Origin of the sequence: Saccharomonospora sp. (assembly GCF_027317685.1) — a bacterium.
GTDB lineage: Bacteria > Actinomycetota > Actinomycetes > Mycobacteriales > Pseudonocardiaceae > Saccharomonospora.
In genome coordinates this window covers 1-57,671 of sequence record NZ_DAHVQP010000057.1, presented here as the reverse complement: position 1 = coordinate 57,671, position 57,671 = coordinate 1, and the positions used below count along the sequence as shown (strand labels likewise).

General features: G+C 68.3%; 52 protein-coding genes and 1 pseudogene (1 of these 53 running past the window's edge). 16 read left to right on the top strand and 37 right to left on the bottom strand.

Annotated elements, in window-relative coordinates; genetic code table 11:
* The 7 genes from M7H19_RS07155 to M7H19_RS07125 form a co-directional block, all read left to right on the top strand.
* Positions 1–1,426, top strand: partial view of an HAD-IIIA family hydrolase gene (locus M7H19_RS07155; RefSeq protein WP_298178539.1) — the 3' portion only. 86 nt of this gene lie to the left of the window's left edge; the window shows 1,426 of its 1,512 coding nt (coding positions 87–1,512); the start codon falls outside the window, past its left edge; its stop codon occupies positions 1,424–1,426.
* Positions 1,423–2,517 (top strand): glycosyltransferase family 9 protein, encoded by a 1,095-nt coding sequence (locus tag M7H19_RS07150; protein WP_298178536.1) that lies wholly within the window; start codon positions 1,423–1,425, stop codon positions 2,515–2,517. The genes M7H19_RS07155 and M7H19_RS07150 overlap by 4 nt, the downstream gene beginning before the upstream one ends.
* The gene (locus tag M7H19_RS07145) at positions 2,514–3,077 is read left to right on the top strand and encodes an SIS domain-containing protein (RefSeq protein ID WP_298178533.1); all 564 of its coding nucleotides are present in this window, start codon (positions 2,514–2,516) and stop codon (positions 3,075–3,077) included. Before M7H19_RS07150 ends, M7H19_RS07145 begins: the two co-directional genes overlap by 4 nt.
* A complete protein-coding gene (gene rfaE2, locus M7H19_RS07140; protein WP_298178531.1) occupies positions 3,074–4,459 on the top strand; it encodes a D-glycero-beta-D-manno-heptose 1-phosphate adenylyltransferase in 1,386 nt (461 codons plus the stop codon). Before M7H19_RS07145 ends, rfaE2 begins: the two co-directional genes overlap by 4 nt.
* Before the next feature lie 67 nt (positions 4,460–4,526).
* The gene (locus M7H19_RS07135) at positions 4,527–5,213 is read left to right on the top strand and encodes an SDR family NAD(P)-dependent oxidoreductase (protein ID WP_298178528.1); all 687 of its coding nucleotides are present in this window, start codon (positions 4,527–4,529) and stop codon (positions 5,211–5,213) included.
* Entirely contained in the window at positions 5,204–6,277 is a 1,074-nt protein-coding gene (locus tag M7H19_RS07130; protein WP_298178525.1) for a glycosyltransferase family 9 protein, read from the top strand. Before M7H19_RS07135 ends, M7H19_RS07130 begins: the two co-directional genes overlap by 10 nt.
* Positions 6,259–7,509, top strand: a complete 1,251-nt coding sequence (locus tag M7H19_RS07125) for a UDP-glucose/GDP-mannose dehydrogenase family protein (RefSeq protein WP_298178522.1) — start codon at positions 6,259–6,261, stop codon at positions 7,507–7,509. The genes M7H19_RS07130 and M7H19_RS07125 overlap by 19 nt, the downstream gene beginning before the upstream one ends.
* Before the next feature lie 217 nt (positions 7,510–7,726).
* On the opposite strand, the gene M7H19_RS07120 is transcribed toward M7H19_RS07125, so the two are convergent.
* Complete coding sequence (locus tag M7H19_RS07120; RefSeq protein WP_298178635.1) at positions 7,727–8,143, bottom strand: CBS domain-containing protein; 417 nt, start codon at positions 8,141–8,143, stop codon at positions 7,727–7,729.
* Between the two features lie 150 nt (positions 8,144–8,293).
* On the opposite strand from M7H19_RS07120, the gene M7H19_RS07115 reads away from it, so the two are divergent.
* Both M7H19_RS07115 and M7H19_RS07110 read left to right on the top strand, forming a co-directional pair.
* Complete coding sequence (locus tag M7H19_RS07115; protein WP_363321341.1) at positions 8,294–8,749, top strand: STAS domain-containing protein; 456 nt, start codon at positions 8,294–8,296, stop codon at positions 8,747–8,749.
* A gap of 104 nt (positions 8,750–8,853) precedes the next feature.
* Positions 8,854–9,048: pseudogene (locus tag M7H19_RS07110) on the top strand (hypothetical protein); the annotation flags it as partial.
* A 147-nt stretch (positions 9,049–9,195) separates the two neighbouring features.
* Here M7H19_RS07110 and M7H19_RS07105 read toward each other — a convergent pair.
* The 18 genes from M7H19_RS07105 to M7H19_RS07020 all read right to left on the bottom strand — a co-directional run bounded on the left by M7H19_RS07105 (position 9,196) and on the right by M7H19_RS07020 (position 32,912).
* Positions 9,196–10,053, bottom strand: a complete 858-nt coding sequence (locus tag M7H19_RS07105; protein ID WP_298178518.1) for a sugar phosphate isomerase/epimerase — start codon at positions 10,051–10,053, stop codon at positions 9,196–9,198.
* Between the two features lie 8 nt (positions 10,054–10,061).
* Positions 10,062–11,069 carry a sugar phosphate isomerase/epimerase family protein gene (locus M7H19_RS07100; protein WP_298178513.1) on the bottom strand — a complete coding sequence of 336 codons (1,008 nt, stop codon included), beginning with the start codon at positions 11,067–11,069 and terminating at the stop codon, positions 10,062–10,064.
* Positions 11,066–12,466 carry a nucleotide pyrophosphatase/phosphodiesterase family protein gene (locus M7H19_RS07095; RefSeq protein WP_298178511.1) on the bottom strand — a complete coding sequence of 467 codons (1,401 nt, stop codon included), beginning with the start codon at positions 12,464–12,466 and terminating at the stop codon, positions 11,066–11,068. Before M7H19_RS07095 ends, M7H19_RS07100 begins: the two co-directional genes overlap by 4 nt.
* The gene (gene eboE / locus M7H19_RS07090) at positions 12,463–13,563 is read right to left on the bottom strand and encodes a metabolite traffic protein EboE (RefSeq protein WP_298178508.1); all 1,101 of its coding nucleotides are present in this window, start codon (positions 13,561–13,563) and stop codon (positions 12,463–12,465) included. Before eboE ends, M7H19_RS07095 begins: the two co-directional genes overlap by 4 nt.
* Positions 13,564–13,566: 3 nt before the next feature.
* Positions 13,567–14,430, bottom strand: coding sequence for a TatD family hydrolase (locus M7H19_RS07085; protein ID WP_298178506.1), 864 nt, complete (start codon positions 14,428–14,430; stop codon positions 13,567–13,569).
* Complete coding sequence (locus tag M7H19_RS07080; RefSeq protein WP_298178504.1) at positions 14,427–15,869, bottom strand: EboA domain-containing protein; 1,443 nt, start codon at positions 15,867–15,869, stop codon at positions 14,427–14,429. The genes M7H19_RS07085 and M7H19_RS07080 overlap by 4 nt, the downstream gene beginning before the upstream one ends.
* Positions 15,866–16,732 carry an SCO3242 family prenyltransferase gene (locus M7H19_RS07075; RefSeq protein ID WP_298178632.1) on the bottom strand — a complete coding sequence of 289 codons (867 nt, stop codon included), beginning with the start codon at positions 16,730–16,732 and terminating at the stop codon, positions 15,866–15,868. The genes M7H19_RS07080 and M7H19_RS07075 overlap by 4 nt, the downstream gene beginning before the upstream one ends.
* The gene (locus M7H19_RS07070; protein WP_298178501.1) at positions 16,729–17,877 is read right to left on the bottom strand and encodes an inositol-3-phosphate synthase; all 1,149 of its coding nucleotides are present in this window, start codon (positions 17,875–17,877) and stop codon (positions 16,729–16,731) included. The genes M7H19_RS07075 and M7H19_RS07070 overlap by 4 nt, the downstream gene beginning before the upstream one ends.
* Before the next feature lie 178 nt (positions 17,878–18,055).
* Positions 18,056–22,651 (bottom strand): ThuA domain-containing protein, encoded by a 4,596-nt coding sequence (locus M7H19_RS07065; protein ID WP_298178498.1) that lies wholly within the window; start codon positions 22,649–22,651, stop codon positions 18,056–18,058.
* Positions 22,652–22,700: 49 nt separating this feature from the next.
* Positions 22,701–23,807 carry a Gfo/Idh/MocA family oxidoreductase gene (locus M7H19_RS07060; RefSeq protein ID WP_298178630.1) on the bottom strand — a complete coding sequence of 369 codons (1,107 nt, stop codon included), beginning with the start codon at positions 23,805–23,807 and terminating at the stop codon, positions 22,701–22,703.
* A gap of 50 nt (positions 23,808–23,857) precedes the next feature.
* Positions 23,858–24,913: a substrate-binding domain-containing protein gene (locus M7H19_RS07055; RefSeq protein WP_298178496.1), complete on the bottom strand. Its 1,056-nt coding sequence runs from the start codon at positions 24,911–24,913 to the stop codon at positions 23,858–23,860.
* Positions 24,910–25,986, bottom strand: a complete 1,077-nt coding sequence (locus M7H19_RS07050; protein WP_298178494.1) for an ABC transporter permease — start codon at positions 25,984–25,986, stop codon at positions 24,910–24,912. Before M7H19_RS07050 ends, M7H19_RS07055 begins: the two co-directional genes overlap by 4 nt.
* On the bottom strand, positions 25,983–27,485 hold the full coding sequence (locus M7H19_RS07045; protein WP_298178491.1) for a sugar ABC transporter ATP-binding protein: 1,503 nt from the start codon (positions 27,483–27,485) through the stop codon (positions 25,983–25,985). The genes M7H19_RS07050 and M7H19_RS07045 overlap by 4 nt, the downstream gene beginning before the upstream one ends.
* Before the next feature lie 157 nt (positions 27,486–27,642).
* Positions 27,643–29,118, bottom strand: coding sequence for a glycosyltransferase family 39 protein (locus tag M7H19_RS07040; protein ID WP_298178488.1), 1,476 nt, complete (start codon positions 29,116–29,118; stop codon positions 27,643–27,645).
* A gap of 174 nt (positions 29,119–29,292) precedes the next feature.
* Positions 29,293–30,690, bottom strand: coding sequence for a dihydrolipoyl dehydrogenase (gene lpdA / locus M7H19_RS07035; RefSeq protein WP_298178485.1), 1,398 nt, complete (start codon positions 30,688–30,690; stop codon positions 29,293–29,295).
* An 8-nt stretch (positions 30,691–30,698) separates the two neighbouring features.
* Complete coding sequence (locus M7H19_RS07030) at positions 30,699–31,406, bottom strand: lysophospholipid acyltransferase family protein (protein ID WP_298178481.1); 708 nt, start codon at positions 31,404–31,406, stop codon at positions 30,699–30,701.
* 65 nt (positions 31,407–31,471) lie between these two features.
* Positions 31,472–31,903, bottom strand: coding sequence for a nitroreductase family deazaflavin-dependent oxidoreductase (locus tag M7H19_RS07025; RefSeq protein ID WP_298178627.1), 432 nt, complete (start codon positions 31,901–31,903; stop codon positions 31,472–31,474).
* Positions 31,904–31,913: 10 nt separating this feature from the next.
* Positions 31,914–32,912, bottom strand: coding sequence for a threonine/serine dehydratase (locus tag M7H19_RS07020; protein WP_298178478.1), 999 nt, complete (start codon positions 32,910–32,912; stop codon positions 31,914–31,916).
* Between the two features lie 268 nt (positions 32,913–33,180).
* On the opposite strand from M7H19_RS07020, the gene soxR reads away from it, so the two are divergent.
* Entirely contained in the window at positions 33,181–33,642 is a 462-nt protein-coding gene (soxR, locus tag M7H19_RS07015; protein ID WP_298178475.1) for a redox-sensitive transcriptional activator SoxR, read from the top strand.
* A 109-nt stretch (positions 33,643–33,751) separates the two neighbouring features.
* Here the strand turns inward: soxR and M7H19_RS07010 are convergent, their stop codons facing one another.
* Genes M7H19_RS07010 through hisD form a run of 4 tightly spaced genes read right to left on the bottom strand, consistent with a single transcriptional unit; the run spans position 33,752 to position 36,981 of the window.
* Entirely contained in the window at positions 33,752–33,910 is a 159-nt protein-coding gene (locus M7H19_RS07010) for a hypothetical protein (protein WP_298178473.1), read from the bottom strand.
* Positions 33,911–34,510 (bottom strand): imidazoleglycerol-phosphate dehydratase HisB, encoded by a 600-nt coding sequence (hisB, locus tag M7H19_RS07005; protein ID WP_298178471.1) that lies wholly within the window; start codon positions 34,508–34,510, stop codon positions 33,911–33,913.
* Entirely contained in the window at positions 34,507–35,598 is a 1,092-nt protein-coding gene (locus tag M7H19_RS07000) for a histidinol-phosphate transaminase (protein WP_298178624.1), read from the bottom strand. The genes hisB and M7H19_RS07000 overlap by 4 nt, the downstream gene beginning before the upstream one ends.
* 54 nt (positions 35,599–35,652) lie before the next feature.
* On the bottom strand, positions 35,653–36,981 hold the full coding sequence (gene hisD, locus M7H19_RS06995; protein WP_298178468.1) for a histidinol dehydrogenase: 1,329 nt from the start codon (positions 36,979–36,981) through the stop codon (positions 35,653–35,655).
* Positions 36,982–37,029: 48 nt separating this feature from the next.
* On the opposite strand from hisD, the gene M7H19_RS06990 reads away from it, so the two are divergent.
* On the top strand, positions 37,030–37,827 hold the full coding sequence (locus M7H19_RS06990; protein WP_298178466.1) for a carbon-nitrogen hydrolase family protein: 798 nt from the start codon (positions 37,030–37,032) through the stop codon (positions 37,825–37,827).
* Positions 37,828–37,867: 40 nt separating this feature from the next.
* Here the strand turns inward: M7H19_RS06990 and nadC are convergent, their stop codons facing one another.
* The 3 genes from nadC to nadA are packed head-to-tail and all read right to left on the bottom strand — an operon-like array spanning position 37,868 to position 41,456.
* Entirely contained in the window at positions 37,868–38,728 is an 861-nt protein-coding gene (gene nadC / locus M7H19_RS06985; RefSeq protein WP_298178463.1) for a carboxylating nicotinate-nucleotide diphosphorylase, read from the bottom strand.
* On the bottom strand, positions 38,725–40,452 hold the full coding sequence (locus M7H19_RS06980; RefSeq protein ID WP_298178461.1) for an L-aspartate oxidase: 1,728 nt from the start codon (positions 40,450–40,452) through the stop codon (positions 38,725–38,727). Before M7H19_RS06980 ends, nadC begins: the two co-directional genes overlap by 4 nt.
* Positions 40,449–41,456, bottom strand: coding sequence for a quinolinate synthase NadA (gene nadA / locus M7H19_RS06975; protein WP_298178459.1), 1,008 nt, complete (start codon positions 41,454–41,456; stop codon positions 40,449–40,451). The genes M7H19_RS06980 and nadA overlap by 4 nt, the downstream gene beginning before the upstream one ends.
* Before the next feature lie 126 nt (positions 41,457–41,582).
* Here nadA and M7H19_RS06970 point away from each other — a divergent pair, with 126 nt between their 5' ends.
* Complete coding sequence (locus tag M7H19_RS06970) at positions 41,583–42,281, top strand: NUDIX domain-containing protein (RefSeq protein WP_298178456.1); 699 nt, start codon at positions 41,583–41,585, stop codon at positions 42,279–42,281.
* Positions 42,282–42,285: 4 nt separating this feature from the next.
* Entirely contained in the window at positions 42,286–43,014 is a 729-nt protein-coding gene (locus M7H19_RS06965) for an LON peptidase substrate-binding domain-containing protein (RefSeq protein WP_298178453.1), read from the top strand.
* Between the two features lie 39 nt (positions 43,015–43,053).
* On the opposite strand, the gene M7H19_RS06960 is transcribed toward M7H19_RS06965, so the two are convergent.
* The 5 genes from M7H19_RS06960 to M7H19_RS06940 all read right to left on the bottom strand — a co-directional run bounded on the left by M7H19_RS06960 (position 43,054) and on the right by M7H19_RS06940 (position 47,131).
* Positions 43,054–43,611, bottom strand: coding sequence for a DUF2567 domain-containing protein (locus M7H19_RS06960; RefSeq protein WP_298178622.1), 558 nt, complete (start codon positions 43,609–43,611; stop codon positions 43,054–43,056).
* Positions 43,612–43,674: 63 nt separating this feature from the next.
* Positions 43,675–43,884 carry a hypothetical protein gene (locus tag M7H19_RS06955; protein WP_298178449.1) on the bottom strand — a complete coding sequence of 70 codons (210 nt, stop codon included), beginning with the start codon at positions 43,882–43,884 and terminating at the stop codon, positions 43,675–43,677.
* Positions 43,885–43,903: 19 nt separating this feature from the next.
* Positions 43,904–44,920 carry a biotin synthase BioB gene (bioB, locus tag M7H19_RS06950; RefSeq protein WP_298178446.1) on the bottom strand — a complete coding sequence of 339 codons (1,017 nt, stop codon included), beginning with the start codon at positions 44,918–44,920 and terminating at the stop codon, positions 43,904–43,906.
* 82 nt (positions 44,921–45,002) lie between these two features.
* Positions 45,003–45,734, bottom strand: a complete 732-nt coding sequence (gene bioD, locus M7H19_RS06945) for a dethiobiotin synthase (protein WP_298178444.1) — start codon at positions 45,732–45,734, stop codon at positions 45,003–45,005.
* 104 nt (positions 45,735–45,838) lie between these two features.
* A complete protein-coding gene (locus M7H19_RS06940) occupies positions 45,839–47,131 on the bottom strand; it encodes an adenosylmethionine--8-amino-7-oxononanoate transaminase (protein ID WP_298178442.1) in 1,293 nt (430 codons plus the stop codon).
* A 37-nt stretch (positions 47,132–47,168) separates the two neighbouring features.
* Here M7H19_RS06940 and M7H19_RS06935 point away from each other — a divergent pair, with 37 nt between their 5' ends.
* Complete coding sequence (locus tag M7H19_RS06935) at positions 47,169–47,813, top strand: uridine kinase (protein ID WP_298178439.1); 645 nt, start codon at positions 47,169–47,171, stop codon at positions 47,811–47,813.
* 46 nt (positions 47,814–47,859) lie between these two features.
* Here M7H19_RS06935 and M7H19_RS06930 read toward each other — a convergent pair whose 3' ends face one another.
* The 4 genes from M7H19_RS06930 to M7H19_RS06915 form a co-directional block, all read right to left on the bottom strand.
* Complete coding sequence (locus M7H19_RS06930; protein WP_298178436.1) at positions 47,860–49,059, bottom strand: glycosyltransferase family 4 protein; 1,200 nt, start codon at positions 49,057–49,059, stop codon at positions 47,860–47,862.
* A gap of 47 nt (positions 49,060–49,106) precedes the next feature.
* Positions 49,107–50,162, bottom strand: a complete 1,056-nt coding sequence (locus tag M7H19_RS06925) for a C40 family peptidase (RefSeq protein WP_298178433.1) — start codon at positions 50,160–50,162, stop codon at positions 49,107–49,109.
* A 509-nt stretch (positions 50,163–50,671) separates the two neighbouring features.
* Entirely contained in the window at positions 50,672–50,902 is a 231-nt protein-coding gene (locus M7H19_RS06920) for a hypothetical protein (protein WP_298178431.1), read from the bottom strand.
* Between the two features lie 189 nt (positions 50,903–51,091).
* Positions 51,092–52,504, bottom strand: a complete 1,413-nt coding sequence (locus M7H19_RS06915) for an NYN domain-containing protein (RefSeq protein ID WP_298178428.1) — start codon at positions 52,502–52,504, stop codon at positions 51,092–51,094.
* Positions 52,505–52,675: 171 nt separating this feature from the next.
* On the opposite strand from M7H19_RS06915, the gene M7H19_RS06910 reads away from it, so the two are divergent.
* Together M7H19_RS06910 and M7H19_RS06905 are read left to right on the top strand one after the other, a co-directional pair.
* Positions 52,676–54,388 carry a DEDD exonuclease domain-containing protein gene (locus M7H19_RS06910; protein WP_298178425.1) on the top strand — a complete coding sequence of 571 codons (1,713 nt, stop codon included), beginning with the start codon at positions 52,676–52,678 and terminating at the stop codon, positions 54,386–54,388.
* A gap of 79 nt (positions 54,389–54,467) precedes the next feature.
* Positions 54,468–54,752, top strand: coding sequence for an Lrp/AsnC ligand binding domain-containing protein (locus M7H19_RS06905; RefSeq protein ID WP_298178422.1), 285 nt, complete (start codon positions 54,468–54,470; stop codon positions 54,750–54,752).
* A gap of 120 nt (positions 54,753–54,872) precedes the next feature.
* Here M7H19_RS06905 and M7H19_RS06900 read toward each other — a convergent pair whose 3' ends face one another.
* Complete coding sequence (locus M7H19_RS06900; RefSeq protein ID WP_298178420.1) at positions 54,873–56,537, bottom strand: cytochrome bc complex cytochrome b subunit; 1,665 nt, start codon at positions 56,535–56,537, stop codon at positions 54,873–54,875.
* On the bottom strand, positions 56,534–57,671 hold a 1,138-nt coding region (locus tag M7H19_RS06895; RefSeq protein WP_298178417.1), incomplete at its 5' end, for a ubiquinol-cytochrome c reductase iron-sulfur subunit. The genes M7H19_RS06895 and M7H19_RS06900, both read right to left, overlap by 4 nt.

Sequence of the window (57,671 nt, the reverse complement as noted above, 5' to 3'; positions counted from 1 at the left end):
ACTGCTGAACGCGCTCGCGCACGGCCGTGGTCCCGCACCCACCGAGGTGGTCGTCGTCGACGACCGGCCCGCCCCACACTGCCGCGAACCCCTGCCCCTGCCGGAACTCGACGTGCCCGTGCGGAGGCTGACCTCGGGCGGTCGTGGCCCGGCCGCCGCCCGCAACGTCGGCTGGCGAGCCGCGGCCGACAACTGGGTCGTCTTCCTCGACGACGACGTCGTCCCCGGTGAGGACTGGCCCGCCCGGCTCGCCGACGATCTCACCGGTCTCGACGACGACGTCGCGGCTTCGGTGGCCCGGATCGTCGTGCCGTTGCCCGGCAGCCGTAGGCCCACCGACGACGAGCGGGACACACTCGCCCTGACGAGGGCACGCTGGATCACCGCCGACATGGCTTACCGGCGCCGAGCGCTGGTCGAGGTGGGAGGTTTCGACGAACGGTTCCCCCGCGCCTATCGGGAGGACGCCGACCTGGCGCTGCGTATCCGCCGCGTGGGCTGGCGGATCGTGGAGGGCACGCGCGTCACCACGCATCCGCCCAAGTCCGGTGATTTCTTCGCCAGTGTGCGCAGGCAGCGTGGCAACGCCGACAACGCGTTGATGCGCGCCAAACACGGCGCCGGTTGGCGGGCGGAGGCCGGTGAAGGTGACGGCAGGCTCGGCAGACACGCGCTCGCCACGCTCGCGGGCGCGTCGGCGCTGACCGCCCTCGCCGCCCGGATTCCGAAAGCGGCGGCACTGGCCGGTGGCCTCTGGGCGGGGCTGACAGCCGAGTTCGCCACCCGCCGCATCGCACCGGGGCCGCGTACGCCTCGGGAGGTGGCGCGGATGGCCGTCACGAGCGCCGTGATCCCGCCCACCGCGTGCGCACACCGGTTGCTGGGCGAATGGCGGGTGCGGCGGGGTCGGGCGGTGCTGTTCGACCGCGACGACACTTTGATCGAAGACGTTCCGTACCTGTCCGATCCCGAGAAGGTGCGGCCGATGCCGAAGGCGGCCGAGGCCCTGTCACTGCTGCGGGAAGCGGGCGTGCCCCTCGGTGTGGTGAGCAATCAGTCCGGCATCGCTCGGGGCCACATCACGCCGGATCAACTACGTGCGGTCACCCGGCGGGTGGACGAGCTGCTCGGCCCCTTCCAGACGTGGCAGTCGTGTCCACACGGTCCCGACGAGAACTGTCCCTGCCGCAAACCCCGTCCCGCCATGGTGTTGCGAGCCGCCGAGGAACTGGGCGTGGATGTCCGGCGCTGCGTCGTCATCGGTGACATCGGGTCCGATGTGGAGGCAGCGCTGACGGCGGGGGCTCGGGCGATCCTCGTACCGACCGCCCGCACCCTGCCCCACGAGATCGAGATGGCCCGCCGGTACGCCACCGTCGCGCCGGACCTTCCGGCGGCGGCGCGAGTCGCGTTGGAGCTGACATGACGGGCCGGGTCCTCGTCGCACGGCTGGACAACATCGGCGACGTGCTGCTGGCGGGACCGGCGGTACGCGCCGTCGCAGCGCGGGCCGAGCACGTGGTGCTGCTGGCGGGGCCGAGGGGACGGGTCGGTGCGGAACTGCTGCCCGGGGTGGACGAGGTCGTGGAGTGGTGTGCTCCCTGGATCGACCTGGAGCCGCCCGAGGTCACCGATGAGTCCGTCGGCGCACTCGTCGAGCGAGTCCGGAAGCTGCGGCTCGACGCGGCACTCGTTCTCACCTCGTTCCACCAGTCCCCGCTGCCGCTGGCGTTGGTGCTGCGGCTGGCGGGGGTGCCGTGGATCGGCGCGATCAGCGACGACTATCCCGGTTCGTTGCTCGACCTTCGGCTTCGGGCCGACGGTGATCCGCCCGAAGCCGAGCGGGCGCTGTCGCTGGCCCGCGCCGCCGGCTTCCCCTTGCCGGACGGCGACGACGGCGCGCTCGCGGTGCGCCGCCCACTCCCCGACACCCGAGCACTGACCGGACCGGCCCCCTTCGTGGCCGTGCACCCGGCGGCGTCGGTCCCGGCACGGCAGCCGACCCCGGAACGCACCGCCGCCATCGTGGCCGCACTCGCCGAAGCGGGACACCGCGTGGTGGTCACGGGTGCTCCCGACGAACGGGAACTGACCGCCCGGGTCACCGCCGAAGCCACAGGTCCGGCCACGGGTCCGGCGCGCGGTGATGCGGCGGAGATCGTCGACCTCGGTGGGGCCACGTCCCTGCCCGAGCTCGCCTCCGTGCTGGCCGCCGCCCGCGTGGTGGTCGCCCCCAATACCGGCCCGGCCCATCTCGCCGCGGCCGTAGGCACCCCCGTGGTGTCTTTATTCGCGCCCGTGGTGCCCAGTGCCCGTTGGGCGCCCTACGGAGTGCCCAGCGTCGTGCTGGGAGACCAGCACGCGCGGTGTGCGAACACCAGGGCACGTCATTGCCCCGTGCCGGGACACCCGTGTCTGGCGATCGACCCGGCGGACGTGGTGGCGGCCGTCGATGCGCTCCTCCCCGGACGCGACGGCGGTCTCGTCGGCGCGGCGACTACTGGAGGTGTGTCGTGATCGAAGAGCATTTCCGAGCACTGAGCGATGCACTGCATCGAATGCGTGCCACGGCGCCGACGATCGAGTCGTGGGCCGATCACCTCGCCGGCGTGCTCACCGGCGGCGGGCGTCTACTGGCGTGCGGGAACGGCGGAAGCGCGGCCGAGGCGCAACACCTCACCGGCGAACTGGTGGGCAAGTTCTACCACGATCGGCAACCGTTGTCGGCCATCGCCCTGCACGCCGACACCTCGGCGGCCACGGCGATCGTCAACGACTACGGCGAGCACGAACTGTACGCCCGGCAGGTGCGGGCACACGGCCGTCCCGGTGACGTCCTCGTGGCACTGTCCACGAGCGGACGTAGCCAGAACGTGGTAACCGCCGCGAAGATGGCCCACGAGCTGGGCATGGTGACGTGGGCGTTGACCGGGCCCGACCCGAATCCACTGACGGCGCTGTGTACCGACGCCATCGCCGTGGACGCCGACAACGTGGCCACGGTGCAGGAGATCCACCTCGTCGTCGTGCACGCGCTGTGCGCACAGCTGGACCGGAGGCTGGGAGTGGTCGCGTGAAGCCGCTCGTGGTGATCGGTGATGCGTTGCTCGACGTGGACATCGAGGGCAGCGCCACGCGACTGTGTCCGGAAGCGCCCGTGCCCGTGGTGGATGTCGAGGGCGAGTGGGTGCGTCCCGGTGGGGCGGGACTCGCGGCAACGTTGCTCGCCACCCGCACCACCCCGGAAGTGGTGTTCGTGACGGCGTTGGGTACCGATGCCACCGGGCACCGGCTCGCGTCGCTGCTAGCCCGCGACGTCGAAGTGCTGCGGTTGCCGTTGGACGGTGAGACGGTCCGCAAGACCCGAGTGCGGGCCTCGGGACAGTCCGTCACCCGGCTGGACACCGGATACGGCCGCGCAGCCGAGGACCCTCTGCCCGCGCGGGTACGACGCGTGCTCGACGACGCGGCGGCGGTGCTGGTGTCCGACTACGGTCGCGGCGTGGCCGCGCATCCCGAGCTGCGACGGCTGTTGACGGAGATCGCCGGGAACACGCCGGTGGTGTGGGATCCGCATCCCCTCGGGCCCGCTCCGGTCCCGGGGGTGACCGTGGCGACACCGAACGAACGCGAGGCGCTGGCCGCGTCCGGTGGGTGTGTCAACGCCGCGAAGGCCGCCGAATTCGTGCGGCGCGACTGGCACTGCCACGCCACGGCGGTGACCTTGGGAGCGAAAGGCGCCGTGTTGGCCGGCCCCGACTCGGCCGCGCCCGTCACGGTGCCGGTGCCGGACGGCGCGGCCCTCACTGCCCAGAGGCTCGACACCTGTGGCGCGGGTGACCGGTTCGCCAGTGCCGCCGTCGCCGCGTTGGCCGACGGCGCCGACATCACCGACGCCGTCGTCTCGGCGGTGGACACGGCTTCCCGGTTCGTCGCCGCGGGCGGCGCCTCGGCTCTGTCCGTGCAAGACACCGCGCACCGGAACGAGCCCGACGCCACCGGCGTCTCCGGGCACTCGGCGTTCGACCTCGCCGAACGCGTACGCAGACGTGGCGAGCGGCTCGTCGCCACGGGCGGTTGTTTCGACCTGCTGCATGCCGGGCACGTGAGCCTGCTGCGGCAGGCGAGGGCACTCGGCGACGCGCTCGTGGTGTGTGTCAACTCCGACGATTCCGTGCGGCGGCTCAAAGGGCCCGGACGTCCGGTCGTCACCGCCACCGACCGGGCCCGACTGCTGGCCGAACTGTCCTGTGTAGACGCAGTGGTGGTGTTCGAGGAGTCGGCGCCGTCCGCTGTTCTGGAACGGCTGCAGCCCGACGTGTGGGTCAAGGGAGGCGACTACGCGGGCGGGGAACTTCCTGAGGCCGAGGTGGTGCGCCGCCACGGCGGCGAGGTGGTGCTGGTACCGACCGTGGACGGCTACTCCACCACCCGGCTGTTGCAGGAGGCGAACCGCTGACCGAGGACGACGGTCGCGGGAAAAGGGAAAACGGTGAACGACCGGGAACCGGGAACAAGGAGGCACGATGAAAGTTCTGATCAGCGGCGGGTCGTCGGGGCTCGGCGCCGCGACGGTCCGGGAGGTCCTCGACGCGGGCGGCACACCGCTCGTACTCGACAGGGAGCCTCCCGCGGTCGAGATGGACTCCCGGGTGGACTACGTGTGCGCCGACCTCGCCGACACCCCCGCCACCGAGAGCGCCGTGCGTGAACTGGCCGAACGCGCGGGTGGACTCGACGCCGTGTTCACTGCCGCGGGCATCGACACCCCGGGCCGCCTGGACACGATCTCCACCAAGGAGTGGGAACGCATCGTGCAGGTCAACCTGCTGGGCACCGCCGCCGTCGTGCGAGCCGCCCTGCCCTACCTCGAACAGTCGCGCGGCACCGTGGTGACGTGTTCTTCCACGCTGGGGCTGCGCTCGGTGTCCGACGCCACCGCGTACTGCGCGTCCAAGGCCGGTGTCGTCGGTTTCACCCGCGCGCTCGCCGCCGAGACCGCGGGCCGGATCGGTGTCACGTTGCTGGTACCCGGTGGCATGGACACCGCGTTCTTCGACGACAGGGACGACCAGTACAAACCTCCGCCGGACGCGAAACTCAACCGGCCCGAGAACGTGGCCAAGGCCGTCCTCCACGCCCTGCGGCAACCGGTGGGTTGCGAGGTCAGGGAGATGGTGGTCTGCCACTCCGAAGAGGGGTCATGGCCGTAACACTCGTGTTGCGCGCGCTCGGGCTCGGCGACCTGCTGACCTCCGTGCCCGCGCTCCGCGCCCTGCGCAGGGCGCGGCCGGACGACGAGATCGTGCTGGCCGCGCCCGCGCCGCTGGCTCCTCTGGTGGGGTTGCTCGACGCCGTGGATGTCCTGCTTCCCACTCCGAGACTGGGCGCGTTGCGGCGCAGCGCCGCCGACGGTGCGCTGCCCCGTCCCGATCTCGCCGTGAACCTCCACGGCAGGGGTCCGCAGAGCATCGCCGACCTGCTGGACACGGACCCTGGAAGGCTCATCACCCACCGGCATCCGGACCGTCCTCGGCTCGACGGCCCCGCTTGGAGGGACGACCTGCACGAGGTAGCGCGGTGGGGTGCGTTGTTGGCCTACCACGGCATCCCCGTCGACCCGGGAGAGCTGTGGGTCTCTCCCCCACCCGAGCCGAGCCCCGCGCCGGGAGCGGTGGTGATCCACCCCGGAGCGGCCTTCCCGGCCCGGCGTTGGCCGCCGGAACGGTTCGCCGCCGTCGCCCGAGCCCTCGCCGACGACGTCAGTGCTGCGGTGGGCCCGGCCCCTCCCGTCATCGTCACCGGCAGCGAGGCGGAACGCCCGCTGGCCGTCGACGTCGCCGAAAGGGCGGGACTCGGCCACGAGGCCGTGTTCGTGGGCCAGGACCTCGCGGGCCTGGCGACACTCGTGGCCGGTGCCTCACTGGTCGTCTGCGGAGACACGGGCGTCGGCCACCTCGCCACCGCTTTCGGGACCCCGTCGGTCCTGCTGTTCGGACCGACCTCACCGGACTGGTGGGGACCGCCCGCCGAACGGCCGCAGCACGTGGTGCTGTGGGCGGGCACGGTCGGCGATCCACACGCGCAGACCCCGGACCCGGGACTGCTGCGGCTCACCGTGCCTGCCGTGACCGAGGCGGCACGGACGCTGCTCGTCGGAGGTGTTCCATGTCGGACCAGTCGGACCAGCACCACGGACTCCCCGCCCGGCCGGGGGAACCCGCACGAGCGGACAGGCTCACGGTCGGTGTCGTCGGTATGGGTTACGTCGGACTGACCAGCGCCGCTTGTCTGGCCCACCTGGGCCACCGAGTGACGGGCGTGGACATTGACGCCGACAAAGTGGCTCTGCTCAGTCGCGGCAAGGTGCCCATCGCCGAACCCGACCTCGACGAGCTGGTGACCGAACGCCTCGCCGACGGCTGCCTGGCGTTCACCACCGACCTCTCCGAACTGGCCTCGGCCGAGCTCGTCCTACTCTGCGTGCCGACGCCGGTGGCTTTCGACGGTACGGCCGACCTACGGGCTTTCGACGCCGCCGTCGAGACATTGTCCGATGTGCTCCGGCACGATTGCGTCGTGGTGATCAAATCGACCGTCCCGGTCGGGACCACGGAGCGCACGGCCCACACGCTGGGCCGGGCCGCGGTCAGTAACCCCGAGTTCCTCAGAGAGGGCCATGCCGCCTACGACTTCCTGCATCCCGACCGCATCGTGATCGGCGCGACCGAGGACGAGGCCGCCGACCGGGTGGCCGCGCTCTACGACGAGATCTCCGCGCCCGTGCTGCGTACCGATCCGGCCAGCTCGGAACTGGGGAAGTACGCCAGTAACGCCTTCCTCGCGCTGAAGGTGTCCTACGTGAACGTGCTGGCCGAACTCTGTGAACGACTGGGTGCCGACATCGTCGACGTCGCCGAGTCCATGCGCCTGGACCCGCGTATCGGGTCGGCGTTCCTCTCTCCCGGCCCCGGTTGGGGAGGTTCCTGCCTGCCGAAGGACACTCGCGCGCTGCTGCGCACGGCCGGGCAGGCCGGGGTGGACTTCGCCGTCCTGGCCGGTGCGATGGCGGCCAACCGTCGGCAACACGAGCGAGTGGTGGAGAAAGTGCGGGAAGCGGTCACGGGCTCCCCCAACGGCTCGCTCCACGGCCTGCGGCTGGGCCTGCTCGGGCTGGCTTTCAAGGCGGGCACGGACGACGTGCGGGAGTCTCCGGCGCTGGCCGTCGCCACGCTGCTGGCCGAGGCGGGTGCCGTATTGACCGGTTACGACCCGGGTGTGAACCGGACGACGGACATGAGGCCGGTGCACGTGGTGGACGATCCGACGCTCGTCGCGAAGGACGCCGCCGGTCTCGTGCTGCTGACGGAATGGCCGGAGTTCCGGACACTCGACTGGGCTCAGTTGGCGGAGCTGACCGAGCACCCCACGATCGTGGACACCCGGAACCTGCTCGACACCGAGACCGTGACGCGGGCGGGCTTCGCATACCACCGCCTGGGCCGGTGAGAACGCGACCCAGGCGGTGGAACCGAACGATATTCACGAATAATAATCGCGGGAAAACGAATAATATTCACACCGCGTTGCACTACACCGAGATCTTCACGGCGGGAACCCTCGACGAACTCTTTCGCGCGAATCCACCGACCTACCTCAGCCAGACAATCTAGACACTGACTATTTCAACACCAAGCCAACGAAAACAACAGAAGAATTCACCCGATCAGTCACGGGAGATGTTCTCAACCGTGTTCCCCACATCGGCATCCGACAGTTCCCGAGCAGCGTCGGCCTGAGCCACGATACCGACCAATTCTTCCTCCTGAACCACGGGAAGACGCCGCAGCCGATGCCGGGACATCTTCTCCAACGCCACGGAGACGTCCTCGTCCGGCCCCACCGAAACGACGTCGTCCTGGGCCAGCTCACCGGCGTGTATGGCCACCGGATCCTTGCCCTCGGCCAGCACTTTCACCACGATGTCGCGGTCGGTGAGCACACCCTTAAGCTTGTGGTCCTCCCCCTCGATAGGGAGGGAGCCGACTCCCTCGGAAGCCATTCTGCGAGCCGCCCGCGACACCGTCTCGCTGGTCTCGACGATGGCCGGATCACTGGTCATGATGTCCCGAACTCGTGTCACCAAAGCTCACTCCTTGCGTTGCGAGAATCCTTCCTTCAGGGAATCCCCGCGTTTTTTGGCCTTTGCACATTGCGCCGTCCGGGCTAGTCTTTGGGCAGTCGGGCGGTTGAGTAGGCAACGGCCGGACTTAGTTTCGACCAATCGGTTGATGTGGACACCGCTGGAGGTGCCGTGTCCGAACTAGCAATACCCAATTCACTATTGGGCCTAACCACCGAGTGTTATGGAGAAGCAGGTGTTGTTGTCACAGTGAGCGGCGAGATCGACCTCAGCACGAGGGACGAACTCGCCGAACACCTGAACACGGCGCTGGACGCCGTGTCGCCGACCCAGCCCCTCATCGTGGACCTCAGCGAGGTCACGTTCCTGGGGTCGGCAGGACTGGCTTTACTGCTGGACACACAGGACGTCGCCGTGCGGAGGGGAGTTCTCCTCCGGGTGGTCGCCACTCAGCGTGCGGTCCGGAGACCGGTCGAGGCCGTGGGCCTGGCCGACGCGTTGCCGTTGCACGCGACGGTCGAAGAGGCCATAGCCGACGTTCCCGTGCCTCGAAGCGGGAACGAACTGGTCGGACTGCCGCTTCAGGTGGACTCGGCGATTCTCTGAGCGCGGGGTTGCCTTCGCCGCGGCGGTCGCGGCGAAGGCGGCTCGGCCGCTTCACTGAACAAGATTCACTGAACAAACGGCCGAGTAGGCACTACTGTGCGGATATGACCCGCGCTACAGCTCTCGCGGCAGCGTCCACGTTCCTCACCGGCCACGCCCGTCTGCTCGACCGACACCGATACGGATTCCTCGTGGGCCGTGGCGATCCCCAGGCGACGCTGTCCGCGCTCGCCGCGTACCGCAACGCCGACGGCGGCTACGGTCACGGCCTCGAACCCGACCTGCGTTCGCCCGAGAGCCACTCGGCCGGACAACGGTGTGGGCTTTTGTGCGAGGTCCGTGTCGTCGGGTGAATCCACAGCGCCATGCTGACATCCCGTGCAACCGGTTTCTCCAGCCGTGAGTAGCGCGCCCGCCACTCACGGCCGGAGGAATCACCGCAGGAACTAGAAACGCAGGTTCGCCAGGTAGTCGTACCCGACCTTCGCGGTGTTCAGCGGATCGGCCGGGTCGTCGTGCTCGACGATGTACTGCTTCATCGGCCCGATCCAGGTGCGGCGGAACAGCGTGGGCCAGTCGATGGTGCCCGTGCCGACATCGGCCCAACCGCCGTCCTCGCCGCGGTCCTTGACGTGGAACTGTTGCACCCGCCCGAACCGGCGGTAGTACTCCACCACCGGGTCGGCACCGGCCACCACGAGCCAGTACAGGTCGTACTCCAGGTGCACGTTGCGAGGGCTGGTGCGCTCGGCGATCACATCGATCGGCCGGACACCGTCGATGGCCTGGTACTCGTGGTCGTGGTTGTGGTAGCCGTAGGAGATCCCCGCCTTGCGGAACGCCGCCGCGGCCGCATCGAGCCTGCCCGCGAACGCCCGCCATTCCTCCAGCGTCGAGAAGTCGGCGTAGGCGCAGGCCGCCTTGCGGTAGCCAATCGTCCTCGCGTCTTCGATGAGCTCGTCAACGTCGGCGCCGTCGAAGTCGACGTGTGCCGAGGTCGCCTTGAGGTGATAGCGGTCGAGCAGTCGCCGGAACTCGGCGGCCGACCGGCCGTAGGTGCCCGCGAGTTCCACGGTGCGGTAACCGATGTCGGCCAACGCCTCCAGCGTGCCCTCCAGATCGGCCTCGAACAGGTTGCGAAGGGTGTAGAGCTGGATGCTGATCATCTGCTTGGGGATACGCCTGCCGTACCACCCCCAGTCGGCGTGTGCCGTGCCGCTCATGGCTCCGGCGAGCCCCACGGCCGCCGCGGCTCCCGCCGCGGTGCGGAACATCGCTCTGCGGGACAGCCTGGTGTCTCTCATCGCGTCTTTCAGTTCCTCTCCGTGCTGAACGCGGCATCGAACGCCGCCTCGGGCTTGTCGAACAGCTGTCCGCGGATATAGGTGACGGCCTCGGCAGCCCCTCGCAGCCGGTCCATGCCCGCGTCCTCCCACTCCACCGAGATCGGCCCGGTGTAGCCGATGGCGTTCAGGGCTCGAAACGCGCTCTCCCAGTCCACGTCGCCGTGTCCGGTGGACACGAAGTCCCAGCCCCGGCGTGGGTCGGCCCACGGCAGGTGCGAACCGAGCCTGCCGTTGCGACCGTCGAACCGCTTCTTCGTGTCCTTGCAGTCCACGTGGTAGATGCGGTCGGCGAAGTCGAGGATGAAACCGACCGGGTCGAGGTCCTGCCACACGAAGTGCGACGGATCCCAGTTGAGACCGAACGCGGGGCGATGGTCCACGGCCTCCAGTGCCCGTTTGGTGGTCCAGTAGTCGTAGGCGATCTCGCTCGGATGCACCTCGTGCGCGAACCGCACCCCCACCTCGTCGAAGACGTCGAGGATCGGATTCCAACGACGTGCGAAGTCGGCGTACCCGTCCTCGATCATCTCGGCGGACACGGGTGGGAACATCGCCACGTACTTCCAGATCTTGGAGCCGGTGAAGCCGACGACGGTGTCGACCCCAAGCTTCGCGGCGGCCCTGGCGGTGTCGGCCATCTCGGCCGCGGCCCGCTGCCGCACGCCCTCGGGATCACCGTCACCCCAGATACGGGCGGGAAGGATGTTGCGATGCCGCTCGTCGATCGGGTCGTCGCACACCGCTTGGCCCACGAGATGGTTGGAGATGGTCCACACTTTGAGACCGTAGGAATCGAGCAGCTTCAGCCGGTTCGCTACGTAGTCCTCTTCGGACAAAGCTCGGTCGACCTCGAAGTGGTCGCCCGAGCAGGCGATCTCCAGCCCGTCGTACCCCCATTCCGACGCGAGGCGGCACACTTCCTCGAACGGCAGGTCGGCCCACTGGCCCGTGAACAGCGTTACCGGTCGGCTCATCGTCGAGCTCCTTCGTCGATCCCTTGCAGTTTCAAAAGAAGGTCACGTACATCGGTGGCCGCGATACGGCCCTTGGATTCCACTAAGGACGGTACGGCCGGGTCGGAGCAGAGCAGCACGGGTCCGTGCTCTGGGGAATCGGGCAGCCGACCGTGGGAACCGCGAACCCACCTCGGGTCAGTGGGGACCACGTTCATGGCGTAACGCAGCCCGACCTTCTTGCGCACCAGGTTCAGCCCCGCCTTCGCCTTGGCCAGCGAGTCGGTGGGGTCGAAGAACAGCTCCGCGGGGTCGTAGCCGGGTTTGCGGTGGATCTCCACACCGCGCGCGTAATCCGGCGCACGGTCGTCGTCGAGCCAGTAGTAGTAGGTGAACCAGGCGCGTGGTTCGGCCACCGCCACGAACTCCCCCGCCCGCTCGTGGTCGATCCCGTAACGCGCCTGGGCCTCGCGGTCCAGGACCTCGTCCACCCCGGTCAGGTTCTCGACGATCTTGCGGACTCTTTCCAGGTCCTTCTCGTCGGCGACGTAGACGTGGGCGACCTGGTGGTCGGCCACGGCGAACGCCCGCGAGGTCCACGGGTCCAGGTACTCCATTCCGTCCTGGGTGTAGACCTCCAGCAACCCCTCCCTGCGCAACGCGCGGTTGATGTCCACCGGTGTGTCCACGGACGTGATGCCGTACTCCGACAACACCACCACCGTGGAACCCGAGTTCTCGGCGTCGCGCAGCAACGGCGCCAACGCGGCGTCGACCTCCCTGGCCGCCTTCGCCGCCTGCGGGGAGTCGGGCCCGTGACGTTGCAGGTCGTAGTCCAGATGCGGCACGTACGCCATCAGCAGATCCGGGTTGTCGGTGCGCAGGATCCGCCGCGTGGCTCCCACGATCCATTTCGACGACGCGATGGACGCCGTGGGACCCCAGTACTGGAACAGCGGGAACTCCCCGAACTCGGCGGTGAGCGCGTCGTGCAGATGCGGCGGACGTACGTAGCAGTCCGGTGACTTACGCCCGTCGGCGTGGTAGATGGGTCGGGGCGTGACCGTGATGTCGGTGGTCATGCCCATCGCGTACCACCAGCACACGTTCGCGGCGGTGTAGTCGGGATACGCGGCGCGCGCGGTCTCCCACACCTTCGGCCGCTGCACGAGCCTGTTGTGCTGACGCCACAGGTAGATCTCGCCGAGGTCGCGGAAGTACCAGCCGTTGCCGACGATGCCGTGTTCGGCAGGCAGCGTCCCGGTGAGGAAGGTCGACTGCGCACTACAGGTGACCGCGGGCAGCACCGTACCGAGTTCGGCCTCCCAACCGCGCTCGGCGATCTTCGACAGGTTCGGCATGTGCCGAAGCAGCGCGGGAGTCAGGCCCACGACGTCGAGCATCAGCAGTTTCCTCATACGGCTACCTCCGTGCGCGCCCAGCGCAGTTCTTCGGCGATTCCGGTGGCCAGGTCGGTTCGATGGGCTCGGGGCAGGACCGACCAGGTGTAGGTCTCGACCTCGATGTGCGGCAGCTCGCCCCGGTCCGCGGCCAGCGCCGCGACCGCACCCGTCAGCACGTCGGTGGTGGATCTCAACGGCGGCTCCGGCCGCGCATGCAGGGGCACGTGGAAGTGCACCCGCCACGGACCGTTTCTCGGCAGGTCCGTCAGCGCCCGGTCGAGGTCGTCCGCGGCGAGTACCTCACCGGATGCGGAGAGTTCCCGCACCTGGTGGAGGTATCGGGGTTCGACGAACTCGGCCAGCGCGGCCCGGGCCGCGGGGTCGGCGGGGTCGTCGACGTGGAGTGCTGCCGACGCCTGCACCTTCACCACGTCGAGCCCGGCCTCGCGGATGCGCCGGACCTCCTCGGCCGGGTCCGCGAACGACACGGCCAGATGGCAGGTGTCCAGGCACACGCCCACGTATTCGGGATCGACCCGGCCCGACAGCCACGACACGGCGTCGGCGACGGTGTCGAGCACACACCCCGGCTCGGGTTCCACCGCCAACCGCAGCGGTTTGCCCAGCCGCCGCGACACCGTACGGGCGTGGTCGGTCACCTCGGCGAACATCGCCGCCGCGCGGTCGTCCTCGGCCGTGTCCCACGGTTCTCGCCACGCCAACGGCAAGGTCGAGATGCTGCCGTAGTCGGCGTCCTCGTGCAGCAGGTCGGCCAGTACCGTCAGGCAATCACGGGTGTAGTGCGCCCGGCGCGGGTCGGTCCACGTCGGCACGTACACCGAGTGCTTGACCACGGCGTCGTGGAAACCGCCGTACGGGAAAGCGTTCAGCGTCTGCACACCCAGGCCCCTGGCCTTCAGTTCACCGGCCAGCCGAGCCCGGGCCGCGGCGTCGGAGGCGAGCGCGGAAGCCACCTCGGCGGCCAGCCACAGCCCCACACCCAGCACATCGACACCGAGTTCCTCCCGCACTGGGGTGGCGTAGGTGTCGAGCTGCGCGACGATGCCGTCGAGGTCCTCGGCGGGATGGACGTTCGTACAGTACGAGAGCACGGTTCACTTCCTCGCGCCGCGCAACACCGAGTTGCCCTCGAACGTCTCCGCGTTCGGTGCGGCCTCCGGCAACGGGTCGAGCATCAGTTTTCCGCTCTGCCCGTAGAACTCCACGGGGTTTCCCCACAAGACTTTGTCCACATCGGATTCGGAGAAACCCGCCTCCAACATCGCCTTGCCCGTGCGGTAGGTCTTGAGCGGGTCCGAACGCCCCCAGTCGGCGGCGGAGTTCACCAGCATCCGCTCGGTGCCGTACTCTTGGAGGATCGACACCATGCGGTGCTCGTCCATCTTCGTGTCGGGGTAGATGGAAAAACCCATCCAACAACCGGACTCGGCCACAAGGCCGACAGTGACCTCGTTGAGGTGGTCCACCACCACCAGGGACGGGTCGATACCGGACTCGCGCACCACGTCGAGGGTGCGCTTGGTCCCCGACAGCTTGTCGCGGTGCGGCGTGTGCACCAGCACGGGAAGCTCGTGTTCGATCGCGAGGCCCAGCTGGTGGGTGAACACCTTCTCCTCCGCCTCGGTCATCGAGTCGTAGCCCACCTCGCCGACGGCCACGACGCCGTCCTTGGCGAGGTAGCGCGGCAGGACGTCGAGCACCTCGACACAGCGGGGATCGTTGGCCTCCTTCGGGTTCAACGCGATCGTGCAGTGGTGGCGGATGCCGAACTGTGACGCGCGGAACCGTTCCCAGCCGATGAGCCCGTCGAAGTAGTCGGTGAACGATCCGACGTTCGTGCGCGGCTGCCCGAGCCAGAACGCCGGTTCCACGAGAGCACGGACGCCCGCGGCGTACATGTCCTCGTAGTCGATGGTGGTGCGCGACGTCATGTGGATGTGCGGATCGAAAATCCTCATCGGACGGGCCCCTCCTCGCGGGTGACGGAGCCGAGCGCGAGAATCGCCTCGGCGTCGGCGGGCACGGCACGACCCGCGGCCTTCCTCTCGGCCGCGTAGTCACTGACCATGCGTTGCAACTCGGCATCACAGCGACGGGCCAACCCGGACACCGCCGCCGTCGGAACTCCGGTGAACAGGCACTTGAGCACACCGTGTCGCCAGTTGTGGTCGTCGAGCCGGTCGGCGGCGAACGGCCCGAGCGCCGCCGCCACGAGGCCGGTGTCGTTGGCCCGCAGCGCATCGGTCACCAGCCGCACCCCGGCCTCGACGACCTGCGCGTCCTCGGTCGGCAACAGGTGCAGGTTGCGGAGGACACCGCGCCGCTCGGCACCGTCGCCGTAGCGGTACAGCTGCTCGACCTCCTCGACCAGCACATCGGCGTCCAGCACCGACGCCAGTGCCGCCAACAGCCTGCCCCGGGCACGGTCGTCCACGGTGCCGTACACGAATCCGTTGGCGTCGACTTCCGGACGCACGGGCCCACGACCGACCTTGCGGCCCACGGCCGGGAACAACGTCCGAATACGGGTGGGTTCCGCGCGGACGGCCGCCTCCGCGTCGACCACCCAGTCGGCCGCGTCCAGCGCTGTCTTCGCACGCCGGGCGACATCGGGCGCGGCGTGGCTGTGCCGGGGCAGCTCTACCGAGGCCAGACCGGCGTAGCCGACCTCGGCCAACGCTCCCAGCGTCTCGGCGAGGTCCAGTTGCCCCTGCCCGAACTCCAGGTGTTCGTGCACACCGGGCAACATGTCGTCCAGTTGCACGTTGAACAGCAGGTCCCCGGCCTTACGCACGCATTCGGCCGCGCTGACCGGTTCCACGGCGACGCAGTGTCCGACGTCGATCGTGATGCCCAGCCGTTCCGGGTCGCCCAACTCCTCCCGCAGCCGCAGGACCTGGTCGAGGTGCTGCACGTAGTGGCCGGGTTCGGGCTCCAGCGCGAACCGGGCCCGCGTACCGTCCGTACCGTCCAACACGGCCGCCACGCCGTCGAGCAGTCGCCGCCACGCGGTGTCGTCGTCGAGACCCGGCGGGGCCACTCCCGACCAGAACGACACGCAGTCCGCGCCCAGGTCCTCGGCGATCTCGGCGGCCCGGCGCAGGAAGTCCACCCGCGAACCGGGTTCGTCGGACAACAGGGTCGGTTGATGTTTGCGCCACGGGTCGAGCAGGAACCGCGCCCCGGTCTCCACCACCACGCCGAGCTCGAGCTCGGCCAGCCGCGCCGCGACCCGCCGGGTCTGTGTCGCCACGTCGTCGGCGAACGGGTCCAGGTGCGCGTGGTCCAACGTCAACGCCACCCCCGAATAACCGAGGTCGGCGATGACGGCCAGGGCGTCGTCGAGCCGGTGATTGGCGAAACCGTTGGTGCCGTAACCGAATCGCAGTGTGCTCACGTCGGGCTCACCTTCCTCGCGAGTCGTCGGGCCAGTGGTAGAGCCGTCGCCAGAAAGGCCGCGGAACGCACGGCACCGTGCCGTGCCGCGACGGTGGCTTGCAGCGGGACCATGCCGTGGATGCCGGCCTTCGTGGCCTGGCGCGCGTGCCGGGCCGACGGTTCCCGCAACGCCGCGTACTGGGCCCTGCCCACGGAGGTCGCGTAGGTTCCGGCCAACACCGCCGTGAACGCACGACGCAACCGACCACCGGATCGCCGGGCCCCACCGGTCCCCCGGGTCGCCAACGTGGTCGCGGCCGCTGTCGTCGTGAGAGCACCGCCCGCCGTCCCCGGCGAGGTGCCGTGGACCTCCCCGGCCGACAGCGCGGTGACACCCAGGGTGTGCACGCCGAGCGCCGCCGCCGCGGGCAGGGCCGTGCGTTCCCCGCCGCCCGCGCCGAGCAACACGTCCAGTGCCCGACACGCGGCCATGCCGACCGGGCCGAACGCGGTGCCCTTCAACACTGTGTCGTAGGCCCAGACACAGGCGGCCAGAGGCACCGCGGTGCGCCATGCCCGGGCACCGCCGCCGAGCCGGGCGAGCACGAGCCCCGCTGCGGTGAGCGCGCTGCCGGTGGCCAGGGCCGCGCCCGCGCTCACCCGTCCGGACGGGATGGGCCGTTCCGGACGCTCCACGGCGTCCAGGTCTCGGTCGGCCCAGTCGTTGAGCGCCATACCCGCCCAGTAGAACGCCGCCGACGCCGTGGGCAGCAACAGGCGTCTGCCCCGCAGTGGTGTCCCGGCCGCCGCACCACCGGCCACGGTGTCACCCACGACCGTCAGGGCGGCCGGTGCCCGGACGAGTTCGACGTAGGCGCTCACAGCGTGCCCGCCCACGACACGAGCTCGGCGAACTGTTCGCCGAGCCGATGCTCCTCGGTACCCATCGGGTCCTTGAAGAAGAACGCCAGCGCTCCCAGCGGTCCAGTGTGCCGCGCGGCGTGCGCGGCCGCCGTGAACCGTGCCAGGTCGAGCACCAATGGAGCGGCGAGGGAGGAGTCGTAGCCGGTCCACGTGAACTGCAGGCTCATCCGCACCCCGAGGAAACCCTCGAACGACACGTGATCCCAGGCGATCTTCTGCTCCCCCAGGTCGGGAACGTTGTCGATGTGCAGGGGCGCGGTGACCTCCCTGCCCAGCAGCGTGGAGAGTCCTCGGCCCTTGGACTCGAGTTTGCTGCTGGCGTGCTCGGCGTCGGCCAGTGTCCTGCCGTCACCGCCACCGAGCAGGTTCGTGCCCGTCCACGACCGCACCGCGAGCGCCCTGGTGGTGAACATCGGCGCGAGCGCGCTGCGCATGAGCGTCTCGCCGGTCTTGCCGTCCGATCCCGCGTAAGGCAACTCCTGTCTCTCCGCCAGTTCCCGCAGCGCGGCGAGGCGGATTCCCGTGGACGGAGTGAAGTCGACGAACGAGCATCCCGCCCGCAACGCCGCATAGACCGAGACGGAACTCGGTGGCAACACCGTCCGCCCCGGCACCGCCATGGCCGCCTCCAGCGCGTCGAGGCTGCCGTGTTCGGGCAGGGTGGGGAACACGGGTTCGGTGGACGACACGTTGACCACCACGACCCTGGTGAGGTTGTTGCGCCGGGCGAAAGCGGTGATGTCGTCGGCGAGAGCTCGGGCCGCGTCGGACTGGGTGCCCACGTGAGTGGCCGGGTGGTAACCCGGGCGTATTTCCTCATCCACTTCGGACAGAGAAGGCCGTACCGCCTCGAAGACCCGATACGGGATCACACCGGACTCGGTGAGCAGTTCGGCCCTTTTCTCCAACGAGGTGTCGACGATGTCGTGACCGCCGACGTGGATCTCGTCCCACCCGGGCAGTGGAACGTTCCGGAACTGTTGTTGCGCGCTGACACAACCGACGTCGGGAACTATTCCGGACCGTAACGCGAGCAATCCCGTGATCGCCGTAGTGGCGACCGACCCCCGCGCACCGATCAACCACACCCCTGTGGGTGCCATGCTCCACCAATCCTTCGGCTCACTTGTCTTTCTTCTCGGCGGACCTCGTTCCACCGCACCCTGCGAGGACTTCTCCCGTTCTCGATGACGTCTTCACCGGCCCGCACCGGTTCCGTGGCCGGTGTGGGAACTCCCGGGCGGGCGCCTGCCGCGCCGCGGACGCCCGCCCGGGAGGGGATCACGAGACGACGGGTATCGGTGTGTCTCCGTTGACGTGGCCGAGCAGCGCTCGCCCGTCACGCACGAACGTGTCCCTCACCTCGTCGTCGGACACGTGCTCGGCCGTGGCGACGAACAACCGCATCGCCACCGCGGCCTGCACCGATCGATCCCGGTTGCTCGCACGCTCGGCCCAGGCCAGCTGCACCGACAGGATCACCCTGTCCACCGTGTCGAGCCTGTCCTCCGCCGCGAACCGTGCGATCAGCGACGACACGTCGTCAAACGACGTCGTCGAGGTGAACGCCAATGTGTGCTCGGCGGTGTTGCCCGCCGTGTCGGTGGCGCTCACGGCGAGCGAGTGTTCGCCGAGGTCGAGCCGATGCAACGGCACAGTGGTACCCGATTCGAGTTCCTCCCCGTCGAGCACCGCCGACGAGGACTCCACCCCGGAGGTCTCGTCCCGGGCTTCCCAGGTGATGGTGAGTTCCTCGGCGTCGCCGTAGACGAAACCGTCGGCGACACCGGCGACCATCACCGTCGGAGCGGTCCCGTCAATCTTGACCGTGACGGCCTTGTCGTTCTCGACGTTGCCCGCCTTGTCCACGGCGCGGTACAGCATCGTGTGCTCACCGTCGCCACCGATCACCACCGTCTCGGTGTAAGTGGTCCAGTCCCCACCGTCGAGGCTGTACTCGATGCGTTCGACTCCGGAACCCTCGTCCGCAGCTGACAGGGTGACCCCGACCTCGCCGTCGTGCCAGCCACTGTCGCCGGGCTCGGCGAACGACGCCTCGGTGACCGGGGCCGTGGTGTCGAGGTCGCGGATCTGGACGTTGCGGAACCAGACCTCGTCCTCGTCACCGTGGTTCTGCAGCCCCACGAAACCCTGTGTCAGGTCCCGGTTCGTGTCGGTGCTGACGAAATCGTTGATCAAGGTGTCGTTGAGGTACACCTGGATCGTCTGGTCTCGGACCACGATCTCGTAGGAGTTCCACTCCCCCGGCGGGTTGAGTGCCGCGTCCCGCGCCTCCAGGTCCGCCGACTGGAATTCGTAGATGGCACCCGTGGTCTTCTCAGGGTCGTCGGTGGGGTCGATCTGGATCTCGTATCCCTCGTTCACCGCCACCCACGGATCGTCGCCGGGGTCCGGGAAGCCGACGAACACGCCGGAGTTGTCGTCACCGGCCATCTTCCAGTCGAGCTTGAGGCTGTAGGCGCCGAACTGCTCGCCGTACCACAGCAACCCCATGCCACCGACGGACTTGATGGTGCAGTCCTCACCCAGTTCGAACGAACCGGGGCCGGCCTGATTCCAGTTCTCCAGGCTCGCCGAGGTGCCGTCGAACAGCATCCGGTAGCCCTCCTCGGGCTGCGCGGGCTCGCACTCGGCCGGTGGCTGATCGGGTCGGGCCACACCGGCGCCGTTGATGTGGAGGACGTCCACGTCGAACAATCCTCCATCACCCTCACCGCGGAACACCAGGTACAACGGCTGGGTACCACCCGGATCGGTGACCTCCACGGGCCCGATGTCGGTGTAGGAGTCCCAACCACCCGTGTTCGGCACGTCGACCGTGTGCACCACGGGACCGTCCAGCGCGCCCGCGCGGGCCTCGATCGTGCCGCCCGCACCGCCCGAGGACACGCCGTAGGTGATGCTGTCGACGCCCGTCAGGTTGACCGGGTCGAGCTTGATCCAGTCACCGTCCTCGATGTGACCGACTCGTTTGCCACCGCTGGCACCAGCGTCCTCGACGACCTCGACGCCCTCCAGCTCGGTGAAGAACTCGGCCTGCTTGATCTTCGGCTGCAGGATGTTCTGTCCCGAACCGGTCAACGGGGGCGCGTTGTCGGGGCCGCCGTTGTCGGTGTAACTCGCGTCGATGACACCGAAGATGTCGGCGTCGAGCCCGTGGCCCTCGTCGGCGGGAGTCTCGATGAACCCTTCACAACCGGACGCCCTCGACAGCGGGTGACCGTGGTTGTCGTGGCCGAGGATGTACTCCACCGTGACCTTCGAGCAGTCGATCTCCCCGTCCTCCGGGTCGGTCACCGTGACCTTGAACGGCACGGAGTCACCGAATCCGAAGAACCCGCCGTTGACAGGTGTCTCCAACATCACCGTCGGCTCGGTGTTGCCCACGGTGATCACCACGCTCGCGCTGCCGGTCAGTCCGGTGGAGTCGGTCACCGACAGCTTCGCGTGGTACTGCCCGTTCTCGGTGTAGGTGTGGCTCACCGGTCCGGCCTCGGTGGAGTCGACTTCGCCGTCACCGTCGAAGTCCCACTCGTAAGTCAGCTCGTCTCCGTCGGCGTCCTCGGCCGACGGGTCGAACGTGACCTCCAGCGGCGCCTGGCCCGAGGTCACATCAGCCGACAGCGACACACGCGGCGTGCGATTGCCCTGCGTGTAGTCGATGCGGTACAACGCCGAGTCGTCCGCCCCACCGAAGTAGCTGCTGCCGTAGTCCAACACGTACAGCGACCCCTCGGGGCCGAACTCGATGTTCATCGGCCGGACCAGTTCCATCGAGTCGAAGAACGGCTCGATCGCGCCGCGCTCACCGTTCTCGCCGACCTCGATCGTCTTGATCCAGCCGCGGTCCCATTCGTAGGCGAAGTTCTTGCCGTCGTAGTACTCGGGGAACTTCGTGTTCGACTCCAGTTCCGGGTCGAAGCGGTAGACGGGGCCGCCCATCGGCGACTCGCCGCCGGTACCGAATTCGGGCACCGACCCGCCGTCGTACGGGATCCACGCCGGCTGCATGGGGGGCAGTTCGGTCAGGCCCGTGTTGTTCGGGCTCTGATTGACCGGTGCCGAGCAGTCGAACGCCTCGCCGGAGGTGCCGCTTTCGAAGTCGTAGTCGATGAACGGCTCGTTGTCACCGACACAGTACGGCCAACCGTAGTTGCCCGGTTCGGTCACGAGGTTGAACTCCACGGTGCCCGCCGGACCACGGTCGGGATTGGCCGAACCGGCGTCGGGGCCGTAGTCACCGACGTAGATCCAGCCCGTCTCCTGGTCCACCGCGAACCGGAACGGGTTGCGAAAGCCCATCGCGTAGATCTCGGGCCGGGTCTTCTCGGTCCCCGGTTCGAACAGGTTGCCCTCGGGGATGGTGTAGCTGCCGTCCTCCTGCACCGTGATGCGCAGGATCTTGCCGCGCAGGTCGTTGGTGTTGCCCGAGCTGCGCTGCGCGTCGAATGCCGGGTTGCGGTCCGAGCGTTCGTCGATCGGCGTGTACCCGTCCGAGGCGAACGGGTTCGTGTCGTCGCCCGTGGACAGCAGCAGGTTGCCGTCGGCGTCGAAGTCGATCTCACCACCGGCGTGGCAGCACGTGCCCCGGTCGGCGGGCACCTGGAGGATCTGCTGCTCGCTGGACAGATCCAGCGTTCCCTCGTCGGTGAGTTTGAACCGCGACAGCTGGTTGTGGCCCTTGAACGGTTCGAAGTCCTCCGGGCTGCCGTTCTCCGGCGCATCACCGGGCGGGGTGTCCAGCGGCGGCGCATAGTAGAGGTAGACCCAGTGGTTTTCGTCGAAGTTCGGGTCGACCGCGATGCCCTGCAGTCCGTCCTCGTCGTGGTTGTACACGTCGAGGTCGGCAGCCACCGAGGTGGTGCCTTCCGGCGTGGTCAAAAAGACCTGACCGTCGCGGGAGGTGTGCAGTACCCGCCCGTCCGGCAACACCGACAACGCAATCGGCTCACCGGTGACCTCCGACCCTCTGGCCAGGGTGATCTGGTCGAAGTCGGAGTCGGTGGGCACCTCCGTGCCCGGGCCGTCGGTGGTCGAGCACTCGGCGTCGGTCAGTCCCGCCGCATAGCGGATGCCGCCGGCGAGATGCGCGAGGAACTCCGGTTCGGCGAAGGACTCGACGGTGTGTCCGCCGCCGGTGTACCAGGCGCGGCCGCCGCTGTTCTCGTGGCACCAGGCGATCGGGTGGTCGTCCCCCATCGCCCCGGATCCGGGGTCGTAGCTGCCCTCGTCGAGCGAGGCCAGCACACGCACGTCCTGCCTCGGGTTCTCCCGGAAGTTGTACCACTCGTCGGCGCGAACCCACTGTTCCGGAAGGTCTGCTGTAGACGGATGCTCTCCATCTTCGACGGTGACGGTCGCTTCCTGGATGTGCGGGTGGGAGTCGAAGTAGGCGCCTACGAGGTCGCCGTACCACGGCCAGTCGTACTCGGTGTCGGACGCGGCGTGCACGCCCGCGTAGCCACCGCCCTCGGAGATGTAGCGTTCGAAGGCGGCCTGTTGGTCGTCGTTCAGCACGTCGCCGGTGGTGGACAACCACACGACGGCGTCGTAACCGGCGAGATTGTCGTCGGTGAATGCCTCGGCGTCCTCCGTGGCGTCCACGGCGAAACCGTGCTCGGCGCCCAGCCGCTCGATGGCCTCGATCCCCGCGGGAATCGAGTCGTGCCGGAAGCCCTCGGTCTTCGAGAAGACCAGCACGCTGGCATCGGGTTGAGCCTGTGGCTCCGCGGCGGCGGTGAACGTGAGTCCACCGCCGCCCAATCCCGTACACAATGCCAACGCCGCCACGGCCGCGGACTTCCAACCGCGTCGGGACGCTCGGTTCGTCTTTCCGGTACTACTGCTTCGTTGCATTGGTACCTACTCCTGTCCCCCACCCTCGTGGGATACAGTCGCTTTCGGACTAAACCTGTCTGTACATCGATCCGTTCTTCGCGCTCTGCTCAACCGCCTCCAGCACGTGCTGCACGCGCAGGCCGTCGGCGAAACTCGGTTCCACTCTCTTCCCCGTCCCGATCGCGGTGAGCAGGTCCGCGATCTCGTGGGTGAATGTGTGCTCGTAGCCCAGGACGTGCCCCGGCGGCCACCAGGCTTCGAGGTAGGGGTGGTCGGGTTCGGTGACGACGATGCGTCGGAAACCGCCGGTCTCGGCGGGTTCCTCACCGTCGTGGAACCACAGCTCGTTCATCGACTCGAAATCGAACGCCAGGCTGCCCTTCGACCCGTTGAGCTCCAGCCGCATGGCGTTCTTGCGTCCCAGCGCGTAGCGCGTGGCCTCGAAACTGCCCACCGCGCCAGCGGAGAACCGGGCCATGAACACCGCGCAGTCGTCCACCGTCACGGCCTCCGGACCATCGTCCGAGGGCCGCTGCCGCACGAACGTCTCGGTCAACCCGGACACACCCGTGATCGTCTGTCCGGTGACGAACTGGGCGGCGTCGATGATGTGCGCACCGATGTCGCCGAGCGCTCCCGAACCCGCCTGCTCCTTGCGGAGCCGCCAGGTCATCGGCGCCTCCGCGTCGGCCAGCCAGTCCTGGAGATACGTGGCGCGCACGTGCCGTAGCTCGCCGAGTCTTCCCTCGTCCACCAGTCGCTTCGCCAGCACCAGCGCGGGCACTCTGCGGTAGTTGAACGCCACCATCGAGTACACGCCGCGTTCGCGGGCCCGTTCGGCCGCGGCCACCATGCGCTCGGCCTCCTCGACCGTGTTGGCCAGCGGCTTCTCACACAGCACGTGCTTGCCCGCCTCCAACGCCGCGATGGCGATCTCGGCGTGGCTGTCACCCGGGGTGCAGATGTCGATCAGGTCGACGTCCTTGCGTTCCACGAGCTCGCGCCAGTCGGTGGAGGAGGCCTCCCAGCCCATGCGTTCGGCCGCTCGTGCGGCACGTTCCGCGTCCCGTCCGCCGAGCACCACCATTCTCGGGGTGTACGGCACGTCGAAGAAGCGGGCGACGCTGCGCCACGCCTGCGAGTGCACGGCCCCCATGAAGGCGTGCCCCACCATGGCGACCCCGAGTTCGGGCCGCCTGCCGTCGTTACTGGATTTCTGTTCTGTCACGAATCGAACCCAACGTCGAGATAAGAGTCCACATTGTCCTTGGTGACCACCGCCGAGTACGTCGTGATCTCGGCGGGGATCTCGTGCTCGGTGAGGTCGGACATGCCCTTGCTCTGCCCGAGCAACCTCGCCAGCGAAATCGCCGACGACGCCATGGAGGGGCTGTACAGCACGGTGGCCTTCACCGGCCCGGAATCGGCCTTGATGAGGTCCATCATGTTGCGAGACCCCGCCCCGCCCACCATGAAGAAGTCGTCACGACCCGAGGAGTCGATGGCGGCCACCACGCCGATTCCCTGGTCGTCGTCGTGGTTCCACAGCGCGTCCAGGTTCTGCGCGGACTGCAGCAGGTTGGCCGTCTGCCGCTCACCGGACTCGGGCGTGAACTCCGCCGCCACCCGATGTCCAACTTCGAGTCCGTGCGCGGCGAGCGCGTCGGCGAAGCCCTGACTCCGCTCCTGTGTGAGTGGGAGGTTGTCCATTCCCGCGACCTCACCGATCACCGGATCGCTGATGTCGCGCCGTTTGAGTTCCTCGGCGATGTAGTTCGCCGCGTTGACGCCCATGCGATAGTTGTCACCGCCGATCCAGGTCCGGTAGGCCAGCGGTGTGTCGAACATCCGGTCCACGTTGACGACCGGGATTCCCGCGTCCATGGCCTGTCTTCCGACCTGGGTGAGCGACTTGCCGTCGAACGGCAGGATCACCAACGCGTCCACACCGTTGCTGATGAGTGTTTCGACCTGCGCGATCTGCTGGTTGACGTCGTTGGTGCCCTCGGTGGCCTCCAAGGTGACGTCCGAGTACTGCTCGGCTGTCTCCCGCGCGTTGATGGTCATGGCGGCCATCCAGCCGTGGTCGGCCGCGGGCGCGGAGAAACCGATGGTGACGGGTTTACCCGGCTCGGTGTCGGCTTGCTGTCCACCGCCCTGGGCTTGTTGCCCGGCGTCGGCGGGTTTCTCGTTGGAGGTGCACCCCGCGAGCACCACCCCCGCACCCACTCCCGCGGTGGATAACAGGAAACCACGGCGTGCTAGGCCCATTCTGGTCATGGCTTACTCCCACTGGTTCCGGTTGCCGGGTCCAAAGGAGGCTCCTGCCCGACCGCCGGCGGCGGGGAGGCGCCCTTGTCCTTGTTCTTTCGCTGTCGGGCGGTGTTCTGCAGCAACACGGCGACCACGATGATCGCGCCCTTGGCGATGTTCTGGATGTCGGTGTCGAGGTTGTTCTGCGTGAAGATGCTGTTGAGCACCGTGAAGATCAGGACACCGATGAGTGTCCCGAAGAGACTGCCGCGTCCACCCGAGAGCAGGGTGCCGCCGATGACGACGGCCGCGATGGCGTCGAGCTCGTAGAACAGGCCGTTGGTCGAGGCACCGGACGTCGTCCGGGACACCACCATGATCGCCGCGATACCGCAGCACAGTCCGCTGATGCCGTACACCAGGGCGGTGTGCCGTTTGACGTCGATGCCCGATAGTCGCGCGGCCTCCGCGTTACCACCGATGGCGAACGTCCTCCGGCCGAACGTGGTGCGGTTGAGCACGATCCAGCCGACGGCGAACACCAGGGCCAGCAACCACACCAACACCGGGATGCCGAGGAAGCTGCCGCGGAAGAGGTCGGTGAACCCCGTCTCGGTCACCACCTGGGTGCGCCGGTCGCTGATACGTTCGGCCAGCCCCTTCGCCGAGGCCATCATCGCGAGCGTCATGATGAACGGCACGACCTTGCCGTAGGAGATCAGCAACCCGTTCACCAGGCCGCAGCCCACTCCCACAGCGAGCGCGCACAACACCATCACGACCGGCCCGTACGACTGTGTAGCCACCGTGGTCATCCAGACGCTCGCCAGCGCCACGATCGACCCGACGGACAGGTCGATGCCACCGGCGATGATGACGAAGGTCATGCCGACGCTCACCACGCCGATCGCCGCGGCGAGCCGCAGCATGATGGAGAGGTTGTCCTGGGTGAGGAACGTGTCGGGGTTCGTGATGAAACCGATGAGGCACAGCAACACCAGCACACCCGTCAACCCGAGGAGCCGAATGTCGACGGAGGGCCTGCGCCGTGTGCCCGTGCTCCGGGGTCTCACCGGCGGTCGGTCGAGCGTCTCGGTCACGCCGCACTTCCTTCCATGACCATGTCGAGGATGTCCGCTTCCGTGAGCTCGCCCGAGGGGCGCTCGGCGAGCACCCGTCCTTCCCGCAGCACGAGCACCCGATCGGCCAGACCGAGCACCTCGGGGATTTCGCTGGACACCAGCACCACCGCCACACCGGACGCGGTGAGCTCGTGCATCAGGCGATACAGTTCGGCGCGCGCGCCGACGTCCACACCCCGGGTCGGTTCGTCGAGTAGCAGCACCCGGCAACCGTGTACCAGCCAGCGCGCCACGACGGCTTTCTGCTGGTTGCCGCCGGAGAGGGTGCCCACCGGCCGACTCGGCTCGGCCGGTCGCAGATCGAGTCGCTCCAGTGTGGACAAAGAATCGCGGAACTCCTTGTCCCGAAGCGAAAAACCGAACTTGCTGTAGCGGGCGAGGCTGGCGAGCGTGACGTTGTGGGTCACCGACATGTCCAGCAACAGCGCCTGGCTCTTGCGTTCCTCCGGCGCGAGTCCGATCCCGGCGTTCACCGCGGAGGCCACGCTGCCCGGGCGTAACGGTTCCCCGGCGACCGAGACGGTGCCGCTGTCCGGCCTGCGCGCACCGAAGACCGTCTCCAGGATCTCGCTGCGGCCCGACCCCACGAGCCCGGCCAGCCCGACGATCTCGCCGGCTCGAACGGTGAACGACACGTCGGCGAACTTGCCCGTCCTGCTCAGATCACGCACGTCGAGCAGCACGTCACCGAATTCGACGGGCGCCTGTCCCGCTTCCCGGAACGCGGTCTGCACCTTGCGCCCCGCCATGAGGTCCACCAGTTCGGACGACGAGTGCCCACGGGCATCAAAGCCGGTGGCGACCGTGCGGCCGTCCTTGATGACGGTGACCCGGTCACCGATGCGGCGGATCTCCTCCAACCGGTGGGAGATGTAGATCACGGCGACACCTTGGTCGGTGAGGTCGCCGATGACGCGGAAGAGGTTGTCCACCTCGTCCGCGGCCAGGGCGGCGGTGGGCTCGTCGGCGATGATGAGCTTCGCGTCGTGCGCGAGCGCCCGGGCCATCGACACCAGTTGCTGGCCCGCGGCGGACAGATCACCGACCTCGTCGTCGGGCGAGATCTCCGGATGCCCGAGGCGCTCGAGCAGCGCGGCGGCCTCTGCCCTGGCCACGGCGGGGCGGATGAAGCCGTACCGCGCACGTTCGTGCCCGAGGAAGACGTTCTCCGCCACCGACAGGCCGGGGATGAGGTCCAGCTCCTGGTACATCGTCGCGATGCCCCGGCGCAGGGCCGCGACCGGTGACGGCAGCTCGATCGTCTCCCCCTGCCAGACGATCTCGCCCCTGTCGGGCCGGTGGGCACCCGCGAGGGTCTTGATCAACGTGGATTTGCCCGCCCCGTTCTGACCGAGCAGGCAGTGCACCTCGCCCGCACGCACCTCCAGGTCGACGCCGTCGAGCGCGCGAACACCGGGGAACGACTTCACGATGCCACGCACCGCAAGCAGGGGCACCGCGCTCACATCATCGCTTGCCGCGTGCAGACTTAAATCCACGTCAGCCCCACTTTCTTCTCTGGCATGCAAAAGTAGGGCTGTGACCGTCAGTCGTCAAGAAGGAACTTGTGGCAACATCAACCTCTACGCCACGAAACCCGTCGAGACCAGACGGTTACCAGGTGAAAGTCATGTGACGGAACGTGGGCCAAAGCTCGCCCCAGGGCGCGATCCGCCCCTCGCATAGCCAGATCGGGGCACCCTGATTGCCGTTGTTGACCTCGTGGCCGTTATCCACGGTGCCGACACGTTTCACCCGATCGAAGTAAGGCTTGAGTTGGTCGCGGGAGCCGCCCACGAACAACGTCAGCGACGCGTCCTCGGGTGGAACGCCGAAATACCAGTAACCCCGACTCCCACTGTGCGCCTCGGGAAGGTCGGGTTCGAACTTCTCGATGGCCGCGGCCTGCCAGTAGGTCTCCGTGACGATCGTGGTGTCGGCCCGGCGTTCCTCCGGCAGCTCACGATAGACCGCCGCGACACTGGCGGCGACCTGCGGCCAGCCGAACTCCTCCAGCTCCATGTTCATCGGGTCGTACGGCTGACCCGCGTAGGCCGATATCGGTTTGACCGGCAACCAGCTGATCGCCACCACCGCCGACACCGCGTACGCCAACGCGACCGCGGGCCGCCACCGCGCCGTCAGCAGGCGGTCGAGCTCCACGGCCGAGACCGCGAAACACAACGCGAACAGCCCACCGACGTAGTACGGCCGCCCGGAACTCAACCAGAACAGCAGCGTCACGCCGAGCACCGTGACACCCAGGAACCGGTACGCGCGCATCCTCGGCGACCGCAACAGCCACCACACACCGAGCACGAACAACACCGCGCCCACGCCGTACCCGGCCTGCTCCAACGCCATCGGCAGGAACGTCAACCGCCCACCCGCGTACGACACCTCGTCGGCCACGATGCGGTTCATCTCCAGCTGCGGCCACCCGTTGCTCGCCTGCCAGATCAGGGTGGGGACACACGCCGCCACGGCAATCGCGCCCCCGATCCACAACAACGGCCTACGCACGAGATCCCTCGGCCCGAGCAGTGACGCCGAGACCACGACCATGAACCAGAAGGCCGGGATGAGGAATTTGACCTGCAGATCCACGGCCGTCACGAGTGCGGCCGCCAGCAACACGCGGTCGTCGCGCACCCGGACCCAGCGCACCACCAGCCACACGATGACCGTCCACAGGAACGCGTCCACCATGTGAGTGGCGAGGATGTGTCCCGCACCCGCCAACAGGAACGGCGAGCACGCGTACGCCCCCGCCGCCATGGCCTGCGCCCGCGTGCCGCCGCCGAGTTCGCGGGCCGTCAAACCCGCGACGACGATGCCCAGCCCGGTGAACAACACCGCGGGCAGCCGGAATCCCATGACGGAGTCGGGGAACAGGCCGTCCATGAGCAGCGCCAACAACGGCAGCAGCGGAGGCTGATCCGCATAGCCCCAGTCGAGGTGACGTCCCGCGGCGATGAAGTACAACTCGTCGCCGTGGTAGCCGTACCGGTTGCCGAAAGCCAGCAGTACCACCATCGCGGCGCCGGCGATGAGACACACGGGAAGCCGGGCGAACTGCGGGACGGCCATAAACGCAAACCTTAGGGGACGAAGACCACGAGGATCAGTAGTGATCTTTACCCACCCGCATGCGACGACGACTACCCCGTTCGGACGGTCCTGATGCTCCGTCCGGTCAGGACCGGCGCTCGAACACGGCCGGTCCCGCACCGCAGCACGGACAGGCTGGAAACGACCTACCGCTCACATGTTGATCATGTGGCCGGCGAGGCCGTGGATGGCTTCCTTCACTGCCTCGCCGAGGGTGGGATGGGCGTGCACGTTGCGAGCCACCTCGTGCACGGTGAGGTCCCACTGCTGCGCCAACGTGAGCTCCGGCAGCAACTCGGTGACATCGGGGCCGATGAGGTGTCCACCCAACAGCTCGCCGTACTTCGCATCGCTGATGATCTTGACGAAGCCCACCGGGTCGGCGAGACCGTGAGCCTTGCCGTTGGCCGTGAACGGGAACTTCGACACCTGCACGTCGTAGCCCTCGGTTCTGGCCTGCTCCTCGGTGAGCCCGAAGCTGGCGACCTGCGGCTGGCAGTACGTCGCCCGCGGGATCATGCGGTAGTCCAGCTCCATGGTCTCCGCGCCCGCGATGGTCTCGGCGGCCACCATGCCCATCGACTCGGCGGCGTGGGCGAGCATGAGCTTGGCCGTCACGTCACCGATGGCGAAGATGTGCGGCACGCTCGTGCGGCAGCGGCCGTCCACGTCGATGGCGCCCCGCTCGGTGAGCGCGACACCGGTGTTCTCCAGGCCGTAGCCCTGCACGTTGGGGGCGAAGCCCATGGCCTGCAGCACCTTGTCGGCCTCCAGGACCTGCTGCTGGCCGTCCTTGGACACGGTGACACGGACCTGCTCGCCCGACTCGTCGATGGATTCGACCTTCGTGGACGTGAGCACGTCGATACCGAGCCGGCGGTAACGCCGGGCCAGTTCGGCCGACACCTCCTCGTCCTCGGCGGGCACCATGCGGTCCATGAACTCGACGACGGTGACCTTGACACCGTAGTTGTGGAGCACGTAAGCGAACTCGACGCCGATGGCACCCGCGCCGCAGATGACGATGCTCTCCGGCAACTCGGAAGCCAGGATCTGCTCCTCGTAGGTGACCACCCGGTCGCTGACGGACGTGCCCGGCAACAGCTTCGGCGACGCGCCCGTGGCGATGATGCAGTGGTCGAACGTCACCGTCTCCACTCCGTCGGCCGTGGCGACGTCGATCGAGGAGTCGCTGGTGAAGGTGCCGCGACCGTGGAGCTCGGTGATCGCGTTCTTCTTCATCAGGTAGTGGATGCCCTTGACCCGGCCGTCGGCGACCTTGCGGCTACGCTGATAGGCGGCGCCGTAGTCGAACGTCACTTCGCCGTCGACCTGGATGCCGAACGTGCGCGCCTCGTGGGTGAACAGGTGGGCGAGCTCGGCGTTACGCAGCAACGCCTTCGACGGAATACACCCGACGTTGAGGCACACCCCGCCCCAGTAACGTTCCTCGATGACGGCGGTGTCGTACCCGAGCTGAGCCGCACGGACCGCGGCGGTGTATCCACCGGGGCCTGCGCCCAGCACCACAACGTCGAAGTGTTCGCTCATGGCCGCGATTATGCCTTCTCGGTCTCGGCCGGTGGGTCCTGGCCACGGATGTGCGACAGCAGTTCCGTGACGGCGGCCATGATCCGTTCCGTGGCCTCCCGGAGCTGACTCGCGGTCGGTCGCTCGCACACCAGGTCCGACAGATCGACGGGCGGACCCGCCACCAGATGCAACACCGGACGGCGGCGCACCCTGGGTAATCGACTCCCCACGGGCAACAGCTCCTGAGTCCCCCAGCACGCCAGCGGCACGACGGGGGTTCCCGTGGTCAGGGCCATCCGGGCCAGCCCCGTCTTACCCCTGCTCGGCCAGCCGTCGGGCCGCTCGGTGAACCCGCCCTCGGGGAACACCACCACACACTCACCCGCGCGCACCGAGGCCACGCCGTCGCGGTAGGCGTCCAAGGCGCTCGCCCGGCCCCTGTGCACGGGAATGTGCCCGCCGGACGTCATCACCCTCTTCACGACGGGGGTGTCCCACAGCTCCGCCTTGGCGAAGAAACGGGGCACCCTGCCCGCCGCGAGGGTGAACAATGTCACGGCGATGGGATCGGCGAACGACAGGTGGTTGCTCGCCACGAGCACGCCACCTCGTCGGGGAAGGTGTTGGCCACCCTCGATCCGCCACCGTGTCGCCGCCGCCAACAGTGGCGCGAGGACCTCGATGGCGAGCCCGAACCAGAACCCTCGGTCACGCCGAGGGAAGCGCCGGATCACCGCCAACGGGTGCTCTCGGCGTCCCCGCCCGGCTCCTCCCCGCCCTGCTCCGTTCCGTCGAGCGCTCAGGGCTGTGGCTCCACTGGCTCCACTGGCTCCACTGGCTCCAGGACCACGACCGGAATCTCCCGCTCGGTCGTACGCCGATACTCGTCGTAGATGGCAAACACGGCCGCCATGGTCCGCCACAGCTTCTCCCTCTCCTCACCCGTGGCCGTTCGAGCACGCGCGGCGAATCGATCCGCCTTCACCTGCACACGGACCTCCGGGTCGGCCTGGAGGTCCGTGTACCAGTCAGGGTGGTCGGCGGCACCACCGTTGGACGCGACCACGACGTAGCGGCCTTCGTGCTCCTGGAAGATCAGAGGAACCTTACGAGGTCGACCCGTCTTCCGACCGGTGATGGTCAGGATGAGGATTGGCGCACCGTGCCTGAGGAATCCGACCTCGCCATCGCTCTCCTCGTACTGACGTACGTGTTCGGCACCGAACAACATCGGCTCCGGCTCAGTCATCGGCTCGGTCCTCCTCGTCGGTTCGGGCGGTCAGAACGTCGGCGAGCAACGCGGGATCGACGTTACCGCCGGAGACAACCGCCACCGTGCGTCCGGCGGGGAGTTCGTCCCCTCGGAAGAGGTACGCCGCCGTCGACACCGCGCCGCTGGGTTCGGCGACGAGCCTGCCCTTCTGGGCCAGCGCCGCCATCGCCGAGCGGATCTCGTCCTCGGTGACCGTGACGATGTCGTGCAACCGATTCCGCAGATGGGCGAACGTGAGTTCGGACGGCTGGGAACGCAGTCCGTCGGCGATGGTGCGGAAGCGGTCCGCGACCGGCCAGTCCACGAGTTCCCCCGCGCGGAAGCTCTCCCTCGCGTCGGAGGCGAGCTCGGGTTCGACACCGATCACCTTGGCGTCCGGACGACGCGCCGTGACCGCCGTGGCGATCCCCGAGGCGAGCCCACCACCGCTGACGGGCACCAGAACCACGTCGACGTCGGGAAGGTCCTCGACGATCTCCAGCCCTGCCGTGCCCTGCCCGGCGATGACATCCGGGTGGTCGAACGGCGGCACCAACACTGCGCCGCGCTCGGCGACGATCTCGTACGCCACCGCCTCACGCTCGTCGTCACCGACGAGAACGACCTCGGCACCGTGGGACCGCGTGTTGTCGATCTTGACCTGGGGTGTGGAAGCCGGCATCACGATGTGCGCAGTGATACCGGCCGCGGCGGCCGCGTGGGCGACGGCCTGGGCGTGGTTCCCGCTGGAGTAGGCCACGACCCCCCGCGCGCGAGCGTCCTCGTCGAGTCGCGCGACCGCGTTGTGCGCCCCTCGCATTTTGAAGGCGCCGATGGGTTGGAGGTTCTCGGGCTTGAGCCACAACCCCCGGTCGGCGGCCGAGCGCTCGTTGCCCACCCACGGGCACGGCAGTAATGGGGTACGCACCACGGCCGAGGCGATACGCGCGGCTGCGGCACGAACGTCGTCGAGAGTAACCAACTGCACCTCGCCGAGTATGCCCCACTCGGCTCGACGAGTGAGGCAACCGCCCGCACCGGTACAGCCACCACCCGAGGCGATACGCGCGGCGGCGCTCCCGACTGTCCAGTCGTACCGCTTCCCCTACCGCCGCGACGACTCCGACCAGTCGGAACGGACCGCCGAACCCGGGCGGGACACACCGGAGGGGCGTTTGAACAGGTGATCGACCCTGTCAACAGCACAACCCCGGAAATTAGCTCGACCATAGTGGAGATTCGGGTACTGTGGCGGAGTGCCGAAGCTCGCCGACTATCTCACCATCGGACAGGTGGCCCACCGCAGCGGTGTCCCCCACACCGCACTCCGGTTCTACGAAGACCGTGGTCTGATCTTCGCCGAAAGGACGGCGGGCAACCAGCGCCGGTATCCACGGTCGGTGCTACGACGGATCGCTTTCATCCGTTCGGCCCAACGTGTCGGCCTGACGTTGGAGCAGATCAGCGAGGCGCTGGCCACCCTGCCCCGCGACCACGCGCCGACGAAGGCCGACTGGGCGAGGTTGTCGCGGCGCTGGCAGGACGAGCTCGACGCCCGCATCGACGCGTTACAGCGGCTGCGAGACCAGCTCACCAGCTGCGTGGGCTGCGGCTGCCTGTCACTTCGCACGTGTGCCCTCAACAATCCGGACGACACCATCGCCAACCTGGGCCCGGGTGCCCCCGGTCTGAAACCGAGAGTCGAAGGCGGCCTCTGACCCACACCGTGTCCGCAGCCTGTGTAGCCGTGTCCGCAGGCTGTGCAGTCGTGTCCGCAGCTCCTGACAGCGCCCACTAGGAGCCCACTAAAAGCCCACTAGGAGCCCACTAGGACATGAGCCAAGCGACAGCGCCGCCAACCGCCAGCAGAGCGGCGACGCCGAGCACCACCGCCAGCCCGCGCGACCTCTTCCACGTGCTGAAGACCCCGCCGGCCAGGAAACCCGCCAACGCGAACAGCAGCAGCTCCACGACGTCGCGTGACACCTACAGCACTCCCTTCGTGGACGGGATGCCCCCGGCCCTCGGGTCGGACTCCGTGGCCTCCCGCAACGCGCGAGCCACCGCCTTGTACTGGGCCTCGGCGATGTGGTGCGGGTCCCGACCGTGAAGCACCCGCACGTGCAGGGCGATCTGCGCGTGGAACGACAACGACTCGAACACGTGCCTGGTCAGCACGAACGGGTAGTTGCCGCCGATGGTGAACGTGTTGAACTGCTCGGGCTCACCGATGTGCACGCAGTACGGGCGCCCGGAGACATCGATGGCCGCGTGCGCCAGTGTCTCGTCCATGGGAATCCACGCGTCACCGAAACGACGGATCCCCTTCTTGTCGCCCAGCGCCTGACGAAGCGCCTGGCCGAGCACGATGGCCGTGTCCTCGACGGTGTGGTGCGCGTCGATGTGGACGTCGCCCTGCGCCTCGATCCGCAGGTCGAGACTGCCGTGCACGCCGAAGGAGTGCAGCATGTGGTCGTAGAACGGGACACCGGTGGACACCGACACCTGGCCGCTGCCATCCAGGTCGAGCTCAACCCGGATCGACGACTCCTTGGTGGTGCGTTCGACGTTACCGACGCGGCTCACCTCGGGACCTCCTTGCTCGCCTGTAGGAAGGCGTCGTTCTCGTCGGGCGTGCCGATGGACACGCGCAGGTGTCCGGCGATGCCGATATCACGGATCAGCACGCCGGAGGACACATAGGACTTCCAGGCCGCTGTGGGATCGGCGAACCGTCCGAACAGGATGAAGTTGGCGTCACTGGGCACGGGCGTGAAACCGAGCTCCCGCAACGCCTCGGCGACGCGGTCTCGTTCGGCGGCCAGCTTCGCCACCGACTGCAACGTCGCGTCAGCGTGCCGCAGGGCGGCGCGGGCCGCTGCCTGCGTCACCGAGGACAGGTGGTAGGGCAGTCGCACCAGTTGCAACGCGTCCACCACGGCCGGAGCGGCGGCCAGATATCCGATCCGCCCGCCCGCGAACGCGAAGGCCTTGCTCATGGTGCGTGACACCACCAGCTTCGCCGGGAACTTCGCCAGCAGGTGCACAGCGCTCGGCTGCGAGGAGAACTCCGCGTACGCCTCGTCGACCACGACCAGCCCCGGCGCCGCCCGCAGCACGGCCTCCAGGTCCTCGAGCGGGATCGATCCTCCGGTCGGGTTGTTCGGGCTGGTGAGGAAGACGACATCGGGTGCGCGTTCGGCCACCAGCGCCGCCGCCTGTGCCGCGTCGAGCGTGAAATCGGGCCTGCGTGGCGCCGGTACCCACTCGGTGCGCGTCCCCGCCGAGATGATGGGGTGCATCGAGTACGACGGCTCGAAGCCCAGCGCCGACCGCCCGGGACCGCCGAACGCCTGCAACAGCTGCTGCAGGATCTCGTTGGAGCCGTTGGCCGCCCACACGTGGCGTTCGGTCAGCGGCACCCCGGTCGACGTGGTGAGGTAGGCGGCCAGGTCACGCCGCAACGCGATGGCGTCCCGGTCCGGGTAGCGATGCAGTTCCCGCGCCACTTCCCGCACCGCGTCCGTGACGTCGTCGACGAGTTCGGCGGGGGGCGGGAACGGGTTCTCGTTGGTGTTGAGCCGTACCGGAACGTCCAGTTGCGGCGCGCCGTACGGGCTGCGCCCCCGCAGGTCCTCGCGCAACGGCAGCTGGTCGAGGGTCACGGCGGTAATCTCGTCGGTCTTGGCGGTCTTATCGGTCTTGTCGGTCTCTCCGGCGCTCACGCGTCACCCTTCCGTCAGTCGCCCGGTTCGCGCGACCACGGCCTCGCCGTGCGCGGGCAGATCCTCGGCGTCGGCCAGTGCCACCACCTTGTCGGCCACGTCGCGCAATGCCTGTTCGCTGTAGTCGACGACGTGGATCCCGCGCAGGAAGCTCTGCACGGACAGTCCCGACGAATGCCGCGCGAACCCGCCCGTCGGCAACACGTGGTTGGAACCGGCGCAGTAGTCACCGAGCGACACCGGGGAATACGGACCGACGAAGATCGCGCCCGCGTTGCGCACCCTCGCGGCCACCTCACGCGCATCGGCGGTCTGGATGGCCAGGTGTTCGGCGGCGTAGGCGTCCACCACCCGCAGCCCTTCGTCCATTGTGGACACCAGCACGGTGCCGGACTGCGCGCCCCGCAAAGCCTGTTCCACCCGCTCGGTGTGCTTGGTGGCGGCCACCCGACGCCGCAATTCCTCGTCCACCGCGTCCGCCAGTGCCTCCGACGTCGTGACCAGCACACTCGCGGCCAGGGTGTCGTGCTCTGCCTGACTGACGAGGTCGGCCGCCACGTGCGCGGGGTCGGCGGTGTCGTCGGCCAGGATCGCGATCTCGGTGGGTCCGGCCTCGGAGTCGATACCGATCAGGCCACGCAACATCCGCTTGGCGGCGGTCAGATAGATGTTTCCCGGCCCGGTCACCATGTCGACCGGTTCCAGCTCCGCACCGTCGGTGTCGGTGCCGCCGTAGGCCAGCAGGGCCACGGCCTGGGCGCCGCCGACCGCCCACACCTCGTCGACCTCGAGCAGCGCGGCCGCCGCGAGAATGGTCGGATGCGGCAGGCCACCGAAGGCCGCCTGCGGAGGCGAGCACAGCACCAACGACCCCACGCCCGCCGTCTGGGCGGGCACGACGTTCATCACCACGCTCGACGGGTACACAGCCAACCCGCCCGGCGCGTACAGACCGACCCGGGACACGGGCACCCAACGTTCGGTGACGGTGCCGCCGTCGACGACCTGAGTGGTGACGTCCTCACGACGTTGATCGGCGTGCACGGCGCGCGCCCGGGTGATCGACTCCTCCAACGCTTCCCGCACCACCGGGTCCAGGGAGGCGAGTGCGCTCTCCAGCTCGCGGGCGGGCACCCGCACGCGGTCGGGACGGACCGCGTCGAAGCGTTCGGTGTAGTCGAGTACCGCGTCGACACCGCGCTCCCGCACCGCGTCGACGACCGGCCGCACCTGATGCAGCACCGCGTCCACGTCCATCTCGGCGCGCGGCAACAGCGCACGCAATTGTGTGGACGACGGGACGCGACCTCGCAGGTCGGTGCGCTTCAACATACGGTCTAGGGTACGAGGCGGTACCGCGTCCACGACCGGGAGGTAGCCGTGCTCCGAGTGGGTTTGTGCCAGCTCACATCCAGCGCCGACCCCGCCGAGAATCTCCGGTCCATCCGGCGGTGGACGACTTCCGCCGCCGAGCGGGGAGCGCGTGTCGTGGTGTTCCCGGAAGCGACGATGGTGCGCTTCGGTGTGTCGCTCGCCCCGTTCGCCGAGCCCCTCGACGGGCCCTGGGCCCAGGCGGTGCGAGAGATCGCGGACGACGCCGGTGTGCTCGTCGTCGCGGGCATGTTCACTCCCGACGGCGAGCGAGTCCGCAACACCCTGCTCATCACCGGACTCGGCCTGCATCTCGGCTACGACAAGATCCATCTCTACGACGCGTTCGGTTTCCGCGAGTCCGACACGGTCGCCCCGGGCTCACGGCCGGTGACCGCCACAGTCGACGGTGTGACACTCGGCTTCGCGACCTGCTACGACGTCCGATTCCCCGAACTGTTCCGGGCACTCGCCGATGCGGGCAGCAGTGCCGTCGTGCTGCCGACGTCATGGGGTGCGGGGAAGGGCAAACGCGAGCAGTGGGAGCTGCTGGTGCGTGCCAGGGCGCTCGACTCCGGCACCTGGGTGTTGGGGTGCGACCAGGCCGATCCCTCCGCCGCAGGCGTCGAGGTGCATCCGAAGGCGCCCACCGGCATCGGCTGCTCCACGGTCGCCGACCCCTTCGGTCAGGTACACGTCCAGCTCGGCGCGGCGCCGGACCTGCTCGTCACCGACATCGACCCCGAGCGGGCCGAAGCGTCCCGCAAAGCCACCGGGGTACTGGCGAACCGGACCGGGGCCTGGTAGGCCGTTCGGAACAGGTCGGTTGAGGACCCGAGCCTCCGCCTCACGTCCTACGCAGATCCATGCCGATGTCGAGGGCCGGCGCCGAGTGCGTCAGGGCTCCCACCGCGAGGTAGTCCACGCCCGTTTCGGCGTAGCGGCGGGCATTGTCGAGTTTCAACCCGCCCGAGGCCTCCAGCCGCGTCTTCGGTGACAACTCGTCGCGCAGCCGTACCGCGCGCTCGCAGTCCTGGGGGCTGAAGTTGTCCAGCAACACCTCGTCGGCGCCGGCGTGCAACGTCTCCGCCAACTGGCCGAGGTCGTCCACCTCCACCTCGCACGGCAGTTCGGCCGCGCTCTGTCGAGCCAGCCGCAACGCCTCGGTGACCGACCCCGCCGCCACGACGTGGTTGTCCTTGATCAGCACGGCGTCGCCGAGGCCCATCCGGTGATTGACGCCTCCCCCGCACCGCACGGCGTACTTCTCCAGCACCCGCAGTCCCGGCAGCGTCTTGCGGGAGTCACGGATCGCACAGCCCGTGCCCTCCACGGCCGCCACCCACGCCGCCGTCACGGTCGCCACGCCAGACAGGTGGCACAGCAGGTTCAGCGCCGTCCGTTCGGCGGTCAGCAGTCCCCGCACCGGCCCGCGAACCACCAGCGCCGGCTCGCCGACCTCCAGGAAGCTGCCGTCGGCACGCGCGGACAGCACCTCATAGTCGGCACCGGCGAACACGGTGTCGAACACGGCCCTCGCCACGTCGACCCCCGCCACGACCCCCGCCGCTCGCGGGGTCAGCTCGGCGACGGCCGTCGCCGTCGCAGGCACCGTCGCCCGAGTGGTGGCATCCGGCCCGTACCGCAGATCCTCCTCCAGCGCCGTGTCGACCACGCGTCGCACCTCGGCGGTGTCCAATTCACTCACGCCACGTCCTCCAGGATCGGGTCGGCCAGGACCGGCTGTCCCGACGGGTTCAGCCGGATGGTCTGGCTACGCAGCCAACCGCGGTCGTCGGTATCGGGGTGGTCTGTGCGCACGTGGCAGCCCCGTGTCTCGGTGCGTGCGGCCGCCGCGGCCAGCAACGCGCGGGCGACGAGAGTGAGCGCGGCGTCCTCCACCGCCTCCACAGTCCATAGCGGAATATCCGTTATGGACACATCCAGCGCGGACCCGGCCACGGCCAGGCCGTCGGCGTCACGTCCGATACCCGCGTACCGGCTCATGAGCCGCTGCAGTGACGACCGCTCCGCCGCGGGCGCGACCGGGGAAGGCATAGCGAACTCGACGGCGGGATCGGTCAATTTCCCGCTTTCCGCGTCGGCCGCCACGGTCTCAGCCGCCCGCCGTCCCAGCACGAGCCCTTCGAGGAGGCTGTTCGAGGCCAGTCGGTTCGCGCCGTGCAATCCCGTGCGCGCCACCTCACCGGCCGCGTAGAGGCCGGTCACCTCCGTACGTCCGTGCGTGTCGGTGATCACCCCGCCACACGCGAAGTGCGCGGCGGGGGCGACCGGGATCGGTTCGCGGCGCGAGTCCACACCCGCGGCGAGGCACGCGGCCAGCACCGTGGGGAACCTGCGCGCGAACCCGGGGACGCCCGTGGCGTCGAGGAAGACATGGTCGTCGACGCCGCCGGGGGCCGAGGCGAGCCTGCGCGTGATCGCGGCCGACACCACATCCCGGGGCGCGAGATCACCTAACGGGTGCACGCCATGCATGACGGGTTCTCCCGCCGCGTCCACCAACACGGCCCCTTCGCCCCGGATCGCCTCCGTGACCAGCGGGCGCTGCCCCCGCGCCCCGGGGGTGTAGAGCACGGTGGGATGGAACTGCACGAACTCCAGGTCGGCTGCGCTCGCCCCCGCACGCAGAGCCAACGCCAACCCGTCACCCGTGGCGAGTTCCGGATTGGAGGTGGCCCGGTAGAGCTGCCCGTGGCCACCCGTGGCCAGCAGGACCGCCTTGGCACGCACGATGCCCGGCTCGACGGACACGGAGTCGGCGGTCGAGTCGGTGGCCGAGTCGACGGTCCGGCCCGTGGTCGTGTCGGTGGCCAAGTCGGTGGCCAGCACCCGGACGCCGCACACCGCACCCGTCGCCGTGGTCAGCACGTCCACGGCGACGTGCCGCTCCAGAACGGGCAGGCCCTCGCCTTTCGTCGCGGTGACGAGGCATCGTTGCACTTCCGCGCCCGTGGCATCGCCGCCCGCGTGGATCACGCGGAACGCGCTGTGCCCACCTTCGCGGGCGCGGGCCAGGCAGCCCCCGTCATCGGTGTCGAACCGTGCTCCCCAACGGCGCAGCCGCTCCACGGCGGCGGCACCGGCCGTGACGACCTCGCGGACCGCCTCGGAGTCGCACAGCCCGGATCCGGCCAGGAGGGTGTCCGCCACATGGGCGTCGACCGTGTCGATCGGATCGGAACCACCTGCGTTGTCGGCACCGTCGTCGAGCACCACGGCCACGCCGCCCTGAGCCCATCGGGTGTTGCCGTCGGTGATGCGTCCCTTCGTGATCACCAGTACCCGCAGGCCCAATTCGGTGGCTCGAAGCGCGGCCGTCAGCCCGGCGACCCCACTGCCGACGACCACCACATCGGCCTCGGCCTCCCATCCAGTTTTCGACTGATAGTCACAAACCGGTGGTCTCACTCTCCACCGCCCGGCGTGCCGATCTCGACCATCCGCTGCACCGATGCGCGCGCCCGAGCCGCCGTGTCCGGGTCGACGTGTACCTCGTCGACACCCTCCCGCAGGGCCCGCAGCAGCGCGGCCGGGGTGATCATCTTCATGTAGCGACAGGAGGCACGGTCGTTGACGGCCCTGAAGTCGATCTCGGGCGCGGCCTTGCGCAACTGGTGCAGCATGCCCACCTCGGTGGCGACCAGTACCGACTTCGCCTTCGTGCCCCGCGCCGCCTTCAGCATGTCGCCCGTGGACAGAATCTTCACCTTCTCGGGCGCGACCGCGCCTTCACCCGCGAGGTAGAGCGCCGAGGTCGCGCATCCGCATTCCGGGTGGATGAACAGATCGGCATCCGGGTCGGCAGCGGCCCGCTCCGCCAGCTCGGGGCCGTTGATACCGGCGTGCACGTGGCACTCCCCCGCCCACACGTGCAGGTTCTCCCTGCCTGTGACCCGTTTGACGTGGGCACCGAGGAATTGGTCCGGGCAGAACAGGATCTCGGTGTCGGCGGGGATCGACGACACGACATCCACCGCGTTCGACGACGTGCAGCAGATATCGGTCTCGGCCTTCACCTCGGCCGTGGTGTTCACATAGGACACCACCACCGCGTTGGGATACCGCGCCTTCCACTCCCGCAACTGCTCGGCCGTGATGGAGTCGGCCAACGAGCAGCCCGCTCGGGCGTCGGGGATGAGCACGGTCTTGTCCGGCGAAAGGATCTTCGCCGTCTCGGCCATGAAGTGGACACCGCAGAAGACGATCGTGGACGCGTCGCTCGACGCGGCGATGCGACTCAACGCCAGCGAGTCACCGGTGTGGTCGGCGACCTCCTGGATCTCCGGCAGTTGGTAGTTGTGCGCGAGCAGGACGGCATCACGCTCCCGAGCCAGCCTGCGCACCTCCTCGGCCCAGGCCGCGTCCGCCCGGACACCGCCGTACGGGGTGAGCTCGTCCACGTGTGCCGTCATGATTGCCCTCCGGTAGTTTTCGCCTTACAATCGAAAACTGTGCGGTCTCATATTAACAGCAACAGCCCCCTGGCACACGAGGTTCTGGCCGCGGTTTGTCAGGTGCGATCCGCCACACACACCGGCATGCTCACCGACAGCGACCAGCCGGCCGCCCTCCGGGTGCTGCTGTGGCGACGTGCGCTCGACCCGCACATCGGCCGGTGGTCACTCCCCGGAGGCAGGCTGCGCCGGGACGAGGACGTGGAAACCTCGATCCGGCGTCAACTCGCCGAGAAGGTCGACGTCAGAAAGCTCGCCCATGTCGAGCAGCTCGGGGTGTTCAGCGCGCCCGAGCGGGTTCCCGGACCACGCGTCGTGGCCACGGCGTTCCTCGGGTTGATGCCCTCGGACGTCGACCCCACCGTTCCCGAGGACACCGCCTGGCACAGTGTCGACGACCTGCCCCGCACCGCCTTCGACCACAAGGACATCGTGCTGCACGCCCGCGAGCGGCTACGAGCGAAACTCAGCTACACCAACATCGGGTTCGCCCTGGCACCCGAGAAGTTCACCATTTCGGCCCTGCGTCAGCTCTACTCGGCGGCACTGGGTTATGACGTCTCCGCCACCAACCTGCAGCGTGTGCTCTCCCGGCGGAACGTGCTAGTCCCCACCGGTGACACGGCTTCTCCCGGACGTTCGGGTGGCCGACCGGCAGCGCTCTACCGGTTCGCGCACCGGGACATGCGTGTGACCGACCCCTTCGCCGTGTTCCGGCCCCCTGCCCGGACGACGTCCCGTCGCTCTCGGACGCGCGATGCCGCCGACAAACCCGTAACGTGAGCACGTGACCCACTCGGAAGGACACAGCAGCCACCGGCCCACGACGCCCACGACACTGCCGCTCTTCCCACTCCGCACCGTCGCGTTTCCCGGCGTACACCTTCCGCTGCACATCTTCGAGCCGCGCTACCGACAACTCACCCTCGATCTCATCACGGAAGTGTTGCCGGACCGACTGTTCGGCGTGGTGACGATCGCAGACCCCACGGTGCAGGAGGTCGAAGGGCTCGCCCACGTCCACCCTACGGGCTGCGCGACCCGGCTGCGGGAAGCACGACGCCTACCCGACGGCCGGTTCGACATCGTCACCACGGGACACCGACGGTTCCGGCTGGTGGACATCGATGCCGAGACCACGCCGTACCTGCAGGGCACCGTCGAATGGGTCGACGACGAGCCCGTGGCCCACGGCGCCGAGGACGCGGCCTCACGGCTCGCCGACGTGTGCAGGGCGGCGCACCACCGTTATTGCTCGGTGGCGTGGGAGTCCGACAGCTGGCGCTCCCCACCACGGGACACCGCCTACGACACCCTGGCCTACCAGGTGGCCTCCGACTGCATCCTGCCGTTGGCCGACAGGCAAGCGCTGTTGGAGGAACGGCATCCGCTACGCAGACTCAGGCTGGCCTACCACCTACTGACCAGGGAGGCCGCCTTCGTGTCCGAGCTGAGTGCCGTGCCGCCGTCGCAACACGAGACGGATCAGACGCTGCTCCGCCCCAATCTCAACTAGACCGGGCGGGAAAAAGAGGATCACGGCGGGGCACGGGGCTCAGCCCAATCGTCTACCCAGGTCGTCCCGAGCGTTCCAGGCCGCCAACGAGCCGTAGGCGAACGCGGTGGTGAGTGGCTGCGCGACAAGCACCCATGCCGATTCCAGCACCGGTGCCCGTTCCACCACCGCACCGAGCGCGAGCGACTCCGGGACGGGGAATCGCATCTCGGCGAACGCGGACCCCATTCTCATGGCCAGCCACGCGCCCAGCACCGAGCCGAGCACGGCGCCCACCAACATGACCGGTCCCCGTCGGGCCCGCAGCAACCACACCACCACGCCGACGAGTAATCCCGCCACCAGACCGAGCAGCAGGAACATCGCCAGCCCGTCGAACCGGTGCCAGCTCTCCGACGTCAACGGCACCAGCCGACCGTCCCGCGTGACCACCCGCATGCGCTGTGGTGGCGCGAGCTGCGCCCAGATCCAGCCCAACGGAAGCCCCACCAGACTGATGAGTGAGGCCACGCTGAAGGTCGGCAACAGGTCCGCCTTGACGACCACGCGAGGAGGCCGGTGAGCCGTTCCGACCGGTGTTCCGTGCACCCATTCGATGCCTGGTTGCTCGGACACTCCTATACCCTCCCCGCGCAACGCCCCGGCTTCGTCGTGGCGAGCCTAACCGGTCGGGGAGACGTCGGCGGAGGAGGTTTCCCCGTGCCTGCTGCACCGGGCCGTCCACCCGCTCGGCGTCACCTGCACCACCATCCGCCGTGCGCACACCGAGCAGTATCGCGGTGGTTCGAAGTCTGCGCGCGGAGTACGGCACTGATCGTGTTCCCGCGAGGACAGTGGCTGCCCGCAGTGGACGCAGTACACGGTACTCATCTCCGAGCTCCTACCAGGCTCACAGAGTGTCGCTCAGCGCCTTGATCGGCATCCGCAGATCGCCCAGCATGGTCAGGTCCTGCTGAGCGGGACGACCCAGATTGGTCAGGTAGTTACCGACGATGATCGCGTTGACCCCACCGAGTATGCCCTGTTCGGCACCCAGATCACCGAGGGTGAGTTCCCTGCCGCCCGCGAAGCGCAGCATCGTGCGAGGCATGGCCAGTCGGAACGCCGCCACGACCCGGAGCGCGTCCTTGCCTTCCACCACGTCGTAGGACTCGTACGGTGTACCGGGCTGAGGGATGAGGAAGTTCATCGGCACCTCGTCCGGGTCGAGCTCGGCGAGCTGCACCGCGAACTCGGCGCGCTGCTCCAGGGTCTCGCCCATGCCGATGATGCCGCCGCTGCACACCTCCATGCCCGCGTCCCGCACCATCCGCAGGGTCTCCCATCGTTCCTCCCACGTGTGCGTGGTGACGACGTTGGGGAAATGCGACCGGGCGGTCTCCAGGTTGTGGTTGTAGCGGTGCACGCCCATCTCGACGAGCTCGTCGACCTGTTCCTGGGTCAGCATGCCGAGCGAGCACGCGATCTGGATGTCGTTGCCGGAGTCGCGGATCGCCTTGATGCCGTCACGAACCTGCGACATCAGACGCGCGTCCGGGCCGCGTACCGCCGCCACGATGCAGAACTCCGTCGCACCCGTGGCCGCGGTCTCGGCGGCGGCCTTCACGAGGCCGGGGATGTCCAGCCACGCCGAGCGCACCGGAGTGGGGAACCGTCCCGACTGCGAACAGAAGTGGCAGTCCTCCGGGCAGCCGCCGGTCTTGACACTGACGATGCCCTCGACCTCCACCTCGGGCCCACACCACTTCATCCGCACTTCGTGGGCGAGGGACAGTAGCTCGGGAATGTACTCGTCGTCGAGGCGCAGCACATCGAGCACCTCGCGCTGGGATAATCCGATCCCCTTGTCGAGCACCTTTTCCCGAGCCAGGGCGAGAATCCCCGATTCCGTGGTTGCGGCCGTCACGGTATCTCCTTCGGACTTACTGGGTGTTCTGTGAGTCTGACGGACACCGCCGGAAAGGCACAGCGAGTTACATCACGTCGGGCTACATCACATCGGGCGTCGAAGCCGCGGTTCGGGTGAACTGGTCGGAATCGAACACGCCACCCAGCCACGGGGACAACCCACGACGGGCCTTGTCGAGGAATTCCGCCCGGCCTGCCGAGGCCGCTCCCTCCTGCAGGGCTCCCAACAGAGGCGCGGCGGCGGCCACCGACAGGTCGGCGGCGTTGCAGCGGGCGGCGAGATCGGGTTCGGAAGGCCAGGAACCGATGACGACACCCAGCATGTCGAGACCCCGACGGGTCGCCACCTCGGCGGTCAGAGCCGTGGCGTTGAGCGTGCCCAGCCCCGCCTCCGCGACGATGATCACGGGAGCGCTCAGCGCCCACGCCACGTCGGCGAGCGTTCCCCCCGCCGCGTCGAACCGCACGAGCAGCCCACCCGCGCCCTCCACGAGCACGAGGTCGTGGTCGTCGTGCAACCGTGTCGCCGCGGCCGCGGCGTCGGCGGGTGTCACCGCGGGCAGGCCGCTGCGGCGCGCGGCGGCCTCGGGCGACAACGGGTCCGGGTACCGGCGGAGTTCGCAGGTCGTCACGTCCCCGGCCAGGCGGCTCACGTCGGCGAGATCGCCCGGCTCCCCCGGCGCGACACCGGTCTGAGCGGGCTTGAGCACGGCGACACGCTGACCGCGGTCGGCCGCCAGCGCAGCCACCGCCGCCGTCACCACGGTCTTGCCAACGCCGGTTCCGGTTCCGGACACCACCAGCACGGTCACGGCAGCGACACTAATACCGCCGTCACCACGTGCCTTCACCCGGTCTTCACTTCGAAGGCCGGATACACCGCCGTGTCTTCCGCGTCTCGTGCCGGACAACCCGGTCAGGCGACCCCGGCCGTGTCCACCATCGCGGCGGTGATGAGCCCGATGTCCGCGTCGGAGATGACGTACGGCGGCATCGTATAGATCAGGTCGCGGAAGGGACGCAACCACACTCCCCGCGACGTCAACGCCTCGGTCGCCACCGCCATGTCCACCGGATGGTCGAGTTGCACCACGCCGATGGCGCCGAGCACCCGCACGTCCACCACTCCGGGCACGTCTCGCGCGGCCGCGAGGCCGTCCCGGAGTCCACGTTCGATACGGCTGACCTCGCTTCGCCAGGTGCCGTCGGACAACAACCCGATCGAGGCATTCGCGACCGCCGAGGCGAGCGGGTTGCCCATGAACGTCGGCCCGTGCGCCAGCACCGGCACCTCGCCGCGCGAGATGCCCTCGGCGACCTCGGAGGTGCACAGCGTCGCCGCCATCGTGAGGTAGCCGCCGGTCAACGCCTTACCCACACACATCACATCGGGTGTCACCCCGGCGTGTTCGGCGGCGAACAACGTGCCCGTGCGCCCGAATCCGGTGGCGATCTCGTCGAACATCAGGAGCACGTCGCACTCCTCGGTGACCTCGCGCAGGACCCGCAGGTACTCGGGATTGTGGAACTGCATGCCACCGGCTCCCTGCACCACCGGTTCCACCACGACGGCGGCCAGTTCGTCGGCGTGTTCCCGCACCGCCCGGACCAGGGTGTCCGCATAAGACCGGTCGACGGGGGTGTCGAATCCGGGCGGCGGGGCCGGGACGAACACCTGCTCCGGCAGAACACCACGCCACAGCGCGTGCATACCGCCTTCGGGATCGCACACGCTCATGGGATGGAAGGTGTCACCGTGGTACCCGCCGCGCCAGGTGAGCATCCTGTTCTTTCCCGTACGCCCCACGGAACGCCAGTACTGCAGACACATCTTGAGCGCCACTTCCACCGACACCGACCCGGAGTCGCACAGGAACACGTGTTCCAGCCCCTCGGGGGTGATGTCCACGAGCGTGGTCGCCAACGTGATGGCGGGTTCGTGGGTCAATCCGCCGAACATGACGTGACTCATCCGGGAAGCCTGCTCGGTCAACGCCGCGTCGAGCACTGGATGCCGGTAGCCGTGGATCGCGGCCCACCACGACGACATGCCGTCCACCAGCTCACCGCCGTCGGCCAGCCGCAGCCGCACCCCGGACGCCTCCTCGACCAACAGCGGCGGCACGGTGGCGGGCATCGGGCCGTAGGGATGCCACACGTGCCGGATGTCGAGTTCCAACAGCCTGCGAAGGCCAGGATCGAGCGTCATGACCGGCACTCTACGACGTGGCGATTACCGTGGTGCCATGCCGACCAGTCCCCGGTACCGGCCGATCACAGTCGATCACTTGGTGACCGAACTCGCCGAACGCGTGGCCGCCACCGCAGCCCACAGGCGATGGACCCGAGTGCTGATCGACGGTGCCGACGAGGCGACGAACACCGCGGAACTGGCCGACGCACTCGTCGATCCGCTACGGGTACGCGGACACGAGGTGCTGCGGGTATCCGCGGGCGACTTCCTCCGGCCGGCTTCGCTGCGCTTCGAACGCGGTAGGTACGACCCGGACGTCCGCTACGAGGACTGGCTCGACGTCGCGGCGCTCCGACGGGAGGTACTGGGACCTTTGGAACCGTCGGGTACCGGGGAAGTGCTGCCCGCGTTGTGGGACACTACTCGAGACCGCGCCTTCCGACTACCCCGCACTCGCCTACCCGACGGCGGGATCATGGTGCTGGACGGCGAGCTGTTGCTGGGGCAAGGACTGCCCGCCGAGATCACGGTGCACTTGTGGTTGTCCCACGGTGCCTTGAACAGACGCCTTCCCGAGGAGTCGCGCTGGGCCCTGCCCGCCTACACCCGATACGAGGAGGAAGTGGCACCGGCCGAGCTCGCCGACGTGGTGGTACGCGTGGACGATCCGCGTCGACCGGCGTTGCGGGAAGCGTGACGCCGGGCCTTGAGGGGCCCTGAAGGAGCACTGAAGAGCACAGTCCTCACCGGCCGCGGAAGCGCCCGCTCCGGCTTCGATACGTGTCCGCCGCTCCACCCAGTCGGCGACGGCCACTCAACAGGTCGGACAGTCGTTCGGCCAGCACGTCCCAACGCCAGTGCTCGCTGACCCACCGTCTTCCCGCCTCGCCCATCCGCCGAGCCCGAACCGGGTCGGCCAGCAGCGCGGCCAGGGTCTCCACGAGCTGCGTCTCCTCCCGACCGTCGACGACGTGTCCGGTGACTTCGTCCAGCACGGTCTCCGGCGCGCCACCCGAGTTGCCCGCCACCACCGGCAGCCCCGTGGCCGACGCCTCCAGGTAGACGATGCCCAACCCTTCGACGTCGAGCCCCTTGCCCCGGGTTCGGGCCGGCATGGCGAACACGTCACCGGCCGTGTAATGAGCGGGAAGTTCCTCCCACGGCACCGACCCTGTGAAGATCACGTGTTCCGCGACACCGCACTGCTCGGCCAAAGAGGTAAGACTGCGGCGGTACGGACCACCACCGACGAGCAACAACGCGGTTCCCGGAACACGGCGCCGTAGCTCGGGCAACACCCTCACCAGCATGTCCTGGCCCTTACGCGGAACCAGCCTCGACACACACACCACTGTGGGCCGACTGCCGAGCCCGTAACGCTTCCGCAACTCCGACCGTGCCGCGTCGTCGGGACGAAACACCGTCGGGTCCACTCCGGACGGAAGATGTTCCAAGCCCGCCAACGGGCCGAACGCCGAGGCGAACCGGTGGCGAGTGTAGTGACTGACGAACGTGACGACGTCGGTGGTGTCACCGATACGACGAAGAGCCTGCCGGGCCGCCGGAATCATGGACCAGCCGACCTCGTGCCCGTGTGTGGAGGCCACCACACGGCTCGCGCCGGCCTTCCGCAGCGGTTCGGCGAGCAACGCCAGCGGCGCGGCGGCACCGAACCACACGTTCTCGCAACGCCGCGAACTCAACAACTGCCTCGCGCGCCGCAGCACATCCGCAGTCGGCAACATCAACGACGTGGGATGCCGCACCACCTCGAACGGCTGCTCGGCGTCGAACTCCCTGTGGGACCCCGAACTCCTCTCCCAGGAGGGGGCGTACACCACCAGTTCCTCGTCGGGCAACCGGGTGGCCAACGAGTGCAGATACGACTGAATGCCCCCGGGCCGGGGCGGGAAATCGTTGGTCACCAACAACGTGCGAGGCATGGTGCCGAGAGTATCCCGCCCCGGTGGGGGCATTCATCGAAGGCGGGTCAGGCGACCCGACGCGCGCCGCTGTACTGCTGGCCGTCCAGCGACGCCACCTTCACGACATCACCCGAGCTGGGCGCGTGCACCATCATGTTGTTGCCGATGTAGATGCCGACGTGCGACACCGGTGAGTAGAAGAACACCAGGTCGCCGGGCTGCAACTGCGACCTCGGCACCGGGGTGCCGTACTGCGACTGCGCCGAGCTGGTGCGCGGAATGTTGATGCCGGCCTGGGCGTAGGCCCACTGGGTCAGCCCCGAGCAGTCGAAAGTGCCCGGGCCCGTGGCGCCGTACACGTACGGGCTGCCGCGCTTGCTCATCGCGGCGTCGATCGCCCGTTGCGCGGCGGGTCCGGGGGCCTGGATCGGGCCCACGTCGGGGCCCTGGTCCTGCTGCGCGGCCTCGTCCTCGGCACTGAGCAGGCCCGCCTGTTCGGCCAGCTCCTCCTTCTGTTCCTCCAGCTTCTTCTTGCGGACCTCGAGGTCAGCGGCGATCTCGGCGGCCTTGTCCTTGGCCTCCTTCGCCTTCTGCTGCGCCGTGGCCGCCTCGTTGCGACTCTCCTCCGCCCTGGTGACGGCGTCCTTGAGCGCGCTCAGTGCCCGGTTCTTGTCCGCCGCGAGAAGGTCGATCGCCGAGGAACGATCGAGGAAGTCCTGTGGGGACTCGCCCGTGAGCAACGCCGACATCTTGTTCAGCTGCGCGCCGCTGGTGAACGACACGCCCGCGAACCTGTCGACCTCCTTACGGAACTCCTCTTCGTCGGCACGCGCCTTCGCCTCGGCGTCCTTCGCCTTCTTCAGGGCCTTGTCGAACTTGTCGAGTTCCTCTTGCTTGGCCTCCAGGTCTTCCTGAGCCTTGAGGTAGTCCTCGTTGAGTTTCTCGGCCTTACTGGCGATCTCCCGATATTTCTCCAGAGCGTCGGAGCCGCTCGGGGGCTGTTGCGGGGCGGGGAACGTGGGTGTCGCCGCGGCCGGCGCCTGGGTGAAGGTGACGGTCGCGATCACAGCGAACGCCGCCAATGCTCCAGACACCACACGTTTTACGGGATGCGACCGCACGTCGCGCGTGTCTCCTTTGCTTTTCAGCCGCCTACCGGCGACGGCACCGGCGAACGCGACAGGACCACTCCACGTCCGGCCGCGGCTGTCACGACGGCACCGCACCGGGCATGGCATCCATGTCAACTGCTTTCGATACCCGATATCGGGTTCGTCGCCGTTCGTCACCGCCGCATCCGGCACAGCTCCCCGACAAGCTGTTTCGGCGGCGATCCCGCGTCGCCGACCCCTGTGGAACGGCTGACTCGCGCGAGATCTCGGCCAGATTACGAAAGAGCGTCCACGGCGTCCATCAACCCGCCGAAAGGAATCGGTGACTGTACGTGGGCAAACCTTCGGACCAGCGGTTTGTCGCAGCCTGTGAGCAGCGCAACACGCTCACCCGGTCAACGACGCGACCGTTCACCTGATCGGATGGACCGCTCAGCGAAAAGCCTGAACGAAGAGTGCTCGCGCGAAGTATGTCGCGAAGTCACGCTATGCGGTGAGAATCGTCGGCCACCACGGACTCATGCGGCCACATGACGTAACGGCGGCACCATTCCGGCGTCAGCGAGCAGATTGACCGCCCGCAGTTCCTCCGCTGTCCAATGCAATGGCCGGGCAGTGTCGACCACCACGCTCACGACACAATCCGAACACTTCTTCTCCCGGAAAACACACCGCGCGCAGTCAACGATCACCGCGGCCGAATCGCACACGGCATCGTCGAAAGAACCGGCGTCCTCGACTTCGTTCACAACGAACACGGTAAGGACGACCACCGACAGTTCGGCGAGTGAGAACGACACAGCGGGAAAAGTGGAAAAACAAGGTTTCGTTCGACGGTCGGATTATTCGACTGTCGATACCTCGCCCGCATCGCCCCCGATGCGCCCCGCCACAGAGCACACCCCCGCAACGGGTTCCATGAGCCCCGAAAGACCGCGCTACACGCGGCCAAGACGGGTGAGCAGCACGGAGGCGGGAACGGCATAGGAGCCTTCCGCACACACCGAATTCACCACAGCCTGGTCCGAGGTGGCGACCACCAAAGGACGTCCCTGCGGCTCCGACCGGACGAGGGACCGGATGACGTCGTCGGCCAACACTCCGGGATCCGAGAACAGGACGCGCACGTTCCGCGGTCCCGCGGCCGGGATGGAGGTCACGTCGGCTCCGTCGAACACGACGGTGACCTCGGCGCCCGTACGCGAAACCAGAGCACCGAGCTCACGCACCAGACGCTGCCGCTGCTCGGCCAGGGACAGCTCCGGGTACCCGGTCTTGGTGATGTTGTAGCCGTCCACGATCACGTGCACGTTCGGCAACGCGAGGAGGGTGTCGAGCGCGGCCGGTTCCGACACCCGGCCACCCCGACGCCCCGGACTCGCGCCGCGCACGGCGTCGGCGGGTCGACGCGGACTCGGTCCGACCGACAACTCCCGACGCAAGCCGTCCACCGCGCCGCTGAGAGTGTCCAGCAACATCGACAGCCGCATCTCGTCGGCATCGCGTGCCTCCCGAGCGGACTGCCGCGCCGCCTCGGCCTCGGACACGGCCCGCTCGGCCCTGGTCCGTTCCGCCGCGGCTTTCTGCCGCTCGCGTTCCAACCGCTCCGCCATGGCCTCGATCTCGGCGTCACGCTCGGCCTGGATACGCTCCCGCGCCGCCACGGCCTCCGCAGCGGCGTCCTGGGCCTCCCGCACCACGATGCCCTGTTTCCGCAACCGGCCCCGCAGGCGGTTCAGTTCCTCCTCGCGCTCGGTTCTGGCCCGTTCGACCACGGCGTGCGCCTCTTCCAGCTCCTCCCGCAGCCTGCCGACCTCGGCCTCCAGCTTCCGCACCCGCGCCACGGCCGCGTCGCGTTCGGCCCGCAGAGCGGACTCCTCGGTGTTCTTCGCCACCAACCGCACCCTCGACGAGGCGCTGGACTCGCCGAGCAACACGGCTGCCGCGGCGGCGGCCACGGAGTCGTCGTCGTTCGGATTCAGCGCGTCCACACGGTGCTCACGCAGCCATTCGAGCACCGCGGTCCGAAAGCGTGAGGAGTCTCTCAGCGCCTTCAACAACGCGGTGCCCCCGAGCTTCGCCCGTTTGGCCGGCGCGAAACGGGCCACGGGCCGCAGCTGGCGCGGCACATCGTCACTGGGGAGCTTGCCCAGCGCCGCGGCGGCGAGCGCGGCCACCCGTTCCCGGACCGGTTCGGGAAGACCGAGCCAGTCGACGGATTCCGTGCCGGAAGCGCTCTCCCCCGCCCTGGTGGGCTGGGCAGCGGACTCGACTTCGCCGGGCGCACCGGCAGCCGACCGCCCCGAGGCGGACTCCTCGGGCGGCTGAGGGTACGCGGACGACGACAACATCGGTCCAGCTTAGTTTCTCGGACCGCCGACCGCGCCCCCTGGTCGTTCACCGACAGGGCCCGGCCGACGGTGATCACCGTGCGAAACAGGACCCGGCACGAAAGGGATACGGACGACATCGGTCACATCCCCACCGGGACTTGTCGGTGTCTCTCCCTAGAGTCTTCGCTCATGCAGCTTGCGTTCGACGAGCTGGGCACTCCCCTGCACGAAGTCACGTTCGTGGTCGTCGACCTGGAGACCACGGGCCGCACTCCCGACGAGGCGGGCATCACCGAGATCGGTGCGGTGAAGGTCCGGGGCGGCGAGGTGTTGGGCGAGTTCACGACCCTGGTCGACCCCGGTGTGCCGATCCCGCCTCAGATCGTCGAGCTGACCGGCATCACCGCCGCCATGGTGCGCTCGGCCCCGCGTATCGAACACGTGCTGCCCGCGTTCCTGGAGTTCGTCTCCGGCGCGGTGCTGGTGGCCCACAACGCGAGCTTCGACATCTCGTTCCTCAAAGCGGCCTGCGACACCCATGGCTACGTGTGGCCGAAACCCACCGTGGTGTGCACGTTGAAACTCGCCCGACGCGTCCTCGAAAAGCAGGAGACCCGAGGGCATCGCCTGTCGACGCTGGCCGCCTTCTTCGGGGCTGGGAGCACTCCCAGGCATCGGGCGCTCGATGACGCCAGGGCCACCGTCGACGTCCTGCACGGTCTGTTGGAACGTGTGGGCTCCCTCGGCGTGCACTCGCTGGAAGAACTGCTCGACTACCTGCCCGGTGTCACACCGGCGCAGCGCCGTAAGCGCGGCCTGGCCGCGGACCTGCCCGAACGCCCGGGTGTCTATCTGTTCCGCGGCCCGTCCGACGAGGTGCTCTACGTCGGTACGGCGCGCGATCTGCGTCGGCGGGTACGGCAGTACTTCACCGCTTCCGAGAACCGAAGTCGCATCAAGGAGATGGTGGCGCTGGCGGAACGGGTCGACACCGTGGAATGCGCCCATGCCTTGGAGGCGGCCGTGCGGGAACGGCGGTTGCTGGCGGCCCACCGCCCCGCCTACAACCGCCGTTCCCGGAACCCGGGCAAGGTGTGGTGGGTGGTGCTCACCGACGAACCGTTCCCCAGACTGTCGGTGGTGCGACGGCCACGCGACGGCGCGCTCGGACCGTTCACCTCCCGGGCTCGTGCCAGATCCGTGGCCGACACACTCGCAGACCTGGCCCGGTTGCGTACGTGCACCCGCCGCATACCCGCCACAGAGGCCTCGGGCCGTCCCTGTGTGCTCGCCGAACTGGGCAGCTGCGGAGCACCGTGCACCGGCGCCCAGACGGCCGAGGACTACCGCTCCTCGGTGCGACTCGTCATCGATCTCATCGACGGTGTGGACACCACACTCCTGCAGCTGGGCCACGACCAACTGGACGAGCTCTCGGCGACCCACCACTTCGAACGCGCGGCCCGCCGTCGCGACGAGTTGGTCGCGCTGCTGCGCGCCGTCGACAAGCGGCACAGGTTGACGGCGCTGGCCTCCCTCGAAGAACTCGTGGCGGCCGCCCCCGACGGCTCGGGTGGGTGGGAGTTCGCCGTCGTGCGGTACGGCCGACTGGCCTCCGCCGGGGTCGCGCGTCGAGGCGTACCACCCATGCCCGTCGTCGAGACACTCGTCGCCTCGGCGGAGACCGTGCTGCCCGAACCGGGTCCGCTGCGCGGAGCGAACGGTGAGGAGACGGCGCTACTGTGGCGCTGGCTGACCCGGCCGGGAGTCCGTTTGGTACGCACCTCGACGCCGTGGGCCGAACCTGCTCACGGTGCGGGACCCTGGCGAGCCTGGATAGACACGGCCGACACGGCGACGGCCCTGGAAGCCTTCGGCCGCGGCGACTCGGACGCGAGATGAGCGTTCATCCGCCACCCCGTACTCTCAGCACACGAAGGAACCACGCTCGCTCATCGACAACACCACAAGGAGGCCTTCGTTGATTACCGCGATCGTGCTCATCCATGCCGCGACAGACAGCATTCCCGAGACAGCGCAGGCGATCGCGGACATCGACGGAGTGTCCGAGGTCTATTCGTGCGCCGGAGACGTCGACCTGGTCGCCGTTCTGCGCGTGTCGAGCCACGAGCGACTCGCCGAGGTGATCCCCGGCCAGATCGGCAAGGTTCCCGGTGTGGTCGACACCGTCACCCACATCGCCTTCCGGTCGTACTCCAGCGCCGACACCGAATCCGCCTTCGACATCGGCATCGACGACAGCTGAGTGTTCCCGGCGCCGAACGACGACGCCACTGGACGGCGCCTCCCGCTCGGCAAGCGAACACGAAGAAAGCCCCGGCACCACGCCTCGCGGTGCCGGGGCTTTCTTCGTCGGCTTCGGTGCCTAGCGTTCGCTCGGCGAACTGGCCTCCTCGGGCTGCGGCGCTTCCAGCTCGCCGCCCCCGGGGTAATCGCCTTGCTCCGCCCTGGCGCGCTCCAGGGCCGCCGCTTCCTCCGGCGGGTCCGGGGTCAGCATCGAACCGGACACCGGCTGCCCCGCCGAACCGAGCTCGTTCATCTTCTTCGGCACCGGCGCACCCTGGTATTCCAGCGGAATCGGGTGGCCGTGCTCGTCCACCGGGCCGAGCGGCTGGTGGACCTCGATGAACTCACCGTGCGGCAGGCGCTTGATGATGCCGGTCTCGACGCCGTGCTCCAGCACCTCCCGGTCGGACCGCTGCAGGCCCAGGCAGATCCGGTAGGTGATGTAGTAGGCCAGCGGCGGCAGGATCAACAACCCGATGCGGCCCGCCCACGTCATCGCGTTCAGTGAGATGTCGTACTTGAACGCGACGATGTCGTTGAACCCGGAGATCTCCAACACCATGAAGAACGTCAGGGCCATGACACCGAGGCTGGTCCTCACCGGTGCGTCACGCGGACGCTGCAGCAGGTTGTGATGCGCGGTGTCCTTCGAGAACTTGCGCTCGATGAACGGATACCCGATCAGTAGCGCGAACAGGATGCCCATACCGATGGCACCGGCGAAGAACACCGGCGGCACCGTGTAGTTGCCCAGATACAGCTCCCACGCCGGATAGATACGTAGGATGCCGTCGGCCCAGGCCAGATACCAGTCGGGCTGAGATCCCGCCGACACTTGCGACGGGTTGTACGGGCCGATATGCCACACCGCGTTGATCTGGAACAGACCCGACATCAGCGCGATGAAGCCGGTCACCAAGGCGAACCAGAAGCCGGCCTTGAGCGCGAACACCGGCATGATGCGCACGCCGACCACGTTGGTCTCCTTGCGGCGCACACCGGGGAACTGCGTGTGCTTCTGGTACCACACCAGCGCGAGGTGGACAGCCACCAGCGCCAGCATGATGCCCGGGACGATCAGGATATGCAGGGCGTACATCCTGGGCACAATCAGCGTGCCCGGGAACTCGCCACCGAACAGGGCCCAGTGCAGCCACGTACCGATCACCGGCACCGAGAGCACGATGCCCGACAGCGTCGCCCGGACACCGGTACCGGACAGCAGGTCGTCCGGCAGCGAGTAGCCGAAGAAGCCCTCGAACATACCCAGGATCAGCAGCAGCGCGCCGATGACCCAGTTCGCCTCGCGCGGCCTGCGGAAGGCGCCGGTGAAGAACACCCGGAACATGTGCACGAACATCGCGGCGACGAAGATCAACGCCGCCCAGTGGTGCATCTGCCGGATGAACAGACCACCGCGGATCTCGAACGAGATCTCCAAGGTGGACTCGAGCGCCCGCGACATCTCGATGCCCTGGAGGTTCTTGTACGGACCGTCGTACACGACCTCGGCCATCGAGGGGTCGAAGAACAACGTCAGGTAGATACCCGACAGGATCAGGATGATGAAGCTGTAAAGGGCCAGCTCACCGAGCAGGAACGACCAGTGGGTCGGGAACACCTTGTTCAGCTGGCGCCGCAACCCCTGGGCCAAGTGATAACGCTGGTCAGCGTTGTTCGCGGCCTCAGCGACCCGCTTGGCCAGCAAGCCGGAGCCCTTCGTCGGCGTAGTGAGTGAGCTCATGACTTGCGCTCCCAGTAACCCGGACCGATCGGCTCGATGAAGTCGTGCCGAGCGATGAAATACCCGTCAGTGTGCACCGTGATGGGCAGCTGCGGCAGCGCACGCGTCGCCGGGCCGAACACCGGCTTCGCGTACTGCAGGATGTCGAACTGCGACTGGTGGCACGGACACAGCGCCCGGTTGGTCTGCTGCTCGTACAGCGACGTGGGGCAACCCACGTGCGTGCAGACCTTGGAGTAGGCGTAGTAGGCGCCGTAGTTGAAGTCCTCCTGGCCCTTGCGCTTGACCACCTGCTCAGCGTCCTCGGGACGCAGCCGGATCAACATCACAGGGCTGTCGGAACGCTTGAGCGCGGCCGACAGCGCGTGCGGGTCGTCGCGTTCGGACTCACGGAAGGGGAAGACGGTCTCCATACCGCCCGCGTCGAGGTCCTCCGGACGAACCAGGGAGATCTCCTGCGGGTCACCTGTGTTGCGTCGGAGGTAGACGATCTCACCCGGATACCGCGGCTTCCAGGCGGTGTGGGCGAGCGAGTCCTCGCTCTCCGGGTTCTTCCACGGGTCCTTCACGAATCCGGCCAGCGGCAACACCACTGTGCCCAGACCCAGGACACCGGCCCCCAAACCGGCCGTGCGCTTGATCATCGACCGGCGCCCGATGGTGCTGCGCTCGCCGGCGTCGGCCAGCTGAGCCACGATCGTCTTGCGGTCGATCTCGGCCGAACCCTTGCCCATGTTGTCGGAGCGCTCTTGCACAGCGAGCTCGTCCGGGACGAACCGCTTCGTGTAAAGCAAGGCACCGATCGCCAATGCAAGCACCGACACACCCAGCGTGATGCCGAGCATCGGTGTGTAGAGGCTGTACCAGAAGTGCCCCTGCTCGTCCTCCGGAGGCCGGTATTCCGACGGCCACCAGATCAACGCGGCCAGGAATGCAAGCCCCGCCAGGATGGCGAGGACGAACCACAACGTCACCGCGCGCTGGGCGCGCTTCTCGGCCCTGGTGCCCTTGACCGGCCACGGATCGGGGTAGTTGACGATCTCGACCCCGTCCAGCTTCGCGCCGAGCCGGACGAGTTCGTCACGGCTCATGGCCGCGAGCTCTTCCTCGCTCGGCCGCTGCTCCGGCCCGTTA

Bases quoted from the DNA above. Each gene is read 5' to 3' on its own strand.
- M7H19_RS07150 (WP_298178536.1), top strand. From the start codon at position 1,423: ATGACGGGCCGGGTCCTCGTCGCACGGCTGGACAACATCGGCGACGTG.
- M7H19_RS07135 (WP_298178528.1), top strand. From the start codon at position 4,527: ATGAAAGTTCTGATCAGCGGCGGGTCGTCGGGGCTCGGCGCCGCGACG.
- M7H19_RS07130 (WP_298178525.1), top strand. From the start codon at position 5,204: ATGGCCGTAACACTCGTGTTGCGCGCGCTCGGGCTCGGCGACCTGCTG.
- M7H19_RS07125 (WP_298178522.1), top strand. From the start codon at position 6,259: ATGGGTTACGTCGGACTGACCAGCGCCGCTTGTCTGGCCCACCTGGGC.
- M7H19_RS07105 (WP_298178518.1), bottom strand. From the start codon at position 10,053: ATGAGAGACACCAGGCTGTCCCGCAGAGCGATGTTCCGCACCGCGGCG.
- M7H19_RS07100 (WP_298178513.1), bottom strand. From the start codon at position 11,069: ATGAGCCGACCGGTAACGCTGTTCACGGGCCAGTGGGCCGACCTGCCG.
- M7H19_RS07095 (WP_298178511.1), bottom strand. From the start codon at position 12,466: ATGAGGAAACTGCTGATGCTCGACGTCGTGGGCCTGACTCCCGCGCTG.
- M7H19_RS07085 (WP_298178506.1), bottom strand. From the start codon at position 14,430: ATGAGGATTTTCGATCCGCACATCCACATGACGTCGCGCACCACCATC.
- M7H19_RS07070 (WP_298178501.1), bottom strand. From the start codon at position 17,877: ATGGCACCCACAGGGGTGTGGTTGATCGGTGCGCGGGGGTCGGTCGCC.
- M7H19_RS07065 (WP_298178498.1), bottom strand. From the start codon at position 22,651: ATGCAACGAAGCAGTAGTACCGGAAAGACGAACCGAGCGTCCCGACGC.
- M7H19_RS07060 (WP_298178630.1), bottom strand. From the start codon at position 23,807: ATGGTGGGGCACGCCTTCATGGGGGCCGTGCACTCGCAGGCGTGGCGC.
- M7H19_RS07055 (WP_298178496.1), bottom strand. From the start codon at position 24,913: ATGACCAGAATGGGCCTAGCACGCCGTGGTTTCCTGTTATCCACCGCG.
- M7H19_RS07040 (WP_298178488.1), bottom strand. From the start codon at position 29,118: ATGGCCGTCCCGCAGTTCGCCCGGCTTCCCGTGTGTCTCATCGCCGGC.
- lpdA (WP_298178485.1), bottom strand. From the start codon at position 30,690: ATGAGCGAACACTTCGACGTTGTGGTGCTGGGCGCAGGCCCCGGTGGA.
- M7H19_RS07025 (WP_298178627.1), bottom strand. From the start codon at position 31,903: ATGTTGTTCGGTGCCGAACACGTACGTCAGTACGAGGAGAGCGATGGC.
- hisD (WP_298178468.1), bottom strand. From the start codon at position 36,981: ATGTTGAAGCGCACCGACCTGCGAGGTCGCGTCCCGTCGTCCACACAA.
- nadA (WP_298178459.1), bottom strand. From the start codon at position 41,456: ATGACGGCACACGTGGACGAGCTCACCCCGTACGGCGGTGTCCGGGCG.
- M7H19_RS06970 (WP_298178456.1), top strand. From the start codon at position 41,583: ATGCTCACCGACAGCGACCAGCCGGCCGCCCTCCGGGTGCTGCTGTGG.
- M7H19_RS06955 (WP_298178449.1), bottom strand. From the start codon at position 43,884: ATGAGTACCGTGTACTGCGTCCACTGCGGGCAGCCACTGTCCTCGCGG.
- M7H19_RS06940 (WP_298178442.1), bottom strand. From the start codon at position 47,131: ATGACGCTCGATCCTGGCCTTCGCAGGCTGTTGGAACTCGACATCCGG.
- M7H19_RS06935 (WP_298178439.1), top strand. From the start codon at position 47,169: ATGCCGACCAGTCCCCGGTACCGGCCGATCACAGTCGATCACTTGGTG.
- M7H19_RS06930 (WP_298178436.1), bottom strand. From the start codon at position 49,059: ATGCCTCGCACGTTGTTGGTGACCAACGATTTCCCGCCCCGGCCCGGG.
- M7H19_RS06915 (WP_298178428.1), bottom strand. From the start codon at position 52,504: ATGTTGTCGTCGTCCGCGTACCCTCAGCCGCCCGAGGAGTCCGCCTCG.
- M7H19_RS06910 (WP_298178425.1), top strand. From the start codon at position 52,676: ATGCAGCTTGCGTTCGACGAGCTGGGCACTCCCCTGCACGAAGTCACG.
- M7H19_RS06900 (WP_298178420.1), bottom strand. From the start codon at position 56,537: ATGAGCTCACTCACTACGCCGACGAAGGGCTCCGGCTTGCTGGCCAAG.